The organism is Paenibacillus sp. J22R56 (assembly GCF_056269375.1).
This window is the reverse complement of the sequence record NZ_JBWDNV010000016.1, coordinates 1-54,836: the sequence shown is the minus strand read 5'-3', so window position 1 is coordinate 54,836 and position 54,836 is coordinate 1. Positions and strand designations below refer to the sequence as shown.

The 54,836-nt window shown below is 46.7% G+C and carries 72 protein-coding genes, 1 rRNA gene and 1 other annotated feature (1 of these 74 running past the window's edge); of the genes, 70 read left to right on the top strand and 3 right to left on the bottom strand.

Translation table 11 applies throughout. The features are described 5' to 3' along the window. A protein-coding gene (gene pssA / locus AC0YNT_RS29495) for a CDP-diacylglycerol--serine O-phosphatidyltransferase (RefSeq protein ID WP_167282808.1) crosses the window boundary here: on the top strand, window positions 1-143 show its 3' portion. It extends 601 nt beyond the left edge of the window; 143 of the gene's 744 nt are visible here — the last part of the coding sequence; its start codon lies beyond the left edge, outside the window; the stop codon is at window positions 141-143. Window positions 144-238: 95 nt separating this feature from the next. Here pssA and AC0YNT_RS29490 read toward each other — a convergent pair whose 3' ends face one another. Beyond that, a complete protein-coding gene (locus AC0YNT_RS29490; protein ID WP_167282919.1) occupies window positions 239-634 on the bottom strand; it encodes a nucleoside triphosphate pyrophosphohydrolase family protein in 396 nt (131 codons plus the stop codon). Window positions 635-781: 147 nt separating this feature from the next. Here AC0YNT_RS29490 and AC0YNT_RS29485 point away from each other — a divergent pair, with 147 nt between their 5' ends. From AC0YNT_RS29485 to AC0YNT_RS29165, 65 genes are all read left to right on the top strand, one after another. Then, window positions 782-1,873 (top strand): PIN/TRAM domain-containing protein, encoded by a 1,092-nt coding sequence (locus AC0YNT_RS29485; RefSeq protein WP_475807779.1) that lies wholly within the window; start codon window positions 782-784, stop codon window positions 1,871-1,873. Between the two features lie 44 nt (window positions 1,874-1,917). After that, window positions 1,918-2,625, top strand: coding sequence for a 2-C-methyl-D-erythritol 4-phosphate cytidylyltransferase (gene ispD / locus AC0YNT_RS29480; protein ID WP_475807778.1), 708 nt, complete (start codon window positions 1,918-1,920; stop codon window positions 2,623-2,625). Continuing rightward, on the top strand, window positions 2,625-3,113 hold the full coding sequence (ispF, locus tag AC0YNT_RS29475) for a 2-C-methyl-D-erythritol 2,4-cyclodiphosphate synthase (RefSeq protein ID WP_475807777.1): 489 nt from the start codon (window positions 2,625-2,627) through the stop codon (window positions 3,111-3,113). Before ispD ends, ispF begins: the two co-directional genes overlap by 1 nt. Window positions 3,114-3,147: 34 nt before the next feature. Then, the gene (gltX, locus tag AC0YNT_RS29470) at window positions 3,148-4,611 is read left to right on the top strand and encodes a glutamate--tRNA ligase (protein WP_475807776.1); all 1,464 of its coding nucleotides are present in this window, start codon (window positions 3,148-3,150) and stop codon (window positions 4,609-4,611) included. A 419-nt stretch (window positions 4,612-5,030) separates the two neighbouring features. Next, the gene (cysE, locus tag AC0YNT_RS29465; RefSeq protein WP_475807775.1) at window positions 5,031-5,735 is read left to right on the top strand and encodes a serine O-acetyltransferase; all 705 of its coding nucleotides are present in this window, start codon (window positions 5,031-5,033) and stop codon (window positions 5,733-5,735) included. Next, window positions 5,732-7,150 (top strand): cysteine--tRNA ligase, encoded by a 1,419-nt coding sequence (gene cysS, locus AC0YNT_RS29460; protein WP_475807774.1) that lies wholly within the window; start codon window positions 5,732-5,734, stop codon window positions 7,148-7,150. Before cysE ends, cysS begins: the two co-directional genes overlap by 4 nt. Before the next feature lie 37 nt (window positions 7,151-7,187). Next, window positions 7,188-7,691: a Mini-ribonuclease 3 gene (locus AC0YNT_RS29455; RefSeq protein ID WP_475807773.1), complete on the top strand. Its 504-nt coding sequence runs from the start codon at window positions 7,188-7,190 to the stop codon at window positions 7,689-7,691. 23 nt (window positions 7,692-7,714) lie between these two features. Then, a complete protein-coding gene (gene rlmB / locus AC0YNT_RS29450) occupies window positions 7,715-8,443 on the top strand; it encodes a 23S rRNA (guanosine(2251)-2'-O)-methyltransferase RlmB (protein WP_475807783.1) in 729 nt (242 codons plus the stop codon). 3 nt (window positions 8,444-8,446) lie between these two features. Next, a complete protein-coding gene (locus tag AC0YNT_RS29445; RefSeq protein WP_475807772.1) occupies window positions 8,447-8,977 on the top strand; it encodes an NYN domain-containing protein in 531 nt (176 codons plus the stop codon). A 243-nt stretch (window positions 8,978-9,220) separates the two neighbouring features. Continuing rightward, complete coding sequence (sigH, locus tag AC0YNT_RS29440; RefSeq protein ID WP_091190671.1) at window positions 9,221-9,871, top strand: RNA polymerase sporulation sigma factor SigH; 651 nt, start codon at window positions 9,221-9,223, stop codon at window positions 9,869-9,871. A gap of 389 nt (window positions 9,872-10,260) precedes the next feature. Further along, window positions 10,261-10,410 (top strand): 50S ribosomal protein L33, encoded by a 150-nt coding sequence (gene rpmG / locus AC0YNT_RS29435; protein WP_015847242.1) that lies wholly within the window; start codon window positions 10,261-10,263, stop codon window positions 10,408-10,410. Between the two features lie 17 nt (window positions 10,411-10,427). Continuing rightward, on the top strand, window positions 10,428-10,637 hold the full coding sequence (gene secE / locus AC0YNT_RS29430; RefSeq protein ID WP_091190672.1) for a preprotein translocase subunit SecE: 210 nt from the start codon (window positions 10,428-10,430) through the stop codon (window positions 10,635-10,637). 23 nt (window positions 10,638-10,660) lie between these two features. Beyond that, a complete protein-coding gene (gene nusG, locus AC0YNT_RS29425; RefSeq protein ID WP_091190675.1) occupies window positions 10,661-11,194 on the top strand; it encodes a transcription termination/antitermination protein NusG in 534 nt (177 codons plus the stop codon). A 49-nt stretch (window positions 11,195-11,243) separates the two neighbouring features. Next, window positions 11,244-11,669 (top strand): 50S ribosomal protein L11, encoded by a 426-nt coding sequence (gene rplK, locus AC0YNT_RS29420; RefSeq protein ID WP_091190677.1) that lies wholly within the window; start codon window positions 11,244-11,246, stop codon window positions 11,667-11,669. Window positions 11,670-11,803: 134 nt separating this feature from the next. Beyond that, window positions 11,804-12,496, top strand: coding sequence for a 50S ribosomal protein L1 (rplA, locus tag AC0YNT_RS29415; RefSeq protein ID WP_475807771.1), 693 nt, complete (start codon window positions 11,804-11,806; stop codon window positions 12,494-12,496). 18 nt (window positions 12,497-12,514) lie between these two features. Beyond that, window positions 12,515-12,667, top strand: a sequence feature (ribosomal protein L10 leader region). A gap of 57 nt (window positions 12,668-12,724) precedes the next feature. Then, entirely contained in the window at window positions 12,725-13,225 is a 501-nt protein-coding gene (gene rplJ / locus AC0YNT_RS29410; protein ID WP_475807770.1) for a 50S ribosomal protein L10, read from the top strand. Between the two features lie 94 nt (window positions 13,226-13,319). After that, window positions 13,320-13,679 (top strand): 50S ribosomal protein L7/L12, encoded by a 360-nt coding sequence (gene rplL, locus AC0YNT_RS29405; protein WP_167282828.1) that lies wholly within the window; start codon window positions 13,320-13,322, stop codon window positions 13,677-13,679. 101 nt (window positions 13,680-13,780) lie between these two features. Further along, on the top strand, window positions 13,781-14,383 hold the full coding sequence (locus AC0YNT_RS29400) for a class I SAM-dependent methyltransferase (protein ID WP_475807769.1): 603 nt from the start codon (window positions 13,781-13,783) through the stop codon (window positions 14,381-14,383). Window positions 14,384-14,678: 295 nt separating this feature from the next. Continuing rightward, window positions 14,679-18,242: a DNA-directed RNA polymerase subunit beta gene (gene rpoB / locus AC0YNT_RS29395; RefSeq protein WP_167282832.1), complete on the top strand. Its 3,564-nt coding sequence runs from the start codon at window positions 14,679-14,681 to the stop codon at window positions 18,240-18,242. 71 nt (window positions 18,243-18,313) lie between these two features. Continuing rightward, window positions 18,314-21,961 carry a DNA-directed RNA polymerase subunit beta' gene (rpoC, locus tag AC0YNT_RS29390; protein WP_475807768.1) on the top strand — a complete coding sequence of 1,216 codons (3,648 nt, stop codon included), beginning with the start codon at window positions 18,314-18,316 and terminating at the stop codon, window positions 21,959-21,961. Between the two features lie 242 nt (window positions 21,962-22,203). Then, window positions 22,204-22,434: a ribosomal L7Ae/L30e/S12e/Gadd45 family protein gene (locus tag AC0YNT_RS29385; protein ID WP_441896855.1), complete on the top strand. Its 231-nt coding sequence runs from the start codon at window positions 22,204-22,206 to the stop codon at window positions 22,432-22,434. A 155-nt stretch (window positions 22,435-22,589) separates the two neighbouring features. Next, a complete protein-coding gene (rpsL, locus tag AC0YNT_RS29380) occupies window positions 22,590-23,009 on the top strand; it encodes a 30S ribosomal protein S12 (RefSeq protein ID WP_015847231.1) in 420 nt (139 codons plus the stop codon). A gap of 63 nt (window positions 23,010-23,072) precedes the next feature. Beyond that, the gene (gene rpsG, locus AC0YNT_RS29375) at window positions 23,073-23,543 is read left to right on the top strand and encodes a 30S ribosomal protein S7 (RefSeq protein ID WP_091190695.1); all 471 of its coding nucleotides are present in this window, start codon (window positions 23,073-23,075) and stop codon (window positions 23,541-23,543) included. Between the two features lie 53 nt (window positions 23,544-23,596). Then, window positions 23,597-25,672: an elongation factor G gene (gene fusA / locus AC0YNT_RS29370; protein WP_475807767.1), complete on the top strand. Its 2,076-nt coding sequence runs from the start codon at window positions 23,597-23,599 to the stop codon at window positions 25,670-25,672. A 115-nt stretch (window positions 25,673-25,787) separates the two neighbouring features. Further along, window positions 25,788-26,978, top strand: a complete 1,191-nt coding sequence (gene tuf / locus AC0YNT_RS29365; protein WP_167282839.1) for an elongation factor Tu — start codon at window positions 25,788-25,790, stop codon at window positions 26,976-26,978. A gap of 188 nt (window positions 26,979-27,166) precedes the next feature. Further along, window positions 27,167-28,234: an ABC transporter substrate-binding protein gene (locus AC0YNT_RS29360; protein WP_475807766.1), complete on the top strand. Its 1,068-nt coding sequence runs from the start codon at window positions 27,167-27,169 to the stop codon at window positions 28,232-28,234. Window positions 28,235-28,303: 69 nt separating this feature from the next. Then, a complete protein-coding gene (locus tag AC0YNT_RS29355; protein WP_475807765.1) occupies window positions 28,304-29,218 on the top strand; it encodes an ABC transporter permease in 915 nt (304 codons plus the stop codon). Then, complete coding sequence (locus AC0YNT_RS29350; RefSeq protein WP_167282845.1) at window positions 29,218-30,012, top strand: ABC transporter ATP-binding protein; 795 nt, start codon at window positions 29,218-29,220, stop codon at window positions 30,010-30,012. Before AC0YNT_RS29355 ends, AC0YNT_RS29350 begins: the two co-directional genes overlap by 1 nt. A gap of 387 nt (window positions 30,013-30,399) precedes the next feature. After that, window positions 30,400-30,708, top strand: a complete 309-nt coding sequence (gene rpsJ / locus AC0YNT_RS29345) for a 30S ribosomal protein S10 (protein WP_005544556.1) — start codon at window positions 30,400-30,402, stop codon at window positions 30,706-30,708. 39 nt (window positions 30,709-30,747) lie between these two features. Next, window positions 30,748-31,371: a 50S ribosomal protein L3 gene (gene rplC / locus AC0YNT_RS29340; protein ID WP_441896866.1), complete on the top strand. Its 624-nt coding sequence runs from the start codon at window positions 30,748-30,750 to the stop codon at window positions 31,369-31,371. A 28-nt stretch (window positions 31,372-31,399) separates the two neighbouring features. Next, a complete protein-coding gene (gene rplD / locus AC0YNT_RS29335) occupies window positions 31,400-32,023 on the top strand; it encodes a 50S ribosomal protein L4 (RefSeq protein WP_167282849.1) in 624 nt (207 codons plus the stop codon). After that, the gene (gene rplW / locus AC0YNT_RS29330; RefSeq protein ID WP_015847222.1) at window positions 32,023-32,316 is read left to right on the top strand and encodes a 50S ribosomal protein L23; all 294 of its coding nucleotides are present in this window, start codon (window positions 32,023-32,025) and stop codon (window positions 32,314-32,316) included. The genes rplD and rplW overlap by 1 nt, the downstream gene beginning before the upstream one ends. 17 nt (window positions 32,317-32,333) lie before the next feature. Beyond that, entirely contained in the window at window positions 32,334-33,164 is an 831-nt protein-coding gene (gene rplB / locus AC0YNT_RS29325) for a 50S ribosomal protein L2 (RefSeq protein ID WP_167282850.1), read from the top strand. A 66-nt stretch (window positions 33,165-33,230) separates the two neighbouring features. Beyond that, window positions 33,231-33,509 carry a 30S ribosomal protein S19 gene (rpsS, locus tag AC0YNT_RS29320; RefSeq protein ID WP_167282852.1) on the top strand — a complete coding sequence of 93 codons (279 nt, stop codon included), beginning with the start codon at window positions 33,231-33,233 and terminating at the stop codon, window positions 33,507-33,509. Window positions 33,510-33,551: 42 nt separating this feature from the next. Further along, window positions 33,552-33,887, top strand: coding sequence for a 50S ribosomal protein L22 (gene rplV, locus AC0YNT_RS29315; protein WP_015847219.1), 336 nt, complete (start codon window positions 33,552-33,554; stop codon window positions 33,885-33,887). A 13-nt stretch (window positions 33,888-33,900) separates the two neighbouring features. Beyond that, window positions 33,901-34,563, top strand: a complete 663-nt coding sequence (gene rpsC, locus AC0YNT_RS29310; protein ID WP_167282856.1) for a 30S ribosomal protein S3 — start codon at window positions 33,901-33,903, stop codon at window positions 34,561-34,563. A gap of 2 nt (window positions 34,564-34,565) precedes the next feature. Next, a complete protein-coding gene (gene rplP, locus AC0YNT_RS29305; protein ID WP_091190717.1) occupies window positions 34,566-35,000 on the top strand; it encodes a 50S ribosomal protein L16 in 435 nt (144 codons plus the stop codon). Continuing rightward, a complete protein-coding gene (rpmC, locus tag AC0YNT_RS29300) occupies window positions 34,990-35,190 on the top strand; it encodes a 50S ribosomal protein L29 (protein WP_167282859.1) in 201 nt (66 codons plus the stop codon). The genes rplP and rpmC overlap by 11 nt, the downstream gene beginning before the upstream one ends. 50 nt (window positions 35,191-35,240) lie before the next feature. Beyond that, the gene (rpsQ, locus tag AC0YNT_RS29295; protein ID WP_167282861.1) at window positions 35,241-35,504 is read left to right on the top strand and encodes a 30S ribosomal protein S17; all 264 of its coding nucleotides are present in this window, start codon (window positions 35,241-35,243) and stop codon (window positions 35,502-35,504) included. Window positions 35,505-35,550: 46 nt separating this feature from the next. Continuing rightward, window positions 35,551-35,919: a 50S ribosomal protein L14 gene (gene rplN, locus AC0YNT_RS29290; RefSeq protein ID WP_015847214.1), complete on the top strand. Its 369-nt coding sequence runs from the start codon at window positions 35,551-35,553 to the stop codon at window positions 35,917-35,919. A gap of 58 nt (window positions 35,920-35,977) precedes the next feature. Next, a complete protein-coding gene (gene rplX, locus AC0YNT_RS29285; RefSeq protein WP_208420626.1) occupies window positions 35,978-36,331 on the top strand; it encodes a 50S ribosomal protein L24 in 354 nt (117 codons plus the stop codon). A 30-nt stretch (window positions 36,332-36,361) separates the two neighbouring features. After that, window positions 36,362-36,904 (top strand): 50S ribosomal protein L5, encoded by a 543-nt coding sequence (gene rplE, locus AC0YNT_RS29280; protein ID WP_167282865.1) that lies wholly within the window; start codon window positions 36,362-36,364, stop codon window positions 36,902-36,904. 26 nt (window positions 36,905-36,930) lie between these two features. Then, entirely contained in the window at window positions 36,931-37,116 is a 186-nt protein-coding gene (locus AC0YNT_RS29275; protein ID WP_015847211.1) for a type Z 30S ribosomal protein S14, read from the top strand. 31 nt (window positions 37,117-37,147) lie between these two features. After that, complete coding sequence (gene rpsH / locus AC0YNT_RS29270; RefSeq protein WP_167282869.1) at window positions 37,148-37,546, top strand: 30S ribosomal protein S8; 399 nt, start codon at window positions 37,148-37,150, stop codon at window positions 37,544-37,546. Between the two features lie 30 nt (window positions 37,547-37,576). Then, window positions 37,577-38,119: a 50S ribosomal protein L6 gene (rplF, locus tag AC0YNT_RS29265; RefSeq protein WP_167282873.1), complete on the top strand. Its 543-nt coding sequence runs from the start codon at window positions 37,577-37,579 to the stop codon at window positions 38,117-38,119. Between the two features lie 61 nt (window positions 38,120-38,180). After that, window positions 38,181-38,549 (top strand): 50S ribosomal protein L18, encoded by a 369-nt coding sequence (gene rplR / locus AC0YNT_RS29260; RefSeq protein ID WP_167282877.1) that lies wholly within the window; start codon window positions 38,181-38,183, stop codon window positions 38,547-38,549. 30 nt (window positions 38,550-38,579) lie between these two features. After that, window positions 38,580-39,077, top strand: a complete 498-nt coding sequence (gene rpsE / locus AC0YNT_RS29255; protein WP_091190731.1) for a 30S ribosomal protein S5 — start codon at window positions 38,580-38,582, stop codon at window positions 39,075-39,077. 13 nt (window positions 39,078-39,090) lie between these two features. Further along, window positions 39,091-39,270: a 50S ribosomal protein L30 gene (gene rpmD / locus AC0YNT_RS29250; RefSeq protein ID WP_167282884.1), complete on the top strand. Its 180-nt coding sequence runs from the start codon at window positions 39,091-39,093 to the stop codon at window positions 39,268-39,270. Window positions 39,271-39,314: 44 nt separating this feature from the next. Next, window positions 39,315-39,755: a 50S ribosomal protein L15 gene (rplO, locus tag AC0YNT_RS29245; RefSeq protein WP_167282888.1), complete on the top strand. Its 441-nt coding sequence runs from the start codon at window positions 39,315-39,317 to the stop codon at window positions 39,753-39,755. After that, complete coding sequence (gene secY / locus AC0YNT_RS29240; protein WP_475807764.1) at window positions 39,756-41,057, top strand: preprotein translocase subunit SecY; 1,302 nt, start codon at window positions 39,756-39,758, stop codon at window positions 41,055-41,057. Window positions 41,058-41,144: 87 nt separating this feature from the next. Continuing rightward, the gene (locus AC0YNT_RS29235) at window positions 41,145-41,795 is read left to right on the top strand and encodes an adenylate kinase (RefSeq protein ID WP_475807763.1); all 651 of its coding nucleotides are present in this window, start codon (window positions 41,145-41,147) and stop codon (window positions 41,793-41,795) included. Then, window positions 41,795-42,553 carry a type I methionyl aminopeptidase gene (gene map / locus AC0YNT_RS29230; protein WP_475807762.1) on the top strand — a complete coding sequence of 253 codons (759 nt, stop codon included), beginning with the start codon at window positions 41,795-41,797 and terminating at the stop codon, window positions 42,551-42,553. The genes AC0YNT_RS29235 and map overlap by 1 nt, the downstream gene beginning before the upstream one ends. Before the next feature lie 6 nt (window positions 42,554-42,559). Beyond that, a complete protein-coding gene (locus tag AC0YNT_RS29225; protein ID WP_167282896.1) occupies window positions 42,560-42,841 on the top strand; it encodes a KOW domain-containing RNA-binding protein in 282 nt (93 codons plus the stop codon). Window positions 42,842-42,843: 2 nt separating this feature from the next. Then, window positions 42,844-43,059 (top strand): translation initiation factor IF-1, encoded by a 216-nt coding sequence (gene infA / locus AC0YNT_RS29220; RefSeq protein WP_015847200.1) that lies wholly within the window; start codon window positions 42,844-42,846, stop codon window positions 43,057-43,059. Window positions 43,060-43,103: 44 nt separating this feature from the next. Beyond that, the gene (gene rpmJ / locus AC0YNT_RS29215) at window positions 43,104-43,217 is read left to right on the top strand and encodes a 50S ribosomal protein L36 (protein ID WP_003333770.1); all 114 of its coding nucleotides are present in this window, start codon (window positions 43,104-43,106) and stop codon (window positions 43,215-43,217) included. Window positions 43,218-43,235: 18 nt separating this feature from the next. After that, window positions 43,236-43,604 (top strand): 30S ribosomal protein S13, encoded by a 369-nt coding sequence (rpsM, locus tag AC0YNT_RS29210; RefSeq protein WP_091190746.1) that lies wholly within the window; start codon window positions 43,236-43,238, stop codon window positions 43,602-43,604. 20 nt (window positions 43,605-43,624) lie between these two features. Next, entirely contained in the window at window positions 43,625-44,020 is a 396-nt protein-coding gene (gene rpsK / locus AC0YNT_RS29205; protein ID WP_148933645.1) for a 30S ribosomal protein S11, read from the top strand. Window positions 44,021-44,145: 125 nt separating this feature from the next. After that, complete coding sequence (locus AC0YNT_RS29200; protein ID WP_015847197.1) at window positions 44,146-45,090, top strand: DNA-directed RNA polymerase subunit alpha; 945 nt, start codon at window positions 44,146-44,148, stop codon at window positions 45,088-45,090. 48 nt (window positions 45,091-45,138) lie between these two features. Continuing rightward, on the top strand, window positions 45,139-45,504 hold the full coding sequence (gene rplQ / locus AC0YNT_RS29195; RefSeq protein WP_091190749.1) for a 50S ribosomal protein L17: 366 nt from the start codon (window positions 45,139-45,141) through the stop codon (window positions 45,502-45,504). Window positions 45,505-45,925: 421 nt separating this feature from the next. Further along, entirely contained in the window at window positions 45,926-46,699 is a 774-nt protein-coding gene (gene truA / locus AC0YNT_RS29190) for a tRNA pseudouridine(38-40) synthase TruA (protein ID WP_475807761.1), read from the top strand. Window positions 46,700-46,858: 159 nt separating this feature from the next. Further along, window positions 46,859-47,296 carry a 50S ribosomal protein L13 gene (gene rplM, locus AC0YNT_RS29185; RefSeq protein ID WP_475807760.1) on the top strand — a complete coding sequence of 146 codons (438 nt, stop codon included), beginning with the start codon at window positions 46,859-46,861 and terminating at the stop codon, window positions 47,294-47,296. Window positions 47,297-47,314: 18 nt separating this feature from the next. Beyond that, window positions 47,315-47,707, top strand: a complete 393-nt coding sequence (gene rpsI / locus AC0YNT_RS29180) for a 30S ribosomal protein S9 (protein ID WP_015847193.1) — start codon at window positions 47,315-47,317, stop codon at window positions 47,705-47,707. A gap of 213 nt (window positions 47,708-47,920) precedes the next feature. Then, window positions 47,921-48,616 (top strand): phosphoadenylyl-sulfate reductase, encoded by a 696-nt coding sequence (locus AC0YNT_RS29175; protein WP_475807759.1) that lies wholly within the window; start codon window positions 47,921-47,923, stop codon window positions 48,614-48,616. A 151-nt stretch (window positions 48,617-48,767) separates the two neighbouring features. Next, window positions 48,768-49,538, top strand: a complete 771-nt coding sequence (cwlD, locus tag AC0YNT_RS29170; protein WP_475807758.1) for an N-acetylmuramoyl-L-alanine amidase CwlD — start codon at window positions 48,768-48,770, stop codon at window positions 49,536-49,538. Between the two features lie 94 nt (window positions 49,539-49,632). Next, entirely contained in the window at window positions 49,633-50,736 is a 1,104-nt protein-coding gene (locus AC0YNT_RS29165) for an Mrp/NBP35 family ATP-binding protein (RefSeq protein WP_475807757.1), read from the top strand. 84 nt (window positions 50,737-50,820) lie between these two features. Here the strand turns inward: AC0YNT_RS29165 and gerD are convergent, their stop codons facing one another. Continuing rightward, window positions 50,821-51,519: a spore germination lipoprotein GerD gene (gene gerD / locus AC0YNT_RS29160; protein ID WP_475807756.1), complete on the bottom strand. Its 699-nt coding sequence runs from the start codon at window positions 51,517-51,519 to the stop codon at window positions 50,821-50,823. Between the two features lie 185 nt (window positions 51,520-51,704). On the opposite strand from gerD, the gene AC0YNT_RS29155 reads away from it, so the two are divergent. Further along, window positions 51,705-52,328 (top strand): KinB-signaling pathway activation protein, encoded by a 624-nt coding sequence (locus AC0YNT_RS29155; protein WP_475807755.1) that lies wholly within the window; start codon window positions 51,705-51,707, stop codon window positions 52,326-52,328. A gap of 2 nt (window positions 52,329-52,330) precedes the next feature. Here the strand turns inward: AC0YNT_RS29155 and pdaB are convergent, their stop codons facing one another. Further along, the gene (pdaB, locus tag AC0YNT_RS29150) at window positions 52,331-53,155 is read right to left on the bottom strand and encodes a polysaccharide deacetylase family sporulation protein PdaB (protein ID WP_167282913.1); all 825 of its coding nucleotides are present in this window, start codon (window positions 53,153-53,155) and stop codon (window positions 52,331-52,333) included. Window positions 53,156-53,549: 394 nt separating this feature from the next. On the opposite strand from pdaB, the gene AC0YNT_RS29145 reads away from it, so the two are divergent. The 3 genes from AC0YNT_RS29145 to AC0YNT_RS29135 all read left to right on the top strand — a co-directional run. Further along, a complete protein-coding gene (locus tag AC0YNT_RS29145) occupies window positions 53,550-54,173 on the top strand; it encodes a stage II sporulation protein M (RefSeq protein WP_475807754.1) in 624 nt (207 codons plus the stop codon). A 133-nt stretch (window positions 54,174-54,306) separates the two neighbouring features. Next, window positions 54,307-54,528: a hypothetical protein gene (locus tag AC0YNT_RS29140; protein ID WP_015847185.1), complete on the top strand. Its 222-nt coding sequence runs from the start codon at window positions 54,307-54,309 to the stop codon at window positions 54,526-54,528. Between the two features lie 202 nt (window positions 54,529-54,730). Further along, a 16S ribosomal RNA gene (locus AC0YNT_RS29135) occupies window positions 54,731-54,836 on the top strand; the annotation flags it as partial.

The following is a 54,836-nucleotide window of genomic DNA, read 5'->3' as shown; positions in this document are numbered from 1 at the left end:
CAAAAATTATCTTTGTACCGATGTTGTTATATGCGCTTTATGGCTTAAAAAAAAACGTTGATAGCCGCCTGAAGAAACGTGTGCGTAAACGCCGCGCCCAAGAGGCTCAAGACGAAAACGTACAGTCGGAGACGATTGCTTAAAAGAGCCCCACATTTCGAACCGGTTAAATAAAAAGGAGCTGTACCCTATTCTCATCTTGACGAGATAAAGGGTACAGCTCCTTTTTTACTTCCATCTAAGTTAAGTTAAATAATCCGAGTGTTGAGCATTTGTCGTATTCTTTGGCGAGAACTTCGTCTAATTCAATATCAAGCAGATTGCACATCGCGGTCATGTAGAACAGATTGCGTCCGAGCTCGGATTTGAGAACGTCGCGGCATGATTCACATACATGGCCGGAAATGTGATTTTGAAGCGTAGATTTAGCACTCTCGAGATTAGGTTCATCTGAATACTCTTGCTTGCGTGCATTGAGCTCAATACAACCGCAATCCGTGACGGCCTTCGTAACTGCGCGGTTAACGGATGCACCGGACTGACCGAACTTGGACATGACATCAAGCAAACTACGATGTCTAAGTAATAATTCCGACACTTGCTGCTGGAATTGTTCCAGCGTAGGAGCGCTCATCGATTCCACCTCTTTCATCAGCTTCATCTGCTAAAACTGCTAATTCCATTATAAGCATACCTTGCCATCATTTCAAAATGAAAAATCATTCATGCCTAGGGTTAGCCCGTCCATTATTGGAACATAATTGTAATGGAGGTGGTATTTATGATGAGACGTATGATTCAGATCGTCGGACTATTATTTGGCGGTTTGGCAGGTTTAGAAGTGCAAGGGAAAACAAATGGCATGGAAAGCTGGTCGCAATCGTCGCTTGGTATTTGGCAGGGAACAAGTTTGTATTATTTCGCGATTGGGGCACTCTTTGGTCTTCTAGTGGCAACAATGGTAGCAGGTCGGCTTATTCGCTTTATGCAGCGTGGAGTCGAGCAAATGGCCGATATGCCAATGAGAGATCTAATGGCAGGGGGCGGAGGTCTTCTTGCAGGACTGCTCTTATCTGTATTACTGTATCCCGCAGTATCCAAAATCGGCGGTCCAGGCATGCTTATTCCAGCTGCGATGTCGCTCTTCTTCGGCTATTTGGGACTCAGAATTGGCTGGTATAAGAAGGACGAGCTGTTTGATGCAGCTTCTGCTATGTTGGAACAACGTAAGGCTCCACCAGCGGTGGATGAAACAAGTGGTTTTGAGGAACATAAAATTTTGGACACTAGTGTTATTATTGACGGCAGAATCGCGGACATTTGCAAGACTGGTTTTATTGAAGGCACGCTGGTCATACCAGAATTCGTGCTGGAGGAGCTGCAGCATATTGCGGATTCTTCCGATTTGCTTAAGCGTAACCGGGGGCGCCGCGGGCTCGATATTTTGAACAAAATTCAAAAGGAACTTGATGTACGAGTGCTGATCTACGAAGGAGACTTTGAAGAAATAAGCGAGGTGGACAGTAAATTGGTCAAACTGGCTAAAGTACTTAAAGGCAAGGTCGTCACGAATGATTTCAATTTGAATAAAGTTTGCGAGCTGCAAGGGGTATCGGTTCTTAATATTAATGACCTGGCAAATGCAGTGAAGCCTGTCGTCCTTCCCGGAGAAGAAATTATCGTACAAGTTATTAAGGACGGCAAAGAACATGGACAAGGTGTCGCCTACTTGGATGACGGCACGATGATCGTTGTCGAAGGCGGACGTGACTATATCGGCACTACGATGGAAGTGCTGGTCACGAGTGTTCTGCAAACCTCAGCTGGACGAATGATATTTGCAAAGCCGAAGCTGTTGGAAAAAGCGCTGTAACCTTGTATAGTAGGGAGTAGCTATTTTACAAGGAGACTTAAGCGATGAATGCACATTGGGGAGTGGTTATCGTTGCGGCCGGACGCGGTTCGCGAATGGGAACCAAAGAAAGCAAACAATATTTGCCGCTGCATGGAAAGCCGATTCTCGTCCATACTTTGGAGCTGTTCCAGTCGATGGACGAGATTACCGATATAGCGCTTGTTGTAGGCGCTGATGATGTTGAGCGCTGCAGCCTGCTGGTGCAGGAGTACAAGCTTGGGAAAGTTACGGCTGTTGTAGCAGGAGGAAACGAGCGTCAGCATTCGGTATTTGCCGGGATCAAGGCTTTGTCTCCGGATGCGAAATGGGTTATGGTACATGACGGCGTTCGGCCGCTTGTAACCCCTAAGGCGATACGTGCCTGCTGCGAAAGAGCGGAGCAAAGCGGGGCAGCTGTCCTTGCCGTGCCGGTAAAGGATACAATTAAACAGGTAGATGACACAGGTCTGATCATTTCAACCCCAGACCGCCGAAGCTTGTGGGCGATACAAACGCCGCAAGCTTTTCGTCGTGATTTGCTGACGGAAGCGCATCAGCACGCAAGAGATGAACAGTTCCTAGGGACGGATGATGCGATGGTGGTTGAACGGATGGGTGCACCTGTTGTTATTGCTGAAGGCGACTATACGAATATTAAGATTACAACGCCGGATGATCTGCCATGGGCAGAGTTATTGTTAGAGAAACGCAGGAGAGAGGAGCAGGAATAATGATTCGAGTAGGACAAGGCTTTGATGTACATCAGTTGGTGGAGGGGCGTCCATGTATTATAGGGGGTGTCACAATTCCTTATGAGAAAGGATTGCTTGGTCATTCTGATGCAGATGTACTGCTCCATGCCATTTCGGATGCTATTTTGGGAGCGCTGGGCTTAGGAGATATCGGTAAGCATTTCCCAGATACGGCTGCAGAATTTAAAGACGCTGACAGCCTGAAGCTGCTGGAGCAGGTATGGGCGCTTGCGAAGGAGCGGGGCTACAAGCTTGGCAATTGTGATTCCACGATTATTGCGCAACGTCCGAAGATGGCACCTTATATTCCGCAAATGGCTGAGATTATCGCGCGTGCGCTGGAAGCGGATGTCGAGCAAGTGAATGTCAAAGCAACAACAACTGAACAGCTCGGATTTACAGGCAGAGGCGAAGGAATTGCATCGCAGTCGGTTGTTTGCTTAATTAAGGATGGTATAATCAAGTAACAGTTTTTAAGATATACGAGAGGGGTAATTCATTATGACACAAGAAATTAGAGTCCGTTATGCGCCGTCGCCAACGGGTCATTTACATATTGGTAATGCAAGAACGGCCTTATTCAATTATTTGTATGCACGCAGCCTAGGCGGCAAATTTATTATCCGGATTGAAGATACCGATGTGAAGCGTAACGTGGCAGGCGGGGAAGAAAGCCAGCTGAAATATTTGAAATGGCTTGGCATGGACTGGGATGAGAGCATAGATATCGGCGGAGGCTACGGGCCGTACCGTCAGACGGAACGCCTTGATCTTTACAAAGAGTACTGGCAGGACCTGATTGACCGCGGTCTGGCATACCGCTGCTATTGCACAGAAGAGGAGCTCGAGCAGGAGCGGGAAGAGCAAACAAGCCGCGGCGAGACGCCTCGTTATTCTGGACGCCACCGCGATCTGACGGAAGAGCAGCGCCAAGCATTTGAAGCGGAAGGCCGTGTGCCAAGCGTTCGTTTCCGTGTGCCTGAAAATAAAACCTATGCATGGGACGATATGGTGAAAGGCTCGATCAGCTTCGATACAACGGAGATCGGCGATTGGGTTATCGTGAAGAAGGACGGAATTCCTACCTACAACTTCGCGGTTGTAATTGATGACTACCTGATGAAAATCAGCCATGTGCTGCGCGGCGAAGATCATATCTCCAATACTCCTCGCCAGCTTATGATCTATGAAGCGCTTAACTGGGAAGCACCGAAGTTTGCTCATATGACACTGATCGTGAATGAAAGTCGTAAGAAGCTTAGCAAACGCGATGAGTCGATCATCCAGTTTATTGAGCAATATGACGATCTGGGTTATTTGCCGGAGGCGTTATTTAACTTTATCGCGCTGCTTGGCTGGTCACCGGAAGGCGAACAGGAGATTTTCTCTCACGATCAACTAGTTGAAGTATTTACAGCTGAACGTCTGAGCAAAAGCCCAGCCGTATTCGATACGCAAAAGCTTAGCTGGATGAACGGTGAATATATGAAAAAAATCGACTTGGAGCGTCTGGTTGATCTGTGTCTGCCGCATCTGCAAAAGGCTGGCCGTGTTGCGGAACAATTGGATGAAGCGGGACGTATTTGGGTTACGGCTCTAGTTGCCTTGTATCAGGAAAAACTTCGTGCGGCTTCGGATATCGTTGCCCTGACTGATTTGTTCTTCGCTGAAACAGTTGTGGATGAAGAGGAAGCAGCAGTCGTGCTTGCTGAAGAGCAAGTACCGGTAGTACTGGCAGCATTCCTTGCCAAGGTTGAAGAAAATGATGCTGCGGCCTTTACAGTTGACGGCATTAAAGATTGGATTAAGGCGGTTCAAAAAGAAACAGGCTTCAAAGGCAAGCAGCTGTTCATGCCAATTCGGGCAGCACTTACCGGCCAAACGCATGGCTCTGATTTGAACCAATCGATCGCTCTGCTTGGAAGAGATAAGGTCATTAACCGTCTTAAGAACCGCCTGGCTTAACGGATCAGCTGGGCAGGCTTGAACAAGCCAGGGGATTATTCCCTTGTCACCCGTATAGGGATTCGTTATACTGATACTAATTACAATTTGATGAATTTCGAAAAAGCCGTGAACAGGAAAAGTACGTTAAGCCGGATTTACAGAGAGGACAATCAGCATGGGCTTTCCCATGTGGGCTGGGAATTGTCTAATTCGGAGACGGAAGAATGCACCTGGGAGCTTTGTTCCGATCCGTATCCTTCCACTTCGTATACCGAAGATGGCGGAGCGGGGTAGGCAGCAACGTTAGCCAACGTTACAGGCGTTAAGAAGGACAGCCGGATATGGAAAACCGAAGCTCTCGCAGCTGTGGTATATGATCTGGTTCGTTCAAGCAGAGTGGAACCGCGACGTTACACGCCCGCCTCTGCAGCATTTATATGCTGCAGAGGCTTTTTTATTGCCGGGAGAGGAGAAAACACATGTTTCGCCATTTTCGATCAGATATTAACGCAGTATTTGAGAACGACCCCGCGGCGCGAAGCCGATTCGAAGTCATCTTTACGTATTCCGGCCTGCATGCTATATGGGCTCATCGGATCGCTCACATGCTGTTCCGCCGAAAATGGTTTACCGTTGCACGGATGGTCTCGCAGTTTAGCCGCTTTATGACAGGCATTGAGATTCATCCGGGAGCGACGATCGGACAGCGGTTGTTCATCGACCACGGGATGGGAATTGTTATTGGGGAAACATGCGAGATCGGTGATGATGTTGTCATCTATCAAGGTGTTACACTGGGGGGCACCGGCAAGGAAAAAGGGAAGCGGCATCCAACGATCGGCAACAACGTGGTTATCGGTTCAGGTGCAAAAGTATTAGGCTCGTTCAGTATTGGCGATAATTCAAATATTGGATCCAATGCCGTCGTCCTTCGCGAAGTGCCGGATAACTGTACAGTAGTTGGCAATCCAGGACGAGTCGTTAGGCGGAACGGTGAGCGGGTTGGAGATCGGCTGGATCATAAGCAGCTGCCGGACCCTGTCATCGAGATGTTCCGCGAAATGCAAAAAGAAATTAATGGCTTAAAGTCCGAGGTAGAGAAGCTTCGGCAGCCTGTAGCTGGAGGAGAAACGAGATCATGAATGTTCAAATTTATAATACGCTGACCCGATCCAAGGAAGCGTTCGTCCCGCAGGAGCCGGGAAAAGTGAAGATGTACGTATGTGGACCAACGGTCTATGACTATATTCATATCGGCAACGCACGTCCGGTTATTTTCTTCGACGTTGTACGTCGTTATCTGGAATACGCAGGGTATGAAGTTGATTATATTGTGAACTTTACGGATGTAGATGATAAGCTGATCCGCAAGGCAGAGCAGCTGGGACTTACGGTTCCTGAAGTTGCAGATAAGTTCATTGATGCATTTAACGAAGATATTGTTGCACTTGGTGTGCATAAGGCGACAATCAATCCACGAGTTACCGAGCATATCCCATCTATCGTTGCGTTTATTCAAGGCCTTGTCGACAAAGGCTATGCATATGCAAGTGAAGGTGACGTGTACTACCGCACATCGAAGTTTGAGGATTACGGCAAGCTGTCTCATCAAAATCTGGAGGAGCTTCAGTTCGGCATCCGGATCGAGGTTGGTGATCGTAAAGAGAATCCGCAGGACTTCGTTTTGTGGAAAGGTGTTAAGCCTGGTGAAATTAACTGGGAAAGCCCTTGGGGACCTGGGCGCCCAGGATGGCATATTGAATGCTCGGCAATGGCTCGTGAGTATCTGGGCGATACGCTTGACATTCACGGTGGCGGTCATGACCTGCAGTTCCCGCATCATGAATGCGAGGTAGCTCAATCTGAGGCATTTACTGGCAAGCCTCTTGCGAACTATTGGATGCATAATGGTTATATTCATATTAACAATGAGAAAATGTCCAAATCGCTTGGCAATGGCATCACGGTTCGTGAACTCGTGAAGAAGGTGAGCCCAGCTGCCATTCGTTATTTCATTTTGTCGACGCATTACCGCAGCCCGCTCAACTTCACGGATGAGACCATTACTCAAGCGGAAAACAGTGTAGAGCGGATTGCAAACTGTGCGGCGAACTTGAAGCATCGTCTTACTGCATTCGGCGCACAAGCTGAGGGTGCCGCATCGGCCGAACCTGAGCTTGTTGAAAGATTGGCGCAAATTAAGGCACAGTTCGCAGCGAAGATGAACGATGATTTCAATACACCAGATGCAATTACGACTGTATTCGAGCTTGTAACCGAAGCGAATCAATATATGAATCGCCCGGATGCAACGGCTGCAGGAGTGGCTGCAATACTTGAGGCACTTGAGCAAATAAATGCCGTGATTGGCCTTCTTCCTGAAGCTGATGCAAACGCCGAATTGCTTGATGAGGAGATTGAAGCACTAATTGTGGAGCGTACAGAAGTACGCAAAGCAAAGAACTGGGCACGGGCGGACGAAATCCGCGATCTGCTCACGGAAAAAGGAATTGCACTAGAGGACACTCCGCAAGGGATTCGTTGGCGGCGCCTGTAGGCATCTTCCGCGAATCGGAATTGGAGGAAGTGTTATTTTGAATAGCAATAATGAACGGGAATTTGGGGATATAGAGGAAGCAGGATCAGGGGATGGAACAGGAGCGGGACTTCTGTTCCATCGTCCTTCCAAGAAGACACAGCTTATTAATCCGGTTGTGCTCGCTTATGTAGGTGACAGCGTATTTGAACTTCTTGTGAGGCAATACCTTGTATCGCTTACTAACCATAAATCGCATCACCTTCATAAGGAAGCGACTAAGATCGTTTCTGCGAAAGCTCAGCGTAAGCTGCTTGAGAAGTGGCAGCCGATGTTAAGTGAAGAAGAAGCGGATATTGTAAGGCGCGGACGCAATACGAAATCAGGAGCTCCACCGAAAAACGCTGACCCTGCGGATTACAGGCAGGCCACTGCTCTGGAATGTTTAGTCGGCTATTTGTATTATGAGGGCCAGATTGAGCGTCTGCATGAACTGTTTGCGGCGGCAATTGCACCGTCTATAACTGAAGAACAGCAAGAAGAGAAGGAGGGTCAAGCGTGACTGAACGTTACAACCAAGAAGAAATGATTGCCGGCAAGCATCCTGTCATGGAGGCACTCCGTTCCGGACGTGATATTAATAAAATCTGGATTGCTGAAGGCGCACAGAAGAGCCTGACTCAACCGATTGTGGCGGAAGCCAAACAGCATGGCGTTATCGTCCAGTTTGTGGACAAGCGTAAGCTTGATACGATGGTAGAAGGTGTGCAGCATCAGGGCGTAGTTGCGCAGGCAGCTGCTTTTGCCTATGCAGAAGTAGAGGATCTGCTTGCAAGAGCACGTGTGTTGAACGAAACACCATTCCTGCTTATCTTGGACGAGATCGAAGATCCCCATAACCTTGGTTCTATTCTGCGTACGGCAGAGTGTACCGGCGTACATGGCGTTATTATTCCAAAGCGCCGTTCCGTCGGCCTAACGGCATCTGTGCTTAAAACTTCGGCTGGAGCGGCGGAACATGTACCCGTTGCTCGAGTGACGAACCTGGCACAGACCATTGACCGTTTGAAGGAAGAGGGAGTATGGGTAGCGGGTACTGATGTAAGTGCGCCGCAGGATGTTTACAAGACAAAGTTTGATCTGCCTCTTGCGATTGTGATCGGAAATGAAGGCAAAGGCATGGGTCGATTAATTAAAGAAAAATGCGATTTCCTTGTGAAGCTGCCGATGCACGGCCGGCTTAATTCCTTGAATGCCTCTGTAGCAGCAGGTGTTCTGATGTACGAAGTGGTCAGGCAGCGTCGGAGCGTATAGCCGATGAACCGGCGTAATGATATTTTGCTGGTGGACGGCTATAACATGATCGGTGCCTGGCCCGTGCTTGAGAAGCTGAAGGAAATTGATCTGGAGGAAGCGCGGGACAAGCTGCTGGACATGCTGGCTGATTATCAGGGTTTTTCGGGGATGATGGTATATGTTATTTTTGATGCTCATCAGGTGCCTGGACTTGGGGCTACCTATCGGCATCATAAGCTGACGATCCTCTATACAAAAGAGAAAGAAACGGCAGACGAATGCATTGAACGTCTTGTAAGTGAGCTGATGGCAAGACGCCGCAATGTATTCGTCGCAACTTCTGATCTTGTCGAGCAGCATGTCGCGTTTGGCAAAGGAGCACTTCGGCTGTCAGCGAGAGAGCTTCTGATCGATATTAATCAGAACCGAAAACAGATTGAACACACCTTGCGCGAACGCGAAAGCTCACCCGGAAAACGTAATACGCTGGACGGCAATCTTAGTCTTGAGGTGCGTACACAGCTCGAACGACTGAGGCGAGGAGACAAGTAGCTCTTAATTCATCCATAAAATTACATAATTACAAGTATTACGACTCTCTCAAAACGGCAAATCGGTTGACGGTGTAAGATTACATAATGTATACTGACTCTATATTTAGTGATGAGAACGGTGGGTTATATCGCTATTTTGTCTTAGTTGACAGTTTAGACGTTCGTTATGGTAATGAAGCCATACATGTTTGGTTGCATATGAATCTAGCGGCGTACGCCTTGCAGGCCGGAGGGATAGTTTGTGAGCATCGACCTCAAAAAATGGAGTACGCTTGAGTATGACTGCAGTTCTGACGAGGATATCGTAGAAGCGGTTCGTAACGGCGACAGTCTAGCTCTTGAATATTTGATCAACAAATATAAGAACTTTGTCCGTGCCAAGGCGCGTTCGTACTTCCTTATCGGTGCCGATCGGGAAGATATCGTGCAGGAAGGCATGATCGGACTCTATAAATCTATTCGCGACTTTAAAGGGGACAAACTTGCCAGCTTTAAAGCATTTGCGGAGTTATGTATCACGCGGCAGATTATTACTGCCATTAAGACGGCTACGAGACAGAAGCATATACCGCTCAATTCCTATGTTTCGCTCGACAAACCTATTTATGATGAAGATTCGGACCGTACCCTGCTTGATGTTATTTGCGGCACTCGGGTATCCGATCCGGAAGAACTCATTATTAACCAAGAGGAATTCGTAGGTCTGGAAGATAAGATGTCCGAGATTCTAAGCGATCTGGAGCGTAAGGTGCTCATGCTTTATTTGGATGGGAGATCGTACCAGGAGATTGCTGTCGATTTGGACAGGCATGTGAAGTCGATTGATAATGCTTTGCAGCGTGTAAAGCGTAAGCTAGAGCGTTACTTGGAAGTTCGTGATCTTAGCAGTTAATCTATTAACCTCTATAAATATTTATAGAGTCTATATGAGCTGTTCATCCGTCAGGCTGCAAGCCTAGGGCGGAGGGCGGCTCATTTTCATTTTTCAACCGCGAAATGAACGCTGCCTCTCCTACGGACGGTGCATTCATTGACAATTGAGTTATAAAAGCAGGAATTGTGACGATAATGGTAGAGACGAGAGTTCCGATATCGACTTTTTTCCATAATATTCGCTACGGTACAGCCTATGTTTCCATTGACATGCAATATGCCGTGTGATAAATTGTTTTAGGTAGGCCTTAATGCGAGGCTTTGTTTCGTATTGGGGTTGATGTTGGGACGACATAATATCATTATGACGTCGTAATCCGTATTTAGCAGTTCGGGAGGTGTAATTCAATGCGGGTAATTATCACGTTGGCATGCACAAACTGCAAACAGAGAAACTATGCGAGCAGCAAGAACAAACGCAATCACCCCGACCGCATCGAGTTGAAGAAGTTTTGCAAGTTCTGTAACGAGCAGACTCCTCATCGCGAGACGAGATAGTCATTGGAGGTGTTGACGTGGCATTTTTGGCTAAACTGAAGCAAAGCTTCGGAACAACGTTTAGTTTCTTTGCCGACAGCTGGGCAGAACTTAAAAAAGTTCGCTGGCCAAACCGTAAAGAGTTGACAAGCTATTCGATCGTCGTACTTCTAACGATCGCGTTTGTGACGATTTACTTTTGGCTTCTTGACATCGGGATCTCGTCTCTAGTTGAACTGATTGTTTAAGAAGGGTCCAAAGGTGGATTGGAATGGAAAAAAGATGGTATGTCGTACACACTTACGCCGGTTATGAGAACAAAGTGAAAGCCAATTTGGAGCGTCGCCTCGAATCGATGGGCATGGAAGATAAGATCTTTCGCGTTCTGGTTCCAATGGAAGAAGAAGTGGTAGAGAAGGACGGTAAGAAAAAGACCGTTCAACGTAAAGTCTATCCCGGCTACGTCCTTGTGGAGATGGTTCAAACTGACGATTCATGGTATGTTGTTCGCAATACACCGGGCGTCACAGGATTTGTAGGGTCGACGGGATCTGGCTCCAAGCCAATTGCGCTTATGCCAGATGAAGTTGAACAAATTCTGAAGCATATGGGCATGGAAGAACCGAAGCCGAAGATTGAATTCGACCTGAAGGAAACCGTGCGCGTCAAAGAAGGTCCTTTTGCAGACTTTGTTGGTACGATAGAAGAAATTCTACTCGACAAAGCGAAGCTTAAGGTACATGTCAACATGTTTGGCAGGGAAACCCCTCTTGAGCTTGATTATACTCAAGTGGAGAAGATCTAGTATCTTTGTTTCCAGGTTTGGGATTACCAGTGTAAGGAGGTGTTAAGTCATGGCAAAAAAGGTTATCAAAATGGTCAAACTGCAGGTTCCTGCAGGCAAAGCTAATCCGGCTCCGCCGATTGGTCCAGCACTAGGTCAAGCAGGCGTTAACATTATGGCATTCTGTAAAGAATTCAATGCGCGTACTGCAGATCAAGCGGGATTGATTATCCCGGTTGTTATCACAGTGTTTGAAGACCGTTCCTTCACTTTCGAAACTAAAACTCCGCCGGCAGCAGTATTGCTTCGCGTAGCAGCAGGTATCGAAAAGGGTTCCGGTGAACCAAACAAGAAGAAAGTTGCTACGGTTAATCGTGCGAAAGTACGTGAGATCGCTGAGCAAAAAATGCCTGACCTGAATGCAGCTTCCGTTGAGGCAGCAATGCTTATGATTGAAGGTACTGCACGCAGCATGGGTGTTACAATCGTTGACTAATTGTGCTGCTGACCGCTTGCGGTCACTGCACAAGGGCCGCCTATAAGGCGATGCCCAGCGAAGTTTCGGCTTCGTAGGTGGGAGGAGTCCCGATCGGGAATTTTCCGCTACAACCACAAAGGAGGAAAACTCAAATGGCTAAACATGGCAAAAAATATTTGGAAGCAGCTAAGCTGATCTCCAGCGAAGCAACTTACGAGTCTTTGGAAGCTATCGAGCTTGTAAAGAAGGCTGCTACAGCAAAATTCGACGAATCCGTTGAAGTAGCTGTACGTCTGGGCGTTGACCCTCGTAAACAAGACCAAGCGGTACGTGGCGTTGTTGTACTTCCGCATGGTACTGGTAAAACGAAACGTGTTCTCGTATTCGCGAAAGGCGAAAAAGCAAAAGAAGCAGAAGCTGCTGGCGCTGACTTCGTTGGCGATGCAGACATGATCAACAAAATCCAACAAGGCTGGTTCGATTTCGACGTCTGCGTAGCAACGCCGGACATGATGGCTGAAGTTGGTAAACTGGGTCGTATCCTCGGTGGTAAAGGCCTTATGCCAAACCCTAAAGCGGGTACGGTAACATTCGACGTTACTAAAGCTGTTCAAGAAATTAAAGCTGGTAAAATCGAATACCGTCTTGATAAAGCAGGTCAAATCCATGCTCCAATCGGCAAGGTTTCCTTCGATGCTGAGAAACTTAATGAAAACCTTAAGTCTCTGATCGATGCTTTGAACCGTGCTAAACCGGCTGCAGCTAAAGGGGTTTACCTGAGAAACATCTCCGTTTCCTCGACTATGGGCCCTGGCGCTCGTGTTAACGTATCGGTTTACCGTTAAGTTAACGAGAACGGAACTAACATTCGAATACGCATACCGTAGACAGTAGGTGCCGTAAGGCTTAATTCCCTACCGAGGTGTTATGATAAATAGACTTGCGCGTGATTAACTTTACGGCAACAATATATCATGGCCTTCGCAGTCTCTGTGGAGGCCTTTCTCATGCACCCTAAGCTGAGGAAGCTTGTCATAAAACGGAATGTACAAATTTTATGGGAGGTGTACGTTTTGGCAAACGCAAAAATCATCCAAGAGAAACAACAGGCGGTTGAAGTGATCACAGCGAAACTTCGTGAGAGCTCCAGCACTGTCGTTGCAGACTATCGCGGATTGAACGTTGGGCAAGTAACTGAACTTCGTAAACAGCTTCGTGAAGCTGGTATCGAGTTCCAAGTACTGAAAAACTCGCTCGTTCGCCGTGCTACTGAAGCTGCGGAATTGACAGATCTGAACAGCATTTTGGTTGGTCCTACAGCCATCGCTTTCAGCGTTGACGATGCCGTAGCACCAGCGAAAATCTTGAACGATTTCGCTAAAAAGAATGACGCGCTGAAATTAAAAGGCGGCGTTGTTGAAGGTAAAGTAGTAGGTGCGGAAGAGATCAAAGCACTGGCGGAACTTCCGTCCCGCGAAGGCTTGCTCTCCATGCTCCTCAGCGTTCTGCAAGCTCCAATGCGTAACTTCGCGCTTGCGGTTAAAGCAGTTGGCGAGCAAAAAGAATCAGCTTAATAATAGCTGTTGCATAAACCATGTTCGAACTGCTGACCTTCTTCAGAAGGCGGCATAAACCAAAAAAAATAAAAACACTCTCGGAGGTATAATCATGTCTAAAGAGCAAATCTTAGAAGCGATTAAAGTTATGACTGTTCTTGAACTGAACGATCTTGTTAAAGCAATCGAAGAAGAATTCGGCGTTACAGCTGCTGCACCAGTTGCAGTTGTTGCAGGCGGCGCAGCAGAAGTTGCTGAGCAAACTGAATTCGACGTTATCCTTAACAACGCTGGCGCATCGAAAATCAACGTAATCAAAGTTGTTCGCGAAATCACAGGTCTTGGCCTGAAAGAAGCGAAAGACCTGGTTGACGGCGCTCCTAAAGCAATCAAAGAAAATGTTGCTAAAGAAGAAGCAGAAGCAGTTAAAGCTAAGCTTGAAGCAGCTGGCGCATCTGTAGAAGTGAAGTAATTTCACTTCAAACTATAATAACGGGCCCCTTGAAACGTCACGTTTCAAGGGGTTCGTTGTATGTTTAAGCCATGAAGAACGATAGGCAGGAGGCCATAAGGATGTCGGACCACTATTACTCCCAAACTCCGGGAGTGAAGCATGATAGACAAATACATGAGGCGAACCTTCGAGGGTATTCGCTGCGATTTATGACGGATGCCGGCGTTTTCTCCAAATCAGGTGTCGATTATGGCAGTCGTGTACTGCTGGATGCGCTCGTTCTTGCGCCGTCTGCTAAAGTGCTGGATGTCGGGTGCGGTTATGGGCCCATCGGATTAACTGCGGCTAAGCTTGCGCCAGAGGGGCATGTAACCATGATCGACATTAATGAACGTGCTGTGGAACTCTCGAAAGAGAATGCCAAGCTAAACGGAATAAACAATGTTACGGTTACGCAAAGTGATATCTATGAATCGGTGAAAAAAAACCGGTATGATGTTATCTTGACCAACCCTCCTATTCGGGCAGGCAAACAAGTAGTTCATCGTATTTTCGAAGAGGGTTATCAGCTCCTAAATCCCGGCGGTAAGATGTGGGTTGTCATTCAGAAGAAGCAAGGCGCGCCATCGGCGGAAGCCAAGCTGGAGTTGCTGTTTGGCGATGTGGAAGAGGTAACGAAGGACAAGGGATACAGGATTTTTTTGGCAACGAAATCTAGCTAACGATTTTCTTGACTTGACTTTTTAGATATGGTAATATTATAAAATGTCAGCATTAAATTGGGCTCAATCTCTTTAGTCAACTAAAATGTCAAGTGCGATTTTTGGCGCGGAATGCATAATACTTGCACATTTGACGTATAATGTTTACATTTTGGGCAAAATTACTTGATATGGAACCATCGCGCCGCGCTGCGTTTGGTTGGCTGCCGGAACACGCTCTTTTTTCGAACTATTCGATAAGGGCTTTTCTTTATTTAAAGTATACGCAGTGATATATCGATGCTGTGAGACAGACATGAGGGGTGAGGTTAAGTTGGCAGGACAACTTGTTCAGTATGGTCGGCGCACGCGGAGAAGTTACGCCCGGATCAACGAGGTGCTGGAAGTCCCGAACCTGATTGAAATCCAACAAAAATCGTACGAAAAGTTCTTGGACAATGACTTGCTTGAGTTATTCCAGGACATTTCGCCGATTCAGGACTTTACGGGCAATCTATCGCTTGAGTTTATCGACTATAGCTTAGGCGAACCGAAATATTCGGTCGATGAATCAAAGGAACGCGATGTGACGTATGCTGCTCCACTACGCGTTAAAGTACGGCTCTTCAACAAAGAAACCGGCGAAGTGAAAGAACAAGAAGTGTTCATGGGCGACTTCCCGCTGATGACAGAGACCGGTACGTTCATTATTAACGGGGCGGAACGTGTTATTGTCAGCCAGTTGGTTCGATCCCCAAGTGTGTACTTCAGCACGAAGGTTGATAAGAACGGGAAGAAAACATACACGGCAACGGTAATTCCGAATCGCGGAGCTTGGCTCGAACTTGAGACGGATGCTAAAGACATCATTTACGTTCGTATTGACCGGACCCGGAAAATACCGGTGACGGTGCTTTTGCGCGCTCTTGGCTTCGGGACCGACGCTGAAATCCTAGAATTGCTCGGCCATGACGAGTATATTCGCAACACGCTGGATAAAGACAACACAGATTCGACTGAGAAAGCGTTGATCGAGATCTACGAACGCCTTCGTCCAGGCGAGCCGCCTACATTGGACAATGCAAAGAGCTTGCTAGTTGCTCGTTTCTTTGATCCAAAACGTTATGATTTGGCTAACGTTGGTCGTTACAAAATAAACAAAAAGCTTCACATTAAGAACCGCCTGTTTAACCAACGTCTTGCTGAGACACTGGTTGATCCAGGTACGGGTGAAATCATCGCAGAAGCAGGACAAATGATTGACCGTCGTCTGCTTGATGAGATCCTCGACAAATTGGAGAAAAACGTCGGCTTCAAAACATATCATGTTGCTAATGGTGTGTTGGATGCAGACAGCATTCCACTTCAAGCGATTAGTGTGTATTCACCGCTTGATGATGCGAAGGTCATTAAAGTTATTGCGAATGGCGTTATTGATAAATCCGTTAAGCATATTACGCCTGCGGATATTATTTCGTCCATTAACTACTTCATTAACCTTCTGCATGGCGTAGGCAACACAGACGATATCGATCATCTCGGTAACCGCCGTTTGCGTTCGGTAGGCGAATTGTTGCAAAACCAATTCCGTATTGGTCTGTCCCGTATGGAACGTGTTGTTCGTGAAAGAATGTCGATTCAAGACGCTAACGCGATCACGCCGCAAGCTTTGATCAACATTCGACCAGTTATTGCGTCGATTAAAGAATTCTTTGGCTCCTCGCAGCTGTCGCAGTTCATGGACCAAACGAACCCGCTGGCGGAATTGACGCACAAACGTCGTCTGTCTGCACTCGGTCCGGGTGGTTTGACGCGTGAGCGCGCAGGCTTCGAAGTGCGTGACGTCCATCACTCCCACTATGGGCGGATGTGTCCGATCGAAACACCAGAGGGTCCGAACATCGGTCTGATCAACTCTTTGTCGACATTTGCTCGTATTAACGAGTATGGCTTCATTGAGGCGCCTTACCGTTGGGTTGATCCAAAGACTAGTATCGTTACCGAGCAAATCTCGTATTTGACGGCTGACGAAGAAGATAACTACGTTATCGCACAAGCGAACGCGAAGTTGGCAGAAGACGGTAGATTTGTCGACGACAGCGTAATCGTTCGTTATAACAAACAAGCAGATAACATCCTGACTATGCCAAGCGAACGCGTTGACTACATGGACGTATCGCCGAAGCAGGTTGTATCGGTTGCTACAGCGCTCATTCCGTTCTTGGAAAATGACGACTCCAACCGTGCGCTCATGGGATCCAACATGCAACGTCAAGCCGTGCCGCTTCTTATTCCTAAAGCACCACTCGTTGGTACTGGTATGGAACATAAATCGGCAAAAGACTCTGGTGTATGTATTGTATCCAAGTTTGACGGTGTTATTGAACGAGTTTCTGCGAATGAAATTTGGCTGCGTCGTACTGAAGTTTTGGACGGCAAACAAGTTGTTGGCGATCTCGTAAAACATAAACTGCATAAGTTTATGCGTTCTAACCAAGGAACATGTATTAACCAACGTCCGCTTGTCCGCAAAGGCGATGTGATCAAGGTTGGCGATATTCTCGCTGATGGTCCTTCGACAGAGCAAGGCGAATTGGCGCTTGGCCGTAACGTTGTCGTTGCGTTCATGACTTGGGAAGGCTACAACTATGAGGATGCGATTCTTCTTAGCGAGAAGCTTGTGAAAGAGGATGTTTATACATCCATTCACATCGAGGAATATGAATCCGAAGCACGTGATACGAAGCTTGGGCCAGAAGAAATTACGCGCGACATTCCGAATGTCGGCGAAGAAGCGCTTAAGAACCTCGACGAACGCGGTATTATCCGTGTCGGCGCAGAGATTGGCGCTGGCGATATCCTCGTTGGTAAAGTAACACCTAAAGGTGTTACGGAACTGACAGCGGAGGAACGTCTCCTTCACGCGATCTTCGGTGAGAAAGCCCGTGAAGTCCGTGATACATCGCTTCGTGTACCGCATGGTACCGACGGTATCGTTGTAGACGTTAAAGTATTTACTCGTGAGAACGGCGATGAACTGCCACCAGGCGTGAATCAGCTGGTCCGTGTATATATTGCTCAAAAACGTAAAATTTCCGAAGGCGACAAAATGGCAGGACGCCACGGTAATAAAGGGGTTATCGCCCGTATTATGCCTGAGGAAGATATGCCGTTCTTGCCAGACGGCACACCAGTAGAAGTCGTTCTTAACCCACTAGGCGTACCATCACGGATGAACATCGGTCAAGTACTCGAAGTCCATCTGGGTATGGCTTGTAAACAGCTCGGCTTGCATGCTGCAACACCGGTATTCGACGGTGCGCGCGAGTATGACGTATTTGACACAATGGAAGAAGCCGGTATGCAACGTAACGGTAAAACGGTTCTGTACGATGGACGTACAGGTGAATCGTTCGAACGTGAAGTTACAGTTGGCGTCATGTACATGATCAAACTGGCGCACATGGTTGACGATAAAATCCATGCCCGCTCGACTGGTCCTTACTCCCTCGTTACGCAACAACCATTGGGCGGTAAAGCTCAATTCGGTGGTCAGCGCTTCGGCGAGATGGAAGTTTGGGCGCTTGAAGCATACGGCGCTGCCTATACGCTTCAAGAGATTCTTACCGTCAAATCCGACGATGTTGTCGGCCGTGTGAAGACGTATGAATCGATCGTTAAGGGTGAGAACGTACCAGAGCCAGGTGTTCCTGAGTCGTTCAAAGTATTGATCAAAGAGCTTCAATCTCTAGGTATGGACGTTAAGATCCTTTCCGAGAATGAAGAAGAGATCGAGATGAGAGAAATCGATGACGAAGATGACGGTACGAGCGATAAGCTCAACCTGAATTTGGAAGGTGCCGAAGCAGGCGCTGAATAAGATTTGATTATAGGCTGCTCGTCCTTCATCAGAAGGGCGTGCAGCCGCCAATTTGTACGACATAGCCATACATGACGAAGGAGGGTTGCTCCTTGTTGGACGTGAACAACTTCGAGTATATGAAAATCGGGCTTGCCTCGCCGGATAAAATTCGTTCTTGGTCCCGCGGAGAAGTCAAAAAACCGGAGACGATCAACTATAGGACGTTAAAACCGGAGAAAGAAGGTCTTTTCTGTGAGAAGATCTTCGGGCCTACAAAAGACTGGGAATGTCATTGCGGTAAATACAAACGCGTTCGTTATAAAGGCGTAGTCTGTGACCGCTGTGGCGTTGAAGTAACTCGCGCTAAAGTACGCCGCGAGCGTATGGGCCATATCGAGCTTGCTGCTCCTGTATCGCATATCTGGTACTTTAAAGGTATTCCAAGCCGTATGGGCCTTGCGCTTGACATGTCGCCTCGTTCGCTTGAGGAGATTATCTATTTTGCATCCTATGTTACAACCGATCCTGGTGATACGCCGCTTGAGAAAAAACAACTGCTGTCGGAGAAAGAATACCGCAGCTACCGTGAAAAATACGGTTATGGCTTCCAAGCGAGCATGGGTGCAGAAGCAGTTAAGAAATTGCTTCAAGACATTGACGTAGAGAAAGAACTGGAACAGCTTAAAGAAGAATTGCGCACTGCTCAAGGGCAACGTCGTAATCGTGCGATTAAGCGTCTTGAAGTTATCGAAGCATTCCGTAACTCCGGCAATCAGCCGGAATGGATGATTCTCGATGTACTTCCGGTTATCCCGCCAGAGCTTCGTCCGATGGTACAATTGGATGGCGGACGTTTCGCAACGTCTGACTTGAATGACCTGTACCGCCGTGTTATTAACCGTAACAACCGTCTGAAGCGTCTGCTTGACCTTGGTGCACCAGACATTATCGTTCAGAATGAGAAGCGTATGCTGCAAGAAGCAGTTGATGCCCTCATCGATAACGGTCGTCGTGGTCGTCCAGTAACAGGTCCAGGTAACCGTCCTTTGAAATCGCTCAGCCATATGCTGAAAGGTAAACAAGGTCGTTTCCGTCAGAACTTGCTCGGTAAACGGGTTGACTACTCTGGTCGTTCCGTTATCGTAGTAGGTCCAAACCTGAAAATGTTCCAATGTGGTCTTCCAAAAGAGATGGCACTGGAGCTGTTCAAGCCATTCGTTATGAAAGAGCTTGTAAACAAAGGTTTGGCTCATAATATCAAGAGCGCGAAACGTAAGGTTGAACGCGTTAGCCCAGAAGTATGGGACGTTCTTGAAGAAGTAATCAAGGAGCACCCGGTTCTTCTTAACCGTGCCCCTACGCTTCACCGTCTTGGTATCCAAGCGTTCGAACCGATCTTGGTTGAAGGCCGCGCCATCAAGCTTCATCCGCTCGTATGTACCGCTTATAACGCGGACTTCGACGGTGACCAAATGGCCGTTCACGTACCATTGTCGGCAGAAGCACAAGCTGAAGCACGTCTCCTGATGCTTGCATCGGGTAACATTTTGAACCCGAAAGACGGCAAACCAGTTGTTACACCATCGCAGGATATGGTTCTCGGATCGTATTACTTGACGATGGACAACAAGGAAGCCAAAGGTTCCGGTTCTGTGTTCTCGACTGTGAACGAAGCAATCTCCGCTTATCAGCGTGGTATTGTATCGCTTCATGCTCGTGTATTCGTGCCAGCTAAAGTACTGAAGAAAACCATCTTTACGGAACAGCAGCAAAACTCGCTGATTAGTACAACGGTTGGTAAAGTCATTTTCAACGAGATATTCCCGGAAGACTTCCCTTACATCAACGAAGCTACTAAAGCGAACTTGCTGCACGGAACACCGGATAAGTATTTCGTATACGAAAAAGGCAGCGACCTGAACAAAATTGTTGACGAATTACCAATTGCCGGCGGTGTCGGTAAAGAGTATCTCGGCAACATCATTGGCGAATGCTTCCGTATCTACCATACAACTTTAACGTCGATTATTCTTGACCGCATTAAACAACTCGGCTTTACGTACTCTACTCGCGCGGGTATTACCGTAGCGGTATCGGACGTAATTGTTCCAGAGGAAAAAGTCGAGATCTTGAAAGAATCCGACGCTAAAGTAGCTGTCGTTATGAATCAGTACCGTCGTGGTCTGATTACAAACGAAGAACGTTATGACCGTGTTATCGAAATTTGGAGTAAATCCAAAGATCAAATTACGGAAATTCTTATGAGATCGATGGACCGTTACAATTCCATCATGCTCATGGTTGACTCCAAAGCACGGGGTAACAAATCGCAGATCGCTCAGCTCGGCGGTATGCGTGGTCTGATGGCGAACCCATCCGGTCGTATCATCGAGTTGCCAATCAAATCGAACTTCCGTGAAGGCCTTACCGTCCTCGAGTACTTCATCTCGACGCATGGTGCGCGTAAAGGTTTGGCCGATACAGCCCTTCGTACAGCTGACTCGGGTTACTTGACTCGTCGTCTGGTTGACGTAGCGCAGGATGTTATCGTTCGTGAAGATGATTGTGGTACAGATAAAGGCTTTGCTGTTAGCAAAATCCAAGATGGTAAAGAAGTTATCGAGGATCTGTATGACCGTATCGAAGGTCGTTATGCATTCGAAACGATTCGTCATCCTAAAACGGGCGAAGTTATCGTTAAGAAAAGCGAGCTTATCGATTCCGGTAGAGCAGATGCGATTATCGATGCTGGTATCGAGAAACTTCAGATCCGTTCGGTGCTTAGCTGCCGTGCGCGTCATGGCGTATGTAAAATTTGCTACGGCCGTAACTTGGCAACAGGCAAACACGTTGAGATCGGTGAAGCGGTTGGTATTATCGCAGCCCAATCGATCGGCGAACCAGGAACACAGCTTACAATGCGTACTTTCCATACCGGCGGCGTAGCCGGCGATGATATTACGCAAGGTTTGCCGCGTATCCAAGAGCTGTTCGAGGCGCGTAATCCGAAAGGTCAAGCGATTATCACTGAGCTCGACGGTGTCGTAAAAGAAATTCGCGAAGCGAAAGACCGTCGCGAAGTTGAAGTACAAGGCGAAGCGGAAACGAAAGTATACGCAATTACGTATGGTTCGCGTATCCGTGTAACCGAAGGCCAGCAAATCGAAGCCGGCGACGAGCTGACAGATGGTTCGATCGACCCTAAAGATATGCTGCGCATTAAAGGTATCCGTGGCGTTCAAAACTACATTTTGCAAGAAGTACAGCGCGTATACCGTAACCAAGGTGTAGAAATCAACGATAAACACGTTGAGGTTATGGTTAAGCAAATGCTTCGCAAAATCCGTATCGTTGACGCTGGTGACACTACGCTTCTTCCAGGCGCATTTGTTGACATTCATGAATACGAAGCAGCTAACCGTGAAGCGATCTTTGCAGGTCTTGAGCCTGCTGTTGCGAAGCCAGTATTGCTTGGTATTACGAAGGCATCCCTTGAGACAGACTCGTTCTTGTCCGCGGCATCGTTCCAAGAAACGACTCGCGTATTGACCGACGCTGCTATCAAAGGTAAAGTCGACCAATTGCTAGGCCTGAAAGAGAACGTTATTATCGGTAAGCTGATCCCGGCTGGTACAGGTATGAACCGTTACCGCAGTATTAAGCTGGTAGGCCTTGAAGATGAGCCGGAAACAACTGAAGAAGGCGAATTGGAATCCGAAGCTGTAACGATTGAATAGTATAGCGTAATAGATGAGAAGAGCGCGGCATCGGCAGGGATGGTTGGTCTTCCCTGTTGATACTCGCTCTTTTACATGTATAATGATTAGTGGGCCTTACCTTTAACCGTCCGAATGAATTATCCATAACTTTGCAATTTGGACAGGGTGTATTACAGCTTGACACTTGTAGATGTAGGTGTTACTATATCGAAGTGTGCCTAATTGTGTGATCGCTCTACCGATGAAGGAAAGGTGATATCATGCAGTTCAAGGTTGGCGCGAAACAGACGACGAAGATGCTTGAGCAAGATAAAGCTATCGAAGTCTATGTAGCTCGTGATGCAGATCCAAGGATGATAGAGAAGATCGTTCATCTTTGCGAGCGGTTGAGTGTACCGATTAAGTGGACAGATACGATGCATGAACTTGGGGAGACCTGCGGGATTGATGTCGGAGCTGCTATGGCAGCGCTCATACCTGATGAAGAATAATGAAAACATAATTTTTGTTGGTGCAGAATTGAAAGATGATGGACTGGCGAAAATTTTTATTTGTTCTTTTATGAACCGCCTGGATCTGTGGGCTTAATGATTGGGTTAAATGTCTTGCCATAAATAAGACATAATCATGGGAAGGGGGTGGCAACATGCCAACAATTAATCAGCTGGTCCGTAAAGGCCGCCAAGCTAAAGTCGTAAAATCGAAATCGCCTGCTTTGCAAAGAGGGTTTAACGCTCTGAAACGTGAAGCAACGAATATCAGCGCTCCGCAAAAACGCGGTGTGTGCACTCGTGTAGGTACTATGACTCCGAAAAAACCGAACTCCGCACTTCGTAAATATGCGCGTGTACGTTTGACTAACCGCGTAGAGGTAACGGCGTATATTCCAGGTATCGGTCATAACCTTCAAGAACACAGCGTTGTATTGATCCGCGGTGGACGGGTAAAAGACCTTCCGGGCGTACGTTATCATATCGTTCGTGGCGCATTGGATACTGCGGGTGTAAACAACCGTAACCAATCTCGTTCGAAATATGGTACTAAACGTCCTAAAGTTAAAAAATAATAAGTTGAATACATTCGGATAATATCCGGGTATAACGACTAACTGGGAAAGGGGGACTTTATCATGCCACGCAAAGGTCCTGTAACAAAACGTGATGTATTGCCAGATCCGCTTTATAATAGCAAGCTGGTAACTCGTCTTATCAACCGTATTATGATCGACGGCAAACGCGGTGTTGCTCAAACGCTGTTGTATAATGCTTTCACACTGATCCAAGAACGCACAGGTAAAGATCCAATGGAAACGTTCGAAGCAGCATTGAAAAACATTATGCCAGTACTTGAGGTTAAAGCACGCCGTGTAGGCGGTACTAACTACCAAGTGCCTATCGAAGTAAAACCAGAGCGCCGTACGTCGCTTGGTCTTCGTTGGCTCGTTAACTACTCGCGTAACCGCGGTGAGAAAACGATGGAAGAGCGTCTGGCAGCAGAAATCATGGATGCAGCGAACAACACTGGTGCATCTGTGAAGAAGCGCGAAGACACACACAAAATGGCAGAAGCGAACAAAGCGTTTGCTCACTACCGTTGGTAGGATTTTAAATAATTTGATTGAGTTTAACTCAATACACGAGAGGAGACAAATTCATGTCAAGAGAATTCTCCTTGAAGAATACGCGTAATATCGGGATCATGGCGCATATCGATGCTGGTAAAACGACTACAACTGAGCGTATCTTGTTCTATACAGGCCGTACTCATAAAATCGGTGAAGTGCATGAAGGCGCTGCAACGATGGACTGGATGGAGCAAGAACAAGAACGCGGTATTACGATTACGTCTGCCGCGACGACCGCTCAATGGGATGGTCACCGCATCAATATTATCGACACCCCGGGGCACGTTGACTTCACTGTTGAAGTAGAACGTTCCCTGCGCGTATTGGATGGGGCTGTTGGGGTTTTCAGTGCTAAAGAAGGCGTTGAACCACAGTCAGAAACAGTATGGCGTCAAGCTGACCGTTATGGCGTTCCTCGGATCGCTTACATCAACAAGATGGACATTATCGGTGCAGACTTCCTGAATGTTATTAAAGACATGCGCGAGCGTCTGCAAGCGAATGCTGTTGCGATTCAACTGCCGATTGGTGCTGAGAGTGATTTCCTCGGCGTAATCGATATTATTGAACGCGTAGCTTACAAATACAAAGATGATCTCGGGAAAGATCCTGAGAAAATCGAAATTCCTGCTGAATATGCTGACCAAGTAGAAGAGCTTCGTTTGGAGCTTATCGAGAAGGTTGCTGAGCTGGATGAAGAATTAACAATGAAGTATCTGGAAGGCGAAGAAATTACGATTCCAGAACTGAAAGCTGCACTCCGTAAGGGTGTTTGCGAAGTTAAGATCTTCCCAGTAATCGCAGGTTCTTCTTACCGTAATAAAGGCGTTCAAATGATGTTGGATGCAGTTGTTGACTTCCTTCCTTCCCCACTCGATGTTCCTGCTATTAAAGGTACACTCGAAGATGGCGAAGAGGGAGTACGTCATTCTTCTGATGAAGAGCCGTTCGCGGCACTTGCATTCAAAATCATGACTGACCCTTATGTTGGTAAGCTGACGTTCTTCCGTGTATATTCGGGTATCTTGAAATCCGGTTCGTATGTTCTTAATGCAACTAAGAACAAACGTGAGCGGATTGGCCGTATTCTGCAAATGCATGCGAATGCACGTCAAGAAATTGCCGAAGTTTACTCCGGTGATATCGCTGCTGCAGTCGGTCTTAAAGACACGATTACGGGCGACACACTTTGCGATGAGAAGAGCCCGATCATTCTTGAATCGATGAACTTCCCTGACCCGGTTATCTCGGTAGCTATCGAACCAAAAACGAAAGCTGACCAAGATAAACTTGGTATCGCAATTTCCAAACTGGCTGAAGAAGATCCAACGTTCCGTGCTCATACAGACGAAGAAACGAACCAAACGATCATCTCGGGTATGGGTGAGCTTCACCTTGAAATCCTGGTTGACCGTATGCTTCGCGAATTCAAAGTTGAGACAAACGTTGGTAAACCTCAAGTAGCTTACCGTGAGACATTCCGTACTGCGGCTAAGGTTGAAGGTAAATTCGTTCGTCAGTCCGGTGGTAAAGGTCAATATGGTCATTGTTGGGTGGAATTCACTCCGCAAGAGCCAGGTCAAGGCTTCGTATTCGAAAACAAAGTTGTGGGTGGATCTATTCCTCGTGAATTCATTGGTCCTATCCAAGCGGGTATCGAAGAGTCGATGAAGAACGGCGTAATCGCTGGCTTCCCACTCGTTGACGTTAAAGCAACTGTTGTAGACGGATCGTACCATGACGTTGACTCCTCGGAGATGGCGTTCAAAATTGCAGGTTCGATGGCGCTTAAAGCTGCCAAAGAAAAATGTAACCCAGTTCTTCTTGAGCCAATCATGAAGGTTGAAGTTATGGTTCCGGAAGAGTACATGGGCGACGTTATGGGTATGTTGAACTCCCGTCGTGGTCGTATCGAAGGTATGGATACTCGTGCAGGTGCACAAATCATCCGTGCTAAGGTGCCTCTCGCTGAGATGTTTGGTTACTCCACAACTCTTCGTTCCGGTACTCAAGGTCGTGGCGTATTCTCCATGGAGCTTTCGCACTATGAAGAAGTACCACGTTCGATTTCGGAAGAAATCATTTCCAAACACAAAGGCGCTTAATTATTAAGTGACTTAACGATACCTTAGGGTATGCTAGGCTGGGCACAAAGGCTTTATAGCATTTGTGCTTTGCCCACACATAAAACTTTAGTTATATTGAGGAGGATTAAGTTCAATGGCAAAGGCTAAATTTGAACGTAATAAACCGCACGTAAATATCGGTACAATCGGTCACGTCGACCATGGTAAAACTACTTTGACTGCTGCAATCACTACTGTACTTTCCAAAAAATACGGTGGCGCTGCAATCGCTTTTGACCAAATCGACAAAGCACCAGAAGAGCGCGAGCGTGGTATCACAATCTCGACAGCTCACGTTGAGTATGAGACTCCTAACCGTCACTATGCTCACGTTGACTGCCCTGGTCACGCCGACTATGTTAAAAACATGATTACAGGTGCTGCTCAAATGGACGGCGCAATCCTGGTTGTATCCGCAGCTGACGGCCCTATGCCGCAAACTCGCGAGCACATCCTTCTGTCCCGCCAAGTAGGCGTACCTTACATCGTTGTATTCCTGAACAAATGCGACATGGTTGAAGACGAAGAGCTTCTTGAACTGGTTGAGATGGAAGTTCGCGACCTTCTTAACGAGTATGAGTTCCCAGGCGACGACACTCCAATCATCCGTGGTGCAGCTCGTGAAGCTCTGCAAAACCCAGATGGTCCTTGGGCTGAGAAAATCGTTGAACTGTTCGAACAAGTTGACACTTACATCCCAACTCCTGAGCGCGACACAGCTAAGCCTTTCCTGATGCCTGTCGAGGACGTATTCACAATCACAGGTCGTGGTACAGTTGCAACTGGCCGTATCGACCGTGGTGTGGTTAAAGTTGGCGACGAGATCGAAATCGTTGGTCTGGCTGAAGAAACTCGCAAATCCGTTGTTACGGGCGTAGAAATGTTCCGTAAATTGATGGATTCCGCTCAAGCGGGCGACAACATCGGCGCATTGCTTCGTGGTGTAGACCGTAAAGACATCGAGCGTGGTCAAGTATTGGCTAAACCGGCTTCGGTTAAACCACACACTAACTTCACAGCTCAAATCTACGTTCTGACTAAAGAAGAGGGTGGCCGTCACAAGCCTTTCTTCACTGGTTACCGTCCACAATTCTATTTCCGTACAACTGACGTAACAGGTATCATCAACCTGCCTGAAGGTACTGAAATGGTTATGCCTGGCGATAACATCACAGTTACAGTTGAACTGATCGCTCCAATCGCGGTTGAAGAAGGAACTCGTTTCTCCATCCGTGAAGGCGGCCGTACTGTAGGCGCTGGCGCTGTAGCAACTATCCAAAAATAATAAAGTGCGGCTTTAGCCGCGCTTTATCTTAAAAACCCTCTGCCATATGCAGAGGGTTTTTTTATTTAAATTTGTAATTGAATCCATTGACGTATAACTTTACATGCTATTAAAATTGATGGATGGGCGTCAATCGACGTTATTAGTAGTATTCAGACAATATATCCAACTGAGGGGGCAATCTAGAAGTGAAACAGAAATGGTTGGTACCACTTGCTTTAGTACTTTTGCTTATTACAGCAGCATGCGGGAACAGTGCGAAGAACAACGAAGGTAGTAATAATGGAACAAATGCATCTGACGCATCTAACGCGGCAAATTCTCAAGATAAGAAATCATACAAGATTTCTATTTCTCAGATCGTAGAGCATCCATCACTTGACGCTACAAAAGAAGGTTTTCTTGCAGCGCTTAAGGATGCAGGCTTTGTTGAAGGGGAAAACTTGACTGTAGATTTCAATACTGCACAAGGCGATCAAACAAATAACTTGTCTATCGCTCAAAAGATTGCAGGAGCTAAAGCTGATCTTGCTCTTGGTATTGCTACACCTTCTGCACAAGCACTCGTTAATGCTTATGACAAAGCTGGTAATAAAGGTCCAGTATTGTTCGCAGCAGTAACGGATCCACTTGATGCTAAGCTTGTTACAAATCTTGATGCTCCAGGCGCGAATGTAACAGGTGCTTCTGATACGAACCCTGATGCAGTCATTCAATTAATGGATTTCATTGCGGCTAACTTCCCTGATGTGAAGAAAATTGGCGTCGTTATTAATAAAGGTGAGCCAAATGCCGTTGTTATGACAGCTAACGCTAAACAAGCACTGGCTAAACACAACATTGAACTGGTTGAAGCTGCTGTAACAAACACTTCGGAAGTAAAACAAGCAGGCGAGTCGCTTGTTGGTAAAGTAGACGCGATGTTCATTACATTGGACAATGTGGTCGTATCCGGTGTTGACGCACTTCTGCAGCTTGCGAAAGAAAACAAAATTCCATTCTTCTCTAGCGATCGCGATACAGTTGAGAAGGGTGCATTCGCAACTGTTGGATTTAAGTATTACGACCATGGATACCAAGTAGGTCAAATGGCTGCTGAAATTCTGAATGGTAAAAATCCAGGTGAAATGAAAGTGACTACACCTGATAAGCTTGATTTGATTTTGAACCTGAAAGCTGCTGCAGACCAAGGCATCACAGTAACTGATGAGATGAAAGCCGGAGTTAAAGATCCGGATAATAATATTATTCAATAACAACATGAGAACGGGGTAAACGCTCCTTGCGTTCATCCCGTTCTCTTATTATGTGGAGGAGGTGCCCCGGTGCCAGTATGGTTAAATGGTGCTTTTGAGCTTGGTTTACTTTACTCATTAATGGCTCTAGGCGTCTATATTACATTTCGCATCCTAGATTTTCCCGATCTTACGGTTGATGCAAGCTTTACAACCGGAGCAGGGGTAGCAGCAGTTCTGATTACGAACGGCACTTCGCCATGGCTAGCATGTCTTGCGGCATTTGGCGCCGGAGCTGCCGCAGGTGCAATTACAGGTTTGCTGCATACGAAAGGTAAAATTAATGGACTATTGTCCGGTATTCTTATGATGATTGCGTTATATTCGATTAATATGCGGATCATGGGCAAGCCGAATATCGGTTTAATGGGAACGGATATCTCCACAGTGTTCTCTGGAGTTAAGGTGCTTTTGCTTATGCCTATCATTGTTATTATCATTAAGCTTTTGCTTGATTTGTTCTTTAAGACCGATTTGGGTTTAAGCTTACGCGCTACAGGTGATAACGAACGAATGATTCGCAGCTTTGGTACGAATACAGATACGACGAAAATTTTGGGCATATCGCTCTCGAACGGTCTAGTTGCTTTATCAGGGTCGTTTGTTGCACAACAAAGTGGATTTGCGGATATCTCTATGGGCGTTGGTATGATCGTTATCGGTCTGGCATCGGTCATTATCGGCGAAGCGTTGTTTGGTGGAAGAACTGTATTCCGGGCAACATTGGCTGTCATTCTTGGATCGATTATTTATCGTATTATTATCGGTCTTGCTTATCAGAGTGAATTCCTTGAGGTATCGGATCTTAAGTTAATCACAGCCGTGATCGTAATCATTGCTCTTGTCTTCCCATCTATACAGAAATCGTGGAAGCAGAAAGTTCTAGCTCGCAAACGGACGGCAGCTCTATTGAATAGCGTTGAACAGAAGGGGGGCAGTCGCTGATGCTGGAAATTGTAAAAGTATCAAAGCTGTTCAACCCGGGAACATTAGATGAAAAAACAGCACTAGTAAACGCTAATCTGGCGATGAAGCCGGGGGATTTTATTACGGTAATCGGCAGTAATGGTGCAGGCAAATCAACCTTAATGAATATCATCTCTGGTGTAATGAAGCCGGACATCGGCGAAGTCCGGATTGAAGGCAAGAATATAAGCAGCCTTCCAGAGTACCGCAGAAGTAAATGGATCGGACGAGTATTCCAGGACCCTATGGCAGGTACTGCACCACGTATGTCTATAGAAGAGAATTTATCGATGGCTTATACACGTGGTAAGCAGCGTGGGTTCTCTCTCGCAATTAACAGTGTTCGTCGTAAATTGTTCCGGGAGCAGCTTTCTCGTCTTGGCATTGGGCTTGAGAATCGATTAAGCGCTAAGGTAGGATTATTATCTGGTGGTGAACGTCAAGCACTAAGCCTGTTGATGGCTACTTTCACGAAACCTCAGATTCTGCTGCTTGATGAACATACAGCGGCACTAGATCCAGCACGTGCAGAGTTAATTACAACTCTGACTGAAACACTAGTACGTGAAATGAACCTGACTACTCTTATGGTTACCCATAACATGGAGCAAGCTATCCGACTTGGTAATCGATTAATCATGATGGACAAAGGGAAGATTATTCTCGAGGTTAATGAGGATCGGAAGAAAGATCTGACCGTGGAGCGTTTGCTTGGCGAGTTCGAACAGATCAGTGGTAAGAAGATGGCAGACGATCGTGTCGTATTGGGTTAATAGCTTCATAATAGAAACGCAATGACGTTAATTCGTCATTGCGTTTCTTCTATTATATAGAAGCAATTCAACAGGACAAAAATGGATTTGGAAGTGTGGATGAAATCGTGTATGATAGGCGAAGTGGAAAACACGGTTCGTCCTTAAGGGGCGGAAAACGGGAAAGTCGAACGAGCGCGTTACACCGAGCTGAGTAATGATAGGAAAAGCCATAACTTTCCCTTGCATTTGCCCAGCTGTTTCGGTATAATATTGAATGTTGGTCTGTGACGTTGCGATGATGTGAGAGGTTGCCGACACACCCGGCCCCTTTGCCATGGGGCATGTGCCGGGTTTTCTCACGGAGTATGTCCGATAAGAAATTGGGCGATAGAAGGAGGGACTTATATGGCAAAGCAAAAGATTCGTATTCGCTTGAAAGCATACGATCACAGAATTCTTGATCAATCCGCTGAGAAAATCGTGGAAACAGCAAAACGTTCCGGTGCAGGCGTATCCGGGCCGATTCCGCTTCCTACGGAAAAGCAAATCATCACTATTCTCCGTGCGGTGCACAAGTACAAGGATTCCCGGGAGCAATTCGAAATGCGTACACATAAACGCTTGATCGATATTGTTAACCCAACGCCGCAAACGGTTGATGCGTTGATGCGCCTGGATTTACCATCCGGTGTAGATATCGAAATCAAACTGTAATAAGTATATTTGATTATTGAAAGGAAATGAGGTGTCAACATGAAAGGTATCTTAGGCAAAAAACTTGGTATGACGCAAGTGTTCACCGCTGAAGGTAATGTCGTTCCAGTAACGGTTATCGAAGCTGGTCCTTGTGTAGTTCTCCAGAAGAAAGATCAAGAGAACGATGGTTATGAAGCCGTACAATTCGGTTTCTCCGATAAGAAAGAGTCTAGAGCGATTAAGCCGGAAATCGGCCACGCGAAGAAAGCTAATACAGCTCCTAAGCGCTACGTTCGTGAAATTCGCGGTATTAATCTGGGTGAATATGAAGTTGGCCAAGAAGTGAAGGCTGATTTGTTCGCAGCAGGCGAGTTTGTTGACGTAACAGGTATTTCGAAAGGTAAAGGTTTTGCCGGCGTTATCAAACGTTGGGGACAAAGCACGGGTCCTATGGCCCACGGTTCCCGTTACCATCGTGGTCCTGGTTCCATGGGTTCCATTCAAGCGAACCGCGTACCGAAAGGTAAACACCTTCCTGGTCACATGGGTCATGAGACAATTACGATCCAAAAACTCGAAATTATCCGTGTAGACGCTGAGCGTAATGTGCTTCTCGTTAAAGGCTCCATTCCTGGTCCTAAAAACGGTTTCGTTAAAGTAAAACAAACAGTTAAGAACTAATTGCTTATAAAGAAAGGAGGAACATAAAATGCCTAAAGTTACACTTTATAACGTGAGTGGATCTGAAGTTGGTCAAATCGAATTGGCAGATAGCGTATTCGGTATCCAACCTAACTCTCATGTTCTGCATAGCGCTGTGTTGCTTCAGCAAGCTGCTGAGCGCGCAGGCACGCACAAAACTAAAGGACGCTCCGAAGTACGTGGCGGCGGTCGTAAACCTTGGAAACAAAAAGGTACTGGCCGTGCTCGTCAAGGTAGCATTCGTTCGCCACAATGGGTTGGCGGCGGTACAGTATTTGGACCGACACCACGCTCGTATGGCTTCAAACTTCCTAAGAAGGTTCGCCGTCTGGCGATTAAATCCGCTTTGTCTTCGAAAGTGATCGCTAACGAAATCGTCGTTCTTGATCAACTGGCATTCGCGGCTCCTAAAACGAAGGAATTCGTAGCAATGTTGAACAACCTAAAAGTTGATCGCAAAGCACTTGTTGTTTTGCCAACTTATGATGACAATGTAGCATTGTCGGCTCGCAATATCCCAGGTGTTAAATTCGTCGCTGCTGACGGCATTAATGTTCTGGATGTATTGGTGCATGACAAGCTCATCATCACGAAAGAAGCCGTAGAGAAAGTACAGGAGGTGTTTGCATAATGAAAGATCCTCGCGATATTATCAAACGCCCTGTTATTACGGAACGCACAAGTGACTTCATGGCCGTTAAACGCTATGTATTCGAAGTTGACCTTCGTGCTAACAAAACCGAAATTAAAGATGCTATTGAGCAAATCTTTAAAGTAAAAGTAACGAGCGTTAATACAATGCGTGTTGCCGGTAAGCCGAAACGCTACGGTAAATACAACGGTTATAGACCTGATTGGAAAAAAGCAATCGTTCAGCTTAGCGCTGAGAGCAAAGAACTTGAATTCTTTGAAACGTCTGTTTAGAAAAGGAGGGAAACTAAGTGCCAATTAAAAAGTACAAACCGACATCCCCGGCTCGTCGTAACATGTCCGTTTCGACTTTTGAAGAGATCACAACAAGCACACCGGAGAAATCCTTGCTTGCACCACTTTTCAAAAGAGCTGGTCGTAATAACCAAGGTAAAATTACAGTTCGTCACCATGGCGGCGGACACAAACGTAAATACCGTATTATCGACTTCAAACGTACTAAAGATGGTGTTGTAGGTAAAGTAGCTTCGGTTGAATACGATCCGAACCGTACTTCCAACATCGCTTTGATTCATTACCTTGATGGTGAGAAAGCTTACATTATCGCACCTAAAGGTCTGAAAGTTGGAGATCAAGTCGTTTCTGGACCTGATGCTGACATCAAAATCGGTAACGCGTTGCCACTTATCAACATTCCAGTAGGTACGGTTATCCACAACATCGAATTGAAACCAGGCAAAGGCGGCCAATTGGTTCGCGCAGCTGGTACAGACGCTCAACTTCTTGGTAAAGAAGGCGACTATGTATCCGTTCGTCTGACATCTGGTGAAGTTCGTCGTATTCTGAGCACTTGCCGTGCAACAATCGGTTCTGTTGGTAACGAAGATCACGAACTCGTGAAAATCGGTAAAGCCGGCCGTTCCCGTTGGATGGGCAAACGTCCTGAAGTCCGCGGCGTAGTAATGAACCCTAACGATCACCCACACGGTGGTGGTGAAGGCCGTGCTCCAATCGGTCGTAAATCCCCTATGTCTCCTTGGGGCAAACCGACTCTTGGTTACAAAACACGCAAGAAGAAAAAAGCATCGAGCCAATATATTATTCGTCGTCGTACGAAGTAATAAACGCTTGTTTGCAAGCTGCGTGACCGATGGTCGCGCTACGTTTCCGCGAAGGGAGGACTCCAAATGGGTCGCAGTTTGAAAAAAGGTCCGTTTATTGACGGCCACCTGCTTAAAAAAGTCGAGGTTTTGAACGAAACGAATAAAAAAGTCGTTATCAAAACATGGTCCCGTCGCTCGACAATTTTCCCACAATTCATTGGTCACACGATTGCAGTCTATGACGGCCGCAAGCATGTACCAGTTTATGTAACGGAAGATATGGTTGGACACAAGTTCGGTGAGTTTGCACCAACTCGTACCTATAAAGGCCATGACGATGACAGAAAGACAGGCAAAAGATAGTTTGCCTAGAACATTTTTTAATGTATGAGAGGAGGTTCATCCATGCCAGAAGCTAAAGCGCACGCTAATTTCGTACGCATTGCTCCTCGTAAAGCACAGTTGGTTGCGGACTTGATCCGTGGCAAACAAGTAGGTGAAGCGATCGCGATTTTGCGTCATACACCGAAATCTGCTTCCCCAATCCTGGAGAAGTTGCTGAACTCTGCTATTGCTAACGCTGAGCATAACTACCAATTGGACGTGAACAAACTGGTTATCACGCAAGCATTCGTGAACCAAGGTCCGACAATGAAACGTTTCCGCCCTCGTGCAATGGGACGTGCAAGCCGGATCAACAAAAGAACCAGCCACATCACATTGGTTGTATCTGAAAAATAAGGAGGGATAACGTGTGGGTCAAAAGGTAAATCCGGTCGGCCTGCGTATCGGGATCATCCGTGATTGGGAATCCAAATGGTACGCTGGTAAAGACTTCGGCGATCTTCTTATGGAAGACGTTAAAATTCGTGAGTACCTCAAGAACAAACTTAAAGATGCGGCAGTATCCCACATCGAGATCGAGCGTGCGGCTAACCGCGTTAACGTAACGATCCAAACTGCTAAACCAGGCATGGTTATCGGCAAAGGCGGTTCCGAAGTGGAAGGCCTTCGCACAGAGCTTGGTAAGATCACTAAAGGCAAAAAAGTACACATTAACATTTCCGAAATCAAACAAGCAGATCTGGACGCTATTCTTGTAGCTGAAAGCATTGCGCAACAACTGGAACGTCGTGTTTCTTTCCGTCGTGCTTTGAAACAAGCGATCCAACGTTCGATGCGCGCAGGCGCTAAAGGGATTAAGACTGCTGTCAGCGGTCGTCTCGGCGGTGCTGAAATTGCTCGTTCGGAAGGCTACAGCGAAGGTACAGTACCGCTTCATACGCTCCGTGCAGATATTGATTATGGCACAGCTGAAGCTCATACAACTTACGGCCGTATCGGCGTAAAAGTATGGATCTACCGCGGTGAAGTCCTTCCAGCTAAGAAGAAAGCTCCCCAGGAAGGAGGCAACTAATCATGTTGGTACCTAAACGTGTCAAACATCGTAAGCAACAACGTGGAAGCATGAGAGGTCGCGCTAAAGGCGGCACTGAAGTAGCTTTCGGCGAATACGGCTTACAAGCTCTTGAACCAACTTGGATTACGAACCGTCAAATTGAAGCGGCTCGTATTGCAATGACTCGTTACATCAAACGTGGCGGTAAAGTGTGGATTAAAATCTTCCCACATAAACCGATCACTCAAAAGCCTCTCGAAGTTCGGATGGGTAGCGGTAAAGGTAACGTTGAGAAGTGGGTTGCAGTTGTGAAACCAGGCAAGATCATGTTCGAACTGGCTGGTGTTTCCGAAGAAGTCGCTCGTGAAGCGATGCGCCTCGCGTCCCACAAACTGCCGATCAAAACGAAGTTCGTGAAACGCGAAGAAGTAGGTGGTGAAGCAAATGAAAGCTAGTGATTTTCGCAACCTAACCTCTGCTGAGATTGAACAAAAAATTGCTGGTTTTAAAGAAGAGCTTTTCAACCTTCGTTTCCAATTGGCAACTGGCCAACTGGAAAGCCCGACACGTATTCGTGACGTGCGTAAGAATATCGCTCGCGCTAAAACCATTTTGCATGAAAGACAACTCGGTATCAGCAGCTAAATAGCTGTCCTTGACTAAGGATTACCAAGGTTTAAGGAAGGAGGCAGAACATGAGCGAACGCAATGCCCGCAAAGTTCAAATCGGTAAGGTCGTTAGCGATAAAATGGACAAAACAATCGTTGTTGCTGTTGAAACATACAAAAAACATGATTTGTACCATAAACGCATCAAGTACACGAAAAAGTTCAAAGCGCATGATGAGAACAATCAAGCGAAAATTGGCGACATCGTGAAAATCATGGAGACTCGTCCGCTGTCGAAAGATAAACGCTTCAGACTTGTTGAAGTTGTAGAAGTGGCGATTGTCCTTTAATATGTAGTATAGTGAATGAGCATTTTTCCGGAAGGAGGACGATGAAATGATTCAACCATTTACTCGTTTGCGTGTTGCGGACAACTCCGGCGCTAAAGAATTGATGTGTATCCGTGTTCTTGGCGGTACTGGACGTCGCGTAGGTGCTATCGGCGACCTGATCGTATGTTCCGTGAAACAAGCAACACCAGGCGGCGTTGTCAAAAAAGGCGACGTTGTTAAAGCAGTTATCGTTCGTACGAAGCGTGCGGTTCGTCGTAAAGACGGTTCCTACATCGCATTCGATGAGAATGCAGCTGTAATCGTTAAAGAAGATAAAAGCCCGCGGGGTACTCGTATTTTTGGACCTGTTGCCCGTGAGCTGCGCGATAAAGATTTCATGAAAATCGTATCGCTTGCACCAGAGGTTATCTAATACAGTCCCTGAAAGGGTCGCAATAGCTTGATTATCAAGCATGCAGGAGGTGTAACTCATGCCAAGGCTGAAAAAAATTCTTGAATCGCATAACAACAAGCTGCACGTCAAAAAAGACGACACAATCATTGTCATCTCCGGTAAGGACAAAGGCAAAAAAGGTCGTGTAATCGCTGCGTATCCGCGTGAAAACCGCGTTCTCGTAGAAGGCGTCAACTTCGTTAAAAAGCATACTCGTCCATCCCAAGTGAATCCACAAGGTGGAATCATCGAGCAAGAAGCGCCGATTCACGTTTCGAACGTGATGCACATTGATCCGAAGAGTGGCAAAGTAACTCGTATCGGATACAAAGTGTTGGACAACGGCAAAAAAGTTCGGTTCGCAAAACGTTCCGGCGAAGTAATCGACTAATCGTTACTGTAGGAAGGAGGTCCATAAAAAATGGCAGCAAGATTGAAAGATAAATTTCTTAACGAAATTACGCCTGCATTGATGCAGAAGTTTAGTTATACGACTGTAATGCAAGTGCCGAAGATCGAGAAAGTTGTCATCAACATGGGTGTTGGCGAAGCTGTTGCTAACTCCAAAGTGCTTGATGTCGCTGTCGACGAACTTCGTCAAATCTCCGGTCAAAAGCCGGTTGTAACTCGTGCGAAGAAGTCCATCGCTGGCTTCAAACTTCGTGAGAACATGCCAATCGGGGTTAAAGTTACACTGCGCGGCGAGCGCATGTACTACTTCCTTGACAAGCTGTTCAACATCTCGCTTCCACGCGTACGTGACTTCCGCGGTGTATCGACGAAAGCATTCGACGGTCGCGGTAACTATACGCTTGGCTTGAAAGAGCAATTGATCTTCCCGGAGATCGAGTATGATAAAGTTGATAAAGTTCGTGGTATGGACATCGTCATCGTCACGACGGCAAAAACGGACGAAGAATCTCGTGAACTGCTTACCCAAATGGGCATGCCGTTTGCGAAGTAATCCACTTTTAGGAGGTGTAATACCCAGTGGCAAAAACTTCGATGAAAGTGAAGCAACAACGTACACCGAAATTCCAAGTGCGTGCCTACACGCGCTGTGAACGTTGTGGCCGTCCGCACTCTGTTTTGCAAAAGTTTAAAATTTGTCGGATTTGTTTCCGCGAGTTAGCATACAAAGGCCAGATTCCTGGCGTTAAAAAAGCAAGCTGGTAATCAGCCTAGTTCGGGAAGGAGGTTAACACAAATGGTTATGTCTGATCCGATTGCAGATATGCTGACGCGCATTCGCAACGCGAATGTCGTTCGTCACGAAACCGTGGAATTGCCCGCTTCGAAAGTAAAGAAGCAAATCGCTGAGATTCTGAAACGCGAGGGCTTCATCCGCGATGCTGAGTATATCGAAGACAACAAACAAGGGATGATCCGTATTTTCTTGAAATACGGCCCTAACCAAGAGCGCGTTATCACTGGTCTGAAACGTATTTCTAAACCAGGTCTGCGCGTTTATACAAAATCGACTGAAGTCCCTCGCGTTTTGGGTGGTCTGGGAATTGCTATCATTTCCACATCCAAAGGGATTATGACCGATAAAGAAGCACGCCAAGGTAAAGCAGGCGGCGAAGTCGTTTGCTACGTTTGGTAATTAACTAGTCACAAGATTGGAGGTGTAACAATGTCCCGTATTGGTCGCAAACCGATTCAAGTGCCAGCTGGCGTAAGCATTAACTTGGATAACACGGTTATTACTGTAAAAGGACCGAAAGGATCGCTTTCCCGCGAAATTCACAAAGATATGAAAGTGAACGTTGCTGAGAACGAGATCGTTATCGAACGTCCTTCTGACAATAAATTGCATCGTTCTTTGCACGGCACAACGCGCAGCGTCATCGCTAACATGGTGAGCGGTGTTACTGAAGGCTTCTCGAAAAACTTGGAGCTGGTAGGCGTTGGTTACCGTGCGAATAAAACTGGCGATAAGATCGTTCTTAACGTTGGTTATTCCCACCCAGTGGAGATTGCACCTGAAGCAGGTATTGAGTTCGAAGTTCCAGCGAACACGAAGATTACTGTTCGCGGTATCGACAAAGAGCGCGTAGGCGCTGTTGCTGCTCAAATCCGCTCCGTACGTGAACCAGAACCTTACAAAGGTAAAGGTATCAAGTATGAAGGCGAACGCATCATCCGCAAAGAAGGTAAAGCTGGTAAGAAGAAATAAGCAGTCTGATTGGGCTGCTTAAAATAGCGGTATAAGGCATAAGGAAAGGAGTGAACCTTGAATGATTACGAAAGGCGATAAAAACAAGGCTCGTCTGAAAAGACACCTGCGTGTTCGTAAAAAAATCAACGGTACTGTTGCTCGTCCACGTCTCTCTGTATTCCGTTCAGCTAAACATATCTATGTTCAACTGATTGACGATGTACAAGGCGTAACGATTGCTTCCGCGTCCACACAAGACAAAGAACTGGCAGCATCGATCGGCAATGGCGGTAGCGTAGAAGCTGCTCGTCAAGTAGGACAATTGATTGCACAACGCGCTCAAGCGAAAGGGTTGACCCAAATCGTATTTGACCGTGGTGGTTACTTGTATCATGGCAGAATTCAGGCGCTTGCTGACGCAGCACGCGAAGCTGGTCTGGAATTCTAGTCGAATTTACTTATAAGGAGGTTAATCGACTTGCGTGTAGATCCAAATACGTTAGAACTGACTGAAAAAGTTGTCCATATCAACCGTGTAGCTAAAGTTGTTAAGGGCGGACGTCGTTTCAGCTTTAGTGCGCTCGTAGTTGTCGGCGACGGCAATGGCTATGTAGGCGCAGGGATCGGTAAAGCGGGCGAAGTACCTGATGCGATTCGCAAAGGTATCGAAGACGCTAAGAAAAACCTGATCCACGTTCCACTCGTAGGAACAACAATTCCACATCTAGTAGTTGGACACTTCGGTGCAGGGGAAGTTCTCCTGAAACCGGCATCCAAAGGTACAGGTGTTATCGCCGGCGGTCCTGTTCGTGCAGTACTCGAACTGGCTGGTGTAGGCGATATCCTGACGAAATCGCTTGGTTCTTCGAACTCCATGAACATGGTAAACGCAACGCTTGAAGGCCTTTCCCGCCTGAAACGTGCGGAAGATGTTGCTAAGCTTCGTGGTAAAACTGTCGAAGAGCTGTTAGGTTAAGGAGGGGAATAGGATGGCAAAATTGCAAATCACCCTCGTTCGCAGTTTGATCGGCCGCAACGAGAAACAACGTGCTACTGTTGAATCCTTCGGTTTGAAGAAAATTCGTCAATCCGTTGTTTTGAACGACAGCGAGGCTGTTCGCGGCATGGTTAATGCTGTAAGCCACTTGGTTAAAGTAGAAGAAGTGTAAGCTGAACGCTTGCTACAAGAAATAAATAAGGAGGTGCAAGAACGATGAAATTGCATGAACTCGCACCAGCACCAGGCTCCACGCAAGTGGGTAAGCGTAAAGGTCGCGGTATTGGCTCCGGCAATGGTAAAACTGCAGGTCGTGGTCATAAAGGTCAAAATGCTCGTTCCGGCGGCGGTGTACGTCCTGGATTCGAGGGTGGCCAAAACCCATTGTACCGTCGTTTGCCGAAACGTGGTTTCAACAACCGTTTCCGTACGGAGTACGCTATCGTGAACATTGAAGAGTTGAATAACTTTGCAGCAGGTACCGAAGTTACTCCAGAAGTTCTTATTGAGCAAGGGATCATCAAAAATCCTTTGGCGGGCATTAAGATTTTGGGTAACGGCGAAATTACGGTTCAATTGACTGTTAAAGCAAACAAGTTCTCTCAATCTGCGGTAGAGAAAATCCAGGCTGCCGGCGGTAAAACCGAGGTGATCTAATTGTTCAACACCGTGTCCAACATTTGGAAAGTGGCGGATTTGCGCAAGCGGATCCTTTTCACCCTTTTCATTCTGCTTGTTTATCGCATCGGAGCATTTATTCCGGCGCCAGGCGTTAACAAAGATGTATTCAAACAGATTGACCAAACCGGTGTGAATCTGTTCGGTTTGCTTAATACGTTCTCCGGCGGGGCCCTGTTCCAATTCTCAATCTTTGCGATTGGTATCGCTCCATACATTACAGCTTCGATCATCGTGCAGCTGTTATCGATGGACGTTATCCCTAAATTCGCCGAATGGGCGAAGGAAGGCGAGAACGGGAAAAAGAAGCTCGCGCAGATTACACGTTACGGCACGGTAATCCTTGGTTTATTGCAAGGTTTTGCAACAGCAATCGGCTTCAATCGTCAATACAACTATGAGATGGTACCTGGTGCAAATTTTGTAGATTACTTGCTTATCGCTATCGTACTGACAGCGGGCGTATCATTCCTGATGTGGCTTGGTGAGCAGATTACAGAACGTGGTATCGGTAACGGTATTTCGATTCTGATCTTTGCCGCTATCGCAGCAAGCATTCCACAACATTTCCGTACGATTTACCAAACAGAATTTGTTGGCCAAGATGGCAACTTGTTCTGGAGTATCGGCAAGGTTGTACTGATCGCTCTGGCGATTGTACTGATTATTGTAGGGGTTATCTTCGTACAACAAGGTATCCGTAAAATTCCGGTTCAATATGCTAAACGTGTAGTTGGACGGAAGATGTATGGTGGTCAATCGACTCACATACCAATGAAAGTGAACGGTGCAGGGGTTATTCCGGTCATTTTCGCAATTTCGTTATTGATGTTCCCGGCAACAATCGCACAATTTTGGGCAGGTGCCGCTTGGGCTGATTGGATCACGCAGAACTTAACTTATACCAAACCGCTTGGCATGGTACTTTATGTTCTGTTGATTATCGGGTTCACGTTCTTCTATACATTCGTACAGATCAATCCGGTTCAAATGGCGGATCAAATGAAGAAGAACGGTGGTTACATTCCAGGTATTCGTCCTGGCAAACCAACATCTTCTTACTTGACTCGCGTATTGTCGCGGATCACACTGACGGGTGCGATTTTCCTGGCCGTTATCTCCTTGTTGCCGGTGCTGTTCGGTGAAATCGCCGGATTGCCAGCTTCGGTAAGACTGGGCGGTACCTCGCTTCTTATCGTCATCGGTGTTGCACTTGATACGATGAAGCAAATCGAGAGCCAGTTGATAAAACGCCATTACAAAGGGTTTATCAATAAATAACAATAGGTTCCGACCGGGCTTCCGTAACGTCGCATGCGATGGACGGAACCCGCACGAGCCTATTGTGCTTAAAGCGAGGAAGACGGAATGAACATTTTATTCATGGGTCCTCCGGGGGCCGGTAAAGGGACGCAAGCAGAACGTATCGTTGAAGAGTTTGGCATTCCGCACATCTCGACAGGCGATGCATTCCGTCTTGCGATGAAACAGGGGACTCCGCTCGGTCTTAAAGCGAAAGAGTTTGTCGATCAAGGACTGCTCGTTCCCGATGAGATTACGAACGGTATTGTCAAAGAGCGTCTTGCTCAAGACGATTGTAATAAAGGTTTCTTGCTCGATGGTTTTCCACGTACGCTGCAGCAAGCCGAAGCGCTTGATGTTATGCTGACAGAATTGAACCGCGGCATTGACCATGTTGTTAATTTGAAGGTTGATCGCGGCTTGCTGCTTGCTCGTCTGACTGGACGTCGCATTTGTAAAGCATGCGGATCAACGTACCATGTAATGTTCAACGCACCGAAACAAGAAGGCGTCTGCGACAAATGCGGCGGTGAATTGTACCAACGGTCGGATGACACGGAAGAGAAAGTCGGAACGCGTCTTGACGAGTATATCTCGAAAACCGCACCACTTCTCGACTACTACAATGGTAAAGGTCTACTTTGCGAAGTCGACGGCGAGAAGGAAATCGATACGGTTACGGCTGAGATTGTTTCCTGCTTGCGAGGTTCATTGTAATGATCATTTGCAAATCCGAATCGGAGCTGCGATATATGAGGGAAGCCGGCCGCATTGTTGCGGAGACACATCGGATTATGGCTGAAGCGATTAAACCCGGGGTAACTACCCAGGAACTCGATCAGCTGGCCGAAGCGTACATTCGCAGTCAAGGCGCTGAGCCATCCTTCAAAGGTTACAATGGTTTTCCTGCCAGCATTTGCGCTTCTGTAAATGACGAGCTGGTACACGGTTTTCCCGGACCTCGTAAGTTGAACGAAGGCGATATTATAAGCATCGACATTGGAGCGCAGTATAAAGGCTATCATGGTGATTCGGCTTGGACTTACCCGGTCGGCAACGTCTCGGATGAAGTCAAGCGATTACTTGAGGTGACAGAACAGTCTCTGTACGCAGGACTGAATCTGATCCGCCCAGATGTTCGTTTATTTACAATATCGCATGCGGTTCAACAGGTTGCCGAAGCGGCGGGCTTTTCGATTGTAAGGGAATTTGTCGGACACGGTATTGGCAAGGACCTCCACGAGGAACCGCAAATTCCGAATTACGGCATTCCGGATCGCGGGCCACGTCTTAAGCCAGGAATGGTGCTTTGCATCGAACCTATGGTCAACATCGGCGAACGTTACGTTCGTACGCTTGAAGACAATTGGACGGTCGTAACGGAAGACGGCTCCTGGTGCGCTCACTTCGAGCACACGGTTGCCGTATCGGAGGACGGATTCGAAATTTTGACGAAACTACCGCATTCGGTGTAATCTGTTATGGATAAACAACCGCAAATCGGTCAAATCGTCAAGGTGCTTCGGGGCAAGGATGAGAACAGCTATGCTGTTATTATTGACATTGTTGACGAACGCTTCGTTCTTATCGTCGATGGCGATAAACGCAGGTTTGATCAACCGAAGAAAAAGAACGTTCTGCATCTCGAGTTACAACCCGCTATAAGCAGCGAAGTTACAAGCAGCTTGCTTGAAACGGGCAGGGTGACCAATGCCAAGTTACGTTATGTGATTCAGAAGTACGCACATGCGAAAGGAGAATGACGGTGGCTAAGGAAGACGTCATTGAGGTCGAAGGTACGGTAATTGAACCGCTGCCGAATGCCATGTTCAAGGTGGAGCTGGAGAACGGTCATCAAATTCTCGCACATGTTTCCGGTAAGCTCAGAATGCATTTCATCCGTATTTTGACTGGGGACAAAGTGGTTATACAGTTATCGCCTTATGATTTATCAAGAGGGCGCATCACCTATCGGAAGTAAACCGCCTGCGGTTTACTTGCGAAGGATTCGGGAGGTAATTCACAATGAAGGTTAGACCTTCGGTAAAGCCGATTTGCGAAAAATGCAAAGTCATTCGTCGTAAAGGCAACGTTATGGTAATTTGTGAAAATCCGAAACACAAACAAAAACAAGGATAAAAGGAGGGACAACGGCCTATGGCACGTATAGCTGGTGTAGACTTGCCGCGTGATAAACGCGTCGAAATCGCCCTGACATACATTTTCGGTATTGGTAAAACAACTTCGCAAAAAATCTTGAGCTCTGCTGGCGTTAACGCTGACACTCGTGTTCGCGATCTGACAGAAGACGAGCTTGCGAAATTGCGTGAAGCAATTGACAAATCCGTTAAAGTGGAAGGCGACCTGCGTCGTGAAATTTCGCTTAACATTAAACGCCTGATCGAGATCGGTTGCTACCGTGGTGTTCGTCACCGTCGTGGTTTGCCTGTTCGTGGTCAACGCACGAAAACAAATGCGCGTACGCGTAAAGGTCCTCGTCGGACTGTAGCTAACAAAAAGAAATAATAAAGGGGTGAAATAGGGCAATGGCTAAACCTAAAAAAGTCGTTCGTACAAAACGTCGTGACCGGAAAAATATTGAGTCGGGCGTAGCACACATCCGTTCGACATTCAATAACACGATCGTAACGATCACTGACCCACATGGCAACGCAATCTCTTGGGCAAGCTCCGGTAACCTGGGCTTCAAAGGTTCGCGTAAATCCACGCCTTTCGCAGCTCAAATGGCAGCTGAATCTGCAGCTAAAGCAGCGATGGAACATGGCATGAAAGCTGTTGAGGTTATGGTTAAAGGTCCTGGCGCAGGCCGCGAAGCAGCGATTCGTTCGCTTCAAGCAGCTGGTCTGGAAGTTAACCTGATTAAAGACGTAACGCCAGTTCCTCACAACGGATGCCGTCCGCCAAAACGTCGTCGCGTATAGTTGGGTCCGCTGTGGTATCAAATAACAACAACTTGTGAATAATGGTTGTGAAGGTTTGGCATACTACGAGATTTGACTACACAAAACGAAGGTAACGGAGCGACGTTTGAAGGAGGGTACTATTAGTGATTGAGATCGAAAAGCCGAAAATCGAGACCGTAGATTTGAATGAGGATGGAACTTACGGGCGTTTCGTAGTAGAACCGCTCGAGCGTGGATATGGCACGACGCTTGGAAATTCGCTTCGCCGAATTTTATTGTCCTCGCTGCCGGGCGCAGCAGTAACATCTGTTCAAATCGACGGAGTGCTTCACGAGTTCTCTACGGTTCCAGGAGTGATCGAGGACGTAACTGAGATCATTCTGAACTTGAAAGGCCTCTCGTTGAAAATCCACTCCGATGAAGAAAAGGTGCTGGAAATCGACGCTGAAGGCGAAGGAATCGTTACGGCAGGGGATATTCGAGCTGACAGCGATGTCGAGATTTTGAACCCTGATCTTCACATCGCAACCTTGGCCTCCGGCGCGCGGCTCCATTTGAGAATTTTTGCCAATCGCGGACGTGGTTATGTCCAAGCGGACCGTAACAAACGGGACGATCAACCGATTGGGGTTATTCCCGTTGATTCGATTTACACGCCAATTACCCGTGTCAATTACAGCGTTGAAAATACCCGCGTTGGTCAAGTAACCAACTACGACAAGCTTACGCTTGAAGTATGGACTGACGGTAGTATTAGACCGGAAGAGGCTGTAAGCCTTGGCGCTAAAATTTTGACCGAGCATTTGGACCTGTTCGTCGGATTGACCGATGAAGCCAAAGACGCGGAAATCATGGTCGAGAAGGAAGAGGACAAGAAAGAGAAAGTTCTGGAGATGACTATCGAAGAACTGGATCTTTCCGTGCGTTCCTACAACTGCTTGAAACGTGCAGGCATTAACACTGTTCAAGAGCTGATTACGAAATCCGAAGAGGATATGATGAAGGTTCGTAACCTGGGCCGTAAATCCCTTGAGGAAGTTCAAGAGAAGCTCGAAGAGCTTGGTCTTGGCCTTCGCATGGAAGAGTAGAATCTTGAGCATCTAGAACAGACTATAGGCAAGGGAGGGGAAATCAAGATGGCATATCAAAAATTGGGCCGTGACGCTAGCGCGCGGAAAGCACTTTTCCGTGACCTCGTTACTGACCTATTCCTGTATGAGCGCATTCAAACAACAGAAGCTAAAGCGAAAGAGGTTCGTTCGATCGCTGAAAAACTGATCACGAAAGCGAAAAAAGGTGACTTGCACGCTCGTCGTCAAGTAGCTGCTTACGTTCGTCGTGAAACTGTTGACGGAGAGCAAGATGCAATCCAAAAACTGTTCTCCGAGCTGGCCACCCGTTACTCGGAACGTGCGGGCGGATACACACGGATTTTGAAACTGGGACCTCGCCGTGGCGACGCTGCGCCTATGGTGTACCTGGAACTGGTTGACCGTGCGTAACACAAGCGTAATCAGCTCGCCGCTCTGAGCGGAGAGCTACGTTTCGCGGTGAGAAAGGGTGGACCCTTGAGGCCACCTTTTTTTATTGCCCGATTCGATGAGACTGCTTTGGCTATATGTGTGCTGCGTGAAAGGTATGGACCTCCGATCGCTGTTGTTTCCGGATTTCTTCGATTACAACTCGCTTAAGCGGTTGAAATCCGGAAACAAAGGCGAACGCTGAAAGCTTTCTCTAAGAAAGCTACTCCGTAAGCATTAACTTGCTTCTTCGGCTCAAACCTTTCACTCCGCCTACAGGCCAGAGCAGACTCAAAGAAAATAGGCAAGAAAAAAGAGCGGCCGAAAAGGGTTCACCCTTTTGAAATTAAGGGGATTGAATGTTAATTGCGTGTGTTATTAACATATGGGGAGGTGGTGAAGGATGAGGAATATAGCTGTAACGGTAAGCTACGACGGGACGGACTTTAACGGGTTTCAGTCTCAGCCGTTCGGAAGGACCATCCAGCAAGAGATCGAGCTGGCGATCAAAAAGCTGACCGGTGAGGATCTTATCATTATCGGATCTGGCAGAACGGATGCCGGCGTGCATGCGACGGGACAAGTATTCAACTTCCATACGGAATCTGCGATTCCAGCGGAACGTTGGGCGATTGCTTTGAATACCCGGCTGCCGAGGGATATTGTGATTACAGATGCCTATGAGGTGCCTGAGCAATTCCACTCGAGACGCTCAGCTAAACGGAAGACATATCGCTATACGATTGATATGGGGAAGTTTCCGGATGTGTTCTACCGCCGTTATGCATTCCATCATCCTACACCACTTAATGTTGAAGCGATGCAGCAAGGGCTTAGCTGCCTTGTGGGGGAGCATGACTTCACTTCATTTACATCTATTCACTCGACCAAGCCGCATCATGTACGGACCATCTACGAGGCTTATTTCGAGCGTGAGGGACAAATGCTCCATATGTATATGACCGGTAACGGATTTCTTTATAACATGATTAGAATCGTGATGGGTACGCTGCTTCATGTCGGCCACGGGAAGCTAAAGCCCGAAGATATGGCGCGCATATTGGACGGCCGTAAACGGTCTCTCGCAGGGCCAACAGCGATGCCTCATGGTCTAATGTTAATGAAAGTCGATTATCCGGACAAAATGCAATTTACATTTAATAACTTCTTGATTTAGGCCATTATCTATAGTAGAATATAACTTGTGCTTTCTTAGTGGCTATCCCACAGCCCCGACTAAGACCGTCACAAACTTGGCAGCAACATCTGAATTAACTAAAACGTGAAACGTTGTTTAATAAAACTTTAACTGTAATGGAAATAAGGAGGATCATCCATGCGTACTACGTATATGGCTAAGCCAAATGAAGTTGAGCGCAAATGGCACATCATTGATGCTGCTGGTAAAACGCTCGGCCGTCTGGCTACTGAAGCTGCTAGCCTGATCCGCGGCAAGCACAAACCGCAATTTACTCCTCACGTTGACACTGGCGATTTCGTTATCGTTGTCAACGCTGATAAAGTTGTACTGACTGGTAAGAAAATGCAAAACAAAATGTACTATCGTCACTCGGGTTACTCTGGTGGTTTGAAAGTAACTCCAGCTCACGAAATGATCGCTAAAAAAGCTGACCGCGCTATCGAATTGGCTGTTCACGGCATGTTGCCAAAAACTCGTCAAGGTAACGCAATGAAACTTAGACTTAAAGCATACGCTGGTTCGGAGCATCCGCATCAAGCACAAAATCCAGAAGTTTACGAACTTCGCGGTTAATAAGGGGAGGACAGTTTCATGGCACAAGTTCAATACTATGGAACCGGTCGTCGTAAACACTCTGTTGCACGTGTACGTTTGGTGCCAGGTGAAGGACGAATCATTGTAAACAAACGCGACTTGAACGAATATTTTGGTCTAGAAACATTGAAGCTGATCGTTAAGCAACCATTGGTTCTGACTGAAACTTTGAACAACTACGACGTTATCGTAATCGCTAACGGCGGCGGTATGTCTGGTCAAGCTGGCGCTATCCGCCACGGTATCTCCCGCGCTCTGCTTAAAGCAGACCCTGAGTTCCGCCCAGCTCTGAAACGTGCTGGCTTCCTGACTCGTGACCCACGCATGAAAGAACGTAAAAAATACGGTCTTAAAGCAGCTCGTCGCGCGCCACAATTCTCGAAACGTTAATATTTGTATCGAACACCTTCTCCGCTTTGCGGGGGAGGTGTTTTTTGCATTATATGTTAGATGTCCGAAGCTTGTTGCTGCTTGGTTTAGGATGAACTCCCTGAACTTTATTTCATTTTGGTGAAAACATATCATTGATCATTTTAGCGTTAGAACGTATACTTTATTTAATAGCATATGAACTTACTTGGTATTACAAATGGAGGGAAAACCATGAACCTGTTTGAAAAGGAAGCTTTAGTAAAACAAAAAGCAGAAGAGCTTGAAAATGCGACGCCAGAAGAAATTTTGGCCTACGCAGTTGAAGCATTCCCTAATATTACGTTTGCATGCAGCTTTGGCGCTGAAGACGTTGTACTTGTAGACATGCTGCAAAAAGTCAGCCCGAAAACAGATATTTTCTATTTGGATACGGACTTCCACTTCAAAGAAACATACGAAACGCGTGATCGTATGGTGGAACGTTACCCTGGCATTCCATTCGTAGAAGTAAAACCATTGATTACTCCTGAAGAGCAAGCTGTACAGCATGGTGAAGAACTGTGGAAATCCGATGCTAACGCTTGCTGTAATATCCGTAAAGTTGAACCATTAACAAGAATCTTGAGCAAGTACAATGCTTGGATTACGGGTATCCGTCGTGATCAAGCACCAACTCGTGCGAACGCTAAAAAAGTAGAATACGATACGAAGTTTGGTCTGATTAAATTCAACCCGATAGCAGGTTGGACTTCGGAAGACGTATGGAACTACATTCGTGAGAATGATGTGATCTACAATCCGCTGCATGACCAAAACTACCCAAGTATCGGCTGCGAATATTGCACACGTAAAGTTATGCCTGGTGAAGATCCACGTGCAGGACGTTGGGCTGGCCAAGAGAAAACGGAATGTGGTTTGCATAAATAAGTTTTTCTGATGGAAGCATGTCGGAGCAGCCAGTAGATTTATTTTCATTCATTAGGCTTAAGCGATTGAATGCCTGGCCATCATAAACAACCATCTCGTCCCATATAAATGATTAAGAGATCATTTGTTGGGGAAACGGGGTGGTTTTTTTATGCGCCGAAAACGTTTAGTTGTATGGATGACCTATAAGGGAGCACTCCGCATTGCAGCCGGGTTATCTGCGCTTGTGTTGACCTGGATAATACTTGCCCAAGGTGGGGAACCTGTGTCTCGGACCTGGTCGTATTGGACACTGCCTTTATCAGGGAAGACGATTGCGATTGATGCGGGGCATGGAGGCGTTGACGGAGGAGCTGTAAGTAAAGAGGGAGTTGTAGAGAAGGATCTGAATTTGGCTATAGCTTTATATTTGAGGGACTATCTGCAGCAGGCGGGTGCCATTGTGGTTATGACGAGAGAAGGGGATTATGATCTTGCGAATCAGGATACCCGAGGTTATTCCAAGCGTAAGACAGAGGATTTGATACAACGAGTAACTAATATTAAAGAAAGCAAACCTAGCCTTGTGGTCAGTATCCATATGAACAGTATTCCTTCGGAGAAATGGTCAGGAGCTCAAACCTTCTTTAACCCTGCTAATCATCCGGACAACCAGGTACTGGCGACCTTTATTCAGAATGAGATCCGTCGCAACTTGGAGAATACAAGCCGGGTAGCGGTGAAGGATAAGAATAATGTGTATCTTCTTAAGGCACTCGATGAAATCCCGACCGCACTTGTTGAAGTAGGGTTTCTTTCGAATCCGGGGGAAGCATCACGGCTTGCGGATTCTGAATATCAGCGGAAGGTAGCGGCTTCCATTTATCAAGGTGTGCTTCGTTATTCATCTGGGGAGAAGCTAAGTGAGAATACCGCTAATTAACCTTGTCCCGCTTAATATGCTATAATCATTATAAATAAGCAGCCTTTCTGAAGCTTACAATTATCACTCTCTTACATAAAGGTGGGACTCATTCATGTTAACACGTGAACAAGCGTTGGAAGCCGTTGGTGAAGTAACGGCGAAATATAGCGCGGACTCGCTCGCAGTCCGCGATGTTGTTGTGAAGGACCGTCAAGTTTCGATGACGGTCCTTACTGCCAGCGAGGAGGTACGTCCCTCGCTGGAAGCCGCGCTGCGCGAAGCGCTCGCGCGGGCTGGCGCCGAAACCGTGCATTGCCGGTTTCGTGCGCTCGAGGGCGACGCGGGCGCAGCAGCTGCCGCACCGCAAGGCCAAGCCGGCGGCAAGGCTCAGCCAGCCGCCGCTTCAAGCACCAGCCCCGTACAAGGGCACGGGGCTGGGCTTGATAACCCGCTGCTCGATCCAGCCAGCGGGGTGCAGTTCATTGCCGTCGCCAGTGGTAAAGGCGGCGTAGGCAAGTCGACAGTGACCGTCAATCTGGCAGTCGCTTTAGCCCGCAAGGGCAAACGCGTCGGGATCATCGACGCAGATATTTACGGCTTCAGTGTGCCCGATATGATGGGCATCGAGAATCGTCCAGAGATTGTGAACGAACGGGTTATTCCGATCGAACGCTTCGGTGTAAAAGTGATGTCGATGGGCTTCTTTGTAGAAGACAACAGCCCGATCGTATGGCGCGGGCCAATGCTCGGCAAGATGCTTCGTAATTTCTTCGCCGAGATCGAGTGGGGAGAGCTGGATTACCTGCTGCTTGACCTTCCTCCTGGAACAGGTGACGTGGCTCTAGACGTTCACCAGATCATTCCGCAAAGCAAAGAAATTATCGTTACAACCCCTCATGCAACGGCAGCATTTGTAGCAGCCCGTGCAGGTGCAATGGCGATAAAGACCAAGCACGAAATTATTGGCGTGGTCGAGAACATGTCTTACTACAAATGCAGCAAATGCGGCGAGCCGGAGTATATCTTCGGACGTGGAGGTGGTGCTCGACTCGCGGAATCCTTGCATGCCGAGCTCATGGCACAAATTCCGCTTGGACAGCCGGACAATCATATTTCTGAACCGGATTTCTCGCCTTCAGTATACAAGGCTGAGTCCGAAACAGGTGAACTTTACCTCAACATCGCGGAGAAGGTCATTCAGAAATGCGGTCGTTAATATAAAAAACGTGCAAGGGGAGAGAGCGTAAGAGCTCTCAATCCTGCACGTTTTTTTATTCCTATCTAACCGCTAATTTAACCATTAAGTCGAAGATTGATCGCCTCCGCTATCACTTCCGCCTTCTTCACTTTGTTTATCTTCCTCGGAGGAACTATCGTCACCGCTACCGCTGTCCTGTTTTTTCTCAACTTTCTCGTCTGGTTTAGGCTTAAGCTCTTCTTGCACTGCTTTTTTCATCAGATCAAGCACTTCCAGGCGGAACAGTGGATTTTGCATCGATTCCTGCATAAGGGACATGACTTGCTTCTTATACTGCGTGCTTTGTAACACCTCTAGAATCATCTTGTCCATTTCCGGTGTCTTCATTGCTTTAATCATCGCCTCTTGATAAGACGGATCCTTCATCAATTCCTTGTGAATATCCTTGTTCTGCTTGTTTACGGATTTGGCGAATTCACCTGCAAAGCGGGTATCTGTCATTAACGTCTTGATGACCTTGTCATACTCTGGGGAGACCATTACATCTTTTACTGCTAACCGAACCTGTTCTTGATCCTGTACCGATAACAGCTTGGTACCACTACCGTTATAACCAGACATTTGCTGTGCCGATTCCTGCAATGCCTTTTGTGCATCTTCCGTTTTCAGTATATCGATGACCATTGACTTCATATCCTTGTAGCTGATCTGCTGGTTACCTCCGGATGATTCCGCACCGCAGCTCGTTAAGACGAATGATAGGGCGGAAAGCGCCGTTAATAAAGCCAGTCGCATACGCATGCATCCACGATCTCCCTTCTATAAACACCATAGCTGAATTTAACCGTAGTATGTGTTAATGTTCACGGGATTATCATGGCTTCGTGGTTAGCTTTTTATGACGAACGTGGTAAAATAATGGATGGTGCAGGAAAGCGCTTATTTTGCGTGGACTTCCGCCTAACATGAAGGAGGATCAATCGATAATGAATTTGAAAAGATGGTTTTTTCTTTTTTGGAGCTGCATGGCAGTTGGGGCCTTCATAACGGTCGTCAGTGGGTCGATTATGCAATGGACTGACACGTCCTTCGGATTTATGGGACTAGAGGCAGCTGGATTCAACGCCTTCATGATGGCGATGGTCGGCTTATTAATAGGAGCATTCAGCCAAATGGGGTTCTTTGCATATCTAACCTTAAACTACATCGCATTAAGTATTTTCCGGAAAAGCTATCTGTGGAACGCTCTGCAGGGCTATACAACCGTATTTGGCGTGTTTGGCCTGGGGTACATGCTTTATGAACAGCGGACAAATAACTGGTTCTTCTGGTTGCTTCCACTTGTCTTATTAGCCTGCTCTTTAGGAGTAGCTTATATTAAAGTAAGGCAAACGAATTCCACCGCTTTTGTACCAACGGCATTCCTCATGTTCTTCATTACATTTATAGAAGCATGGCCGGCACTGCAGGGGGAGACGAATATTTCCGCGATCGTCTTTATGATTATCCCGTTGTTTATCTGCAATGGTTATCAAATCCTCATGCTGCCAAGACTTCTGCAGAAAAAAATAACAACCGACTCTGCGACGTCCGCAAAGCCGGTTGCGTAATATTAGTAGCCTGTATCCGCAGCACTCACAGCATCTTCAAGACCAAGCATTGTAAGCGAGGTTGTTTTGTCCTGTACAGCGCGGCCTTCTGACTCTGTTTGATTAATCAATTCCGATACCGAGACGAACTCATAGCCCTTAGCACGAAGCTGATCAATAATGACAGGGAGTGCTTCATGAGTTTGTTTAACGGAATCGCTGGCATGCATCAGGATGATATCGCCATTGTGGGCGCGGCTTACGACACGGTTAATAATTTTATCCGTACCGATGTTCATCCAATCAAGAGAATCCGTATCCCATTGAATTACCTTGTAGTTCAGTTCTTCAGCGATACGGAGCACCCGTTTATCGAAGTCACCATTAGGGAGCCGAATCAAATTCGGCTGCTTGCCGGTTAGATCGGATAAAATGGTATGTGCAGTCGTAATTTGCGTACGAATTTCCTCATCACTAAGCTTGCTGTAGTTATCGTGTTTATGACCATGACTTCCGATCTCGAAGCCGTCATTTACGATATCCTTCACAATATCAGGATGGGATTGGCTCCATGGGGAAGAGAGGAAGAAGGTAGCCTGTGTAATACCCTTGTCCTTCAGCACTTTAAGGATAGGCTCTGTCCGCTTGTCCCCCCAACTGATGTCGAAAGTTAAGGCAACAACCTTTTTGTCCGTAGGGACACTGTATATTGCAGCCGGCTGCTGCGGAGCGAATACGGTGATGTTGTCTCTCTCAGCATAGATTACCCCTACAGAGAAGACGAGAGCGAGCACAATAAGGAAGTTACGTTTTAATTTCCGTCCGTTCAATACATAAAAGAAGTTCATCTGATAAGGCTCTCCTTTCTATTGAAAGCTTGTTCTAGTACAATCTATGCTCGTACACCCAAGATATTCATGGCTTGTTCAAATCAACAAAAAAGTTTACGCAAAATGCTTTCGAAGTAAGAATCATCACATTGGCCTGTGCGTTGCCGTTTGTATGATAATTCTTTAGGATAATGCTTTCGAAGTAAGAATCATCACAACTAGCCTGTACATTGCCGTTTGTATGATAATTCTTTTTAGGAAAATGCTTTCGAAGTAAGAATCATCACAACTGGCTTGTACATTGCCGTTTGTATGATAATTCTTTTTAGGAAAATGCTTTCGAAGTAAGAATCATCACAACTGGCTTGTACATTGCCGTTTGTATGATAATTCTTTTTAGGAGTGAATCGGCATGTTCAGATGGCGTGAAATAAAAGCACATTTCAAAATCATGAATCCCTACATAACGTTTGGATTCATTTTGTTTTTTGCAGGACTTGTTGTAGGGGGAACCAATAGTACCTTTAGTGATTACCTGGAGCAGCAGATCAGTGCACTCGGAGATGTGGCGGAGACCCTTCAACAATCGGATAACCCAACTCTGGCCTTTATGATCTTTATCTTCCTTAACAATGCCATCAAATCCATCTTTATCATCTATATAGGTGCTATATTAGGAATAATCCCGATCTTCTTCCTTGTGCTGAACGGAATGGTTGTAGGGTTCCTGCTGCAGCATGTAGCTCAAACGAATGGTACTGGGGATATGTTTCATGTAGTGCTTGGCTTGCTGCCCCACGGTATTATTGAGATCCCTGCTATTGTAATAGCCTGTGCATACGGTATGAAATTTGGCGTTCTATTACTTAAAGCATTAGGCCGACTAATTATACCGGGGAAGGAATCGGGCAAATCCGGTCCAGAGATTGAATATTTCATGATTCGATCGATCCCGGTTGTTGTTATTTTGACGGTTGCACTGCTTATTGCGGCTATTATTGAAAGTACAATTAGTGTTTGGGTGGGTTCGTTGTAATATTTTTCCCATTTATTGAGCATAACAGTAAAGCGGCGTCGTGATGCGTAATCGCGAAACGCCGCTTTTGCTTTTAAACTGCCTCAGCAACAAGCTGCATGGCCAATACTGCTTAGGAGGGCGCTCAATAGTTATGCTAGGGATTCTATTCAACGACAAAGAATGCAAAGAACTCGATTACGTCCTGCGCAAAGAGTTAGATGAAATGCTGCTTGATCTGAATGACAATCGTTTAGACGGAGATATTAAGCAAGCAATAACGAGAAGATACAAAATCATCTTCCGTATGTATGCAAGAATTGCTTCCCCGAAAGAGCTGTCACGTTATGCTCTGAATGTTCGTAATTACAGGTAGAAAAATCCATTTAAAAAAGTTTAAAAAAAGGGTTGCAATCCTATGGCCGTCCATGATATATTATCTCTTGTCGCCGCTGAGATAAACGCGAACGACACTGAAAAGAATTGTTCTTTGAAAACTGAACAACGAGCAAAACTGCCCCGTTAGAAATAACGGAAAAAGCGATAAAAACAAGTTTGAGCAAGTCAAACAAAACCATTTCATGGAGAGTTTGATCCTGGCTCAGGACGAACGCTGGCGGCGTGCCTAATACATGCAAGTCGAGCGGACTTTGCCTTCGGGTAAAGTTAGCGGCGGACGGGTGA

What these genes read in the sequence shown, in the direction of transcription:
- AC0YNT_RS29490 (WP_167282919.1), bottom strand. Translation starts at nt 634, where the DNA reads ATGAGCGCTCCTACGCTGGAACAATTCCAGCAGCAAGTGTCGGAATTA.
- AC0YNT_RS29485 (WP_475807779.1), top strand. Translation starts at nt 782, where the DNA reads ATGATGAGACGTATGATTCAGATCGTCGGACTATTATTTGGCGGTTTG.
- ispD (WP_475807778.1), top strand. Translation starts at nt 1,918, where the DNA reads ATGAATGCACATTGGGGAGTGGTTATCGTTGCGGCCGGACGCGGTTCG.
- ispF (WP_475807777.1), top strand. Translation starts at nt 2,625, where the DNA reads ATGATTCGAGTAGGACAAGGCTTTGATGTACATCAGTTGGTGGAGGGG.
- gltX (WP_475807776.1), top strand. Translation starts at nt 3,148, where the DNA reads ATGACACAAGAAATTAGAGTCCGTTATGCGCCGTCGCCAACGGGTCAT.
- cysE (WP_475807775.1), top strand. Translation starts at nt 5,031, where the DNA reads ATGCTGCAGAGGCTTTTTTATTGCCGGGAGAGGAGAAAACACATGTTT.
- cysS (WP_475807774.1), top strand. Translation starts at nt 5,732, where the DNA reads ATGAATGTTCAAATTTATAATACGCTGACCCGATCCAAGGAAGCGTTC.
- rlmB (WP_475807783.1), top strand. Translation starts at nt 7,715, where the DNA reads ATGATTGCCGGCAAGCATCCTGTCATGGAGGCACTCCGTTCCGGACGT.
- AC0YNT_RS29445 (WP_475807772.1), top strand. Translation starts at nt 8,447, where the DNA reads ATGAACCGGCGTAATGATATTTTGCTGGTGGACGGCTATAACATGATC.
- rpmG (WP_015847242.1), top strand. Translation starts at nt 10,261, where the DNA reads ATGCGGGTAATTATCACGTTGGCATGCACAAACTGCAAACAGAGAAAC.
- nusG (WP_091190675.1), top strand. Translation starts at nt 10,661, where the DNA reads ATGGAAAAAAGATGGTATGTCGTACACACTTACGCCGGTTATGAGAAC.
- rplK (WP_091190677.1), top strand. Translation starts at nt 11,244, where the DNA reads ATGGCAAAAAAGGTTATCAAAATGGTCAAACTGCAGGTTCCTGCAGGC.
- rplA (WP_475807771.1), top strand. Translation starts at nt 11,804, where the DNA reads ATGGCTAAACATGGCAAAAAATATTTGGAAGCAGCTAAGCTGATCTCC.
- rplL (WP_167282828.1), top strand. Translation starts at nt 13,320, where the DNA reads ATGTCTAAAGAGCAAATCTTAGAAGCGATTAAAGTTATGACTGTTCTT.
- AC0YNT_RS29400 (WP_475807769.1), top strand. Translation starts at nt 13,781, where the DNA reads ATGTCGGACCACTATTACTCCCAAACTCCGGGAGTGAAGCATGATAGA.
- rpoB (WP_167282832.1), top strand. Translation starts at nt 14,679, where the DNA reads ATGAGGGGTGAGGTTAAGTTGGCAGGACAACTTGTTCAGTATGGTCGG.
- rpoC (WP_475807768.1), top strand. Translation starts at nt 18,314, where the DNA reads ATGACGAAGGAGGGTTGCTCCTTGTTGGACGTGAACAACTTCGAGTAT.
- AC0YNT_RS29385 (WP_441896855.1), top strand. Translation starts at nt 22,204, where the DNA reads ATGCAGTTCAAGGTTGGCGCGAAACAGACGACGAAGATGCTTGAGCAA.
- rpsL (WP_015847231.1), top strand. Translation starts at nt 22,590, where the DNA reads ATGCCAACAATTAATCAGCTGGTCCGTAAAGGCCGCCAAGCTAAAGTC.
- rpsG (WP_091190695.1), top strand. Translation starts at nt 23,073, where the DNA reads ATGCCACGCAAAGGTCCTGTAACAAAACGTGATGTATTGCCAGATCCG.
- fusA (WP_475807767.1), top strand. Translation starts at nt 23,597, where the DNA reads ATGTCAAGAGAATTCTCCTTGAAGAATACGCGTAATATCGGGATCATG.
- tuf (WP_167282839.1), top strand. Translation starts at nt 25,788, where the DNA reads ATGGCAAAGGCTAAATTTGAACGTAATAAACCGCACGTAAATATCGGT.
- AC0YNT_RS29350 (WP_167282845.1), top strand. Translation starts at nt 29,218, where the DNA reads ATGCTGGAAATTGTAAAAGTATCAAAGCTGTTCAACCCGGGAACATTA.
- rpsJ (WP_005544556.1), top strand. Translation starts at nt 30,400, where the DNA reads ATGGCAAAGCAAAAGATTCGTATTCGCTTGAAAGCATACGATCACAGA.
- rplC (WP_441896866.1), top strand. Translation starts at nt 30,748, where the DNA reads ATGAAAGGTATCTTAGGCAAAAAACTTGGTATGACGCAAGTGTTCACC.
- rplD (WP_167282849.1), top strand. Translation starts at nt 31,400, where the DNA reads ATGCCTAAAGTTACACTTTATAACGTGAGTGGATCTGAAGTTGGTCAA.
- rplW (WP_015847222.1), top strand. Translation starts at nt 32,023, where the DNA reads ATGAAAGATCCTCGCGATATTATCAAACGCCCTGTTATTACGGAACGC.
- rpsS (WP_167282852.1), top strand. Translation starts at nt 33,231, where the DNA reads ATGGGTCGCAGTTTGAAAAAAGGTCCGTTTATTGACGGCCACCTGCTT.
- rplV (WP_015847219.1), top strand. Translation starts at nt 33,552, where the DNA reads ATGCCAGAAGCTAAAGCGCACGCTAATTTCGTACGCATTGCTCCTCGT.
- rplP (WP_091190717.1), top strand. Translation starts at nt 34,566, where the DNA reads ATGTTGGTACCTAAACGTGTCAAACATCGTAAGCAACAACGTGGAAGC.
- rpmC (WP_167282859.1), top strand. Translation starts at nt 34,990, where the DNA reads ATGAAAGCTAGTGATTTTCGCAACCTAACCTCTGCTGAGATTGAACAA.
- rpsQ (WP_167282861.1), top strand. Translation starts at nt 35,241, where the DNA reads ATGAGCGAACGCAATGCCCGCAAAGTTCAAATCGGTAAGGTCGTTAGC.
- rplN (WP_015847214.1), top strand. Translation starts at nt 35,551, where the DNA reads ATGATTCAACCATTTACTCGTTTGCGTGTTGCGGACAACTCCGGCGCT.
- rplX (WP_208420626.1), top strand. Translation starts at nt 35,978, where the DNA reads ATGCCAAGGCTGAAAAAAATTCTTGAATCGCATAACAACAAGCTGCAC.
- rplE (WP_167282865.1), top strand. Translation starts at nt 36,362, where the DNA reads ATGGCAGCAAGATTGAAAGATAAATTTCTTAACGAAATTACGCCTGCA.
- rpsH (WP_167282869.1), top strand. Translation starts at nt 37,148, where the DNA reads ATGGTTATGTCTGATCCGATTGCAGATATGCTGACGCGCATTCGCAAC.
- rplF (WP_167282873.1), top strand. Translation starts at nt 37,577, where the DNA reads ATGTCCCGTATTGGTCGCAAACCGATTCAAGTGCCAGCTGGCGTAAGC.
- rplR (WP_167282877.1), top strand. Translation starts at nt 38,181, where the DNA reads ATGATTACGAAAGGCGATAAAAACAAGGCTCGTCTGAAAAGACACCTG.
- rpmD (WP_167282884.1), top strand. Translation starts at nt 39,091, where the DNA reads ATGGCAAAATTGCAAATCACCCTCGTTCGCAGTTTGATCGGCCGCAAC.
- rplO (WP_167282888.1), top strand. Translation starts at nt 39,315, where the DNA reads ATGAAATTGCATGAACTCGCACCAGCACCAGGCTCCACGCAAGTGGGT.
- AC0YNT_RS29235 (WP_475807763.1), top strand. Translation starts at nt 41,145, where the DNA reads ATGAACATTTTATTCATGGGTCCTCCGGGGGCCGGTAAAGGGACGCAA.
- map (WP_475807762.1), top strand. Translation starts at nt 41,795, where the DNA reads ATGATCATTTGCAAATCCGAATCGGAGCTGCGATATATGAGGGAAGCC.
- AC0YNT_RS29225 (WP_167282896.1), top strand. Translation starts at nt 42,560, where the DNA reads ATGGATAAACAACCGCAAATCGGTCAAATCGTCAAGGTGCTTCGGGGC.
- rpmJ (WP_003333770.1), top strand. Translation starts at nt 43,104, where the DNA reads ATGAAGGTTAGACCTTCGGTAAAGCCGATTTGCGAAAAATGCAAAGTC.
- rpsM (WP_091190746.1), top strand. Translation starts at nt 43,236, where the DNA reads ATGGCACGTATAGCTGGTGTAGACTTGCCGCGTGATAAACGCGTCGAA.
- rpsK (WP_148933645.1), top strand. Translation starts at nt 43,625, where the DNA reads ATGGCTAAACCTAAAAAAGTCGTTCGTACAAAACGTCGTGACCGGAAA.
- rplQ (WP_091190749.1), top strand. Translation starts at nt 45,139, where the DNA reads ATGGCATATCAAAAATTGGGCCGTGACGCTAGCGCGCGGAAAGCACTT.
- truA (WP_475807761.1), top strand. Translation starts at nt 45,926, where the DNA reads ATGAGGAATATAGCTGTAACGGTAAGCTACGACGGGACGGACTTTAAC.
- rplM (WP_475807760.1), top strand. Translation starts at nt 46,859, where the DNA reads ATGCGTACTACGTATATGGCTAAGCCAAATGAAGTTGAGCGCAAATGG.
- rpsI (WP_015847193.1), top strand. Translation starts at nt 47,315, where the DNA reads ATGGCACAAGTTCAATACTATGGAACCGGTCGTCGTAAACACTCTGTT.
- AC0YNT_RS29175 (WP_475807759.1), top strand. Translation starts at nt 47,921, where the DNA reads ATGAACCTGTTTGAAAAGGAAGCTTTAGTAAAACAAAAAGCAGAAGAG.
- cwlD (WP_475807758.1), top strand. Translation starts at nt 48,768, where the DNA reads ATGCGCCGAAAACGTTTAGTTGTATGGATGACCTATAAGGGAGCACTC.
- AC0YNT_RS29165 (WP_475807757.1), top strand. Translation starts at nt 49,633, where the DNA reads ATGTTAACACGTGAACAAGCGTTGGAAGCCGTTGGTGAAGTAACGGCG.
- gerD (WP_475807756.1), bottom strand. Translation starts at nt 51,519, where the DNA reads ATGCGTATGCGACTGGCTTTATTAACGGCGCTTTCCGCCCTATCATTC.
- AC0YNT_RS29155 (WP_475807755.1), top strand. Translation starts at nt 51,705, where the DNA reads ATGAATTTGAAAAGATGGTTTTTTCTTTTTTGGAGCTGCATGGCAGTT.
- pdaB (WP_167282913.1), bottom strand. Translation starts at nt 53,155, where the DNA reads ATGAACTTCTTTTATGTATTGAACGGACGGAAATTAAAACGTAACTTC.
- AC0YNT_RS29145 (WP_475807754.1), top strand. Translation starts at nt 53,550, where the DNA reads ATGTTCAGATGGCGTGAAATAAAAGCACATTTCAAAATCATGAATCCC.
- AC0YNT_RS29140 (WP_015847185.1), top strand. Translation starts at nt 54,307, where the DNA reads ATGCTAGGGATTCTATTCAACGACAAAGAATGCAAAGAACTCGATTAC.